This window comes from Pseudomonas sp. RV120224-01b (genome assembly GCF_003208145.1).
Taxonomy (GTDB): domain Bacteria; phylum Pseudomonadota; class Gammaproteobacteria; order Pseudomonadales; family Pseudomonadaceae; genus Aquipseudomonas; species Aquipseudomonas monteilii.
Genome location: NZ_QKMQ01000019.1, coordinates 57,304 through 114,974, shown reverse-complemented (window position 1 = coordinate 114,974; position 57,671 = coordinate 57,304). Strand labels below are relative to the sequence as shown.

The 57,671-nt window shown below is 63.2% G+C and carries 42 protein-coding genes and 1 pseudogene (2 of these 43 only partly in view); 22 read left to right on the top strand and 21 right to left on the bottom strand.

What is annotated here, in order from left to right:
- The 7 genes and pseudogenes from N436_RS24040 to N436_RS24010 form a co-directional block, all read left to right on the top strand.
- Positions 1-232, top strand: partial view of an RHS repeat-associated core domain-containing protein gene (locus N436_RS24040; RefSeq protein ID WP_256590022.1) — the 3' portion only. 698 nt of this gene lie to the left of the window's left edge; 232 of the gene's 930 nt are visible here — the last part of the coding sequence; the start codon falls outside the window, past its left edge; its stop codon occupies positions 230-232.
- A gap of 295 nt (positions 233-527) precedes the next feature.
- Positions 528-626 (top strand): annotated as a pseudogene (locus N436_RS28820) (curli production assembly/transport protein CsgG); the annotation flags it as partial.
- 502 nt (positions 627-1,128) lie between these two features.
- Positions 1,129-1,365 (top strand): hypothetical protein, encoded by a 237-nt coding sequence (locus N436_RS24030; RefSeq protein ID WP_105947587.1) that lies wholly within the window; start codon positions 1,129-1,131, stop codon positions 1,363-1,365.
- Between the two features lie 294 nt (positions 1,366-1,659).
- Complete coding sequence (locus N436_RS24025; RefSeq protein ID WP_105947588.1) at positions 1,660-3,570, top strand: sigma-54-dependent Fis family transcriptional regulator; 1,911 nt, start codon at positions 1,660-1,662, stop codon at positions 3,568-3,570.
- 3 nt (positions 3,571-3,573) lie between these two features.
- Positions 3,574-5,307, top strand: a complete 1,734-nt coding sequence (locus N436_RS24020; RefSeq protein ID WP_110742117.1) for an ABC transporter ATP-binding protein — start codon at positions 3,574-3,576, stop codon at positions 5,305-5,307.
- Positions 5,297-5,974: a peptidase S8 and S53 subtilisin kexin sedolisin gene (locus N436_RS24015; protein ID WP_110742116.1), complete on the top strand. Its 678-nt coding sequence runs from the start codon at positions 5,297-5,299 to the stop codon at positions 5,972-5,974. The genes N436_RS24020 and N436_RS24015 overlap by 11 nt, the downstream gene beginning before the upstream one ends.
- A complete protein-coding gene (locus N436_RS24010; RefSeq protein WP_105947672.1) occupies positions 5,967-7,259 on the top strand; it encodes an NAD(P)/FAD-dependent oxidoreductase in 1,293 nt (430 codons plus the stop codon). The genes N436_RS24015 and N436_RS24010 overlap by 8 nt, the downstream gene beginning before the upstream one ends.
- Positions 7,260-7,296: 37 nt before the next feature.
- Here the strand turns inward: N436_RS24010 and N436_RS24005 are convergent, their stop codons facing one another.
- Positions 7,297-8,610 (bottom strand): hypothetical protein, encoded by a 1,314-nt coding sequence (locus N436_RS24005; RefSeq protein ID WP_105947591.1) that lies wholly within the window; start codon positions 8,608-8,610, stop codon positions 7,297-7,299.
- Positions 8,611-8,765: 155 nt separating this feature from the next.
- On the bottom strand, positions 8,766-10,259 hold the full coding sequence (locus N436_RS24000) for an aldehyde dehydrogenase (RefSeq protein WP_105947592.1): 1,494 nt from the start codon (positions 10,257-10,259) through the stop codon (positions 8,766-8,768).
- Between the two features lie 494 nt (positions 10,260-10,753).
- On the opposite strand from N436_RS24000, the gene peaA reads away from it, so the two are divergent.
- From peaA to N436_RS23965, 5 genes are all read left to right on the top strand, one after another.
- A complete protein-coding gene (peaA, locus tag N436_RS23990; protein ID WP_105947593.1) occupies positions 10,754-12,319 on the top strand; it encodes a quinohemoprotein amine dehydrogenase subunit alpha in 1,566 nt (521 codons plus the stop codon).
- 48 nt (positions 12,320-12,367) lie between these two features.
- Positions 12,368-13,798 carry a quinohemoprotein amine dehydrogenase maturation protein gene (gene peaB, locus N436_RS23985; RefSeq protein ID WP_016713979.1) on the top strand — a complete coding sequence of 477 codons (1,431 nt, stop codon included), beginning with the start codon at positions 12,368-12,370 and terminating at the stop codon, positions 13,796-13,798.
- Position 13,799: 1 nt separating this feature from the next.
- Positions 13,800-14,123, top strand: a complete 324-nt coding sequence (qhpC, locus tag N436_RS23980; RefSeq protein WP_012272119.1) for a quinohemoprotein amine dehydrogenase subunit gamma — start codon at positions 13,800-13,802, stop codon at positions 14,121-14,123.
- A gap of 32 nt (positions 14,124-14,155) precedes the next feature.
- A complete protein-coding gene (peaD, locus tag N436_RS23975) occupies positions 14,156-15,277 on the top strand; it encodes a quinohemoprotein amine dehydrogenase subunit beta (protein WP_110742115.1) in 1,122 nt (373 codons plus the stop codon).
- A 138-nt stretch (positions 15,278-15,415) separates the two neighbouring features.
- A complete protein-coding gene (locus N436_RS23965) occupies positions 15,416-17,089 on the top strand; it encodes a fatty acid CoA ligase family protein (protein ID WP_110742114.1) in 1,674 nt (557 codons plus the stop codon).
- 128 nt (positions 17,090-17,217) lie between these two features.
- Here N436_RS23965 and mobA read toward each other — a convergent pair whose 3' ends face one another.
- The 3 genes from mobA to N436_RS23950 all read right to left on the bottom strand — a co-directional run bounded on the left by mobA (position 17,218) and on the right by N436_RS23950 (position 22,170).
- On the bottom strand, positions 17,218-17,793 hold the full coding sequence (gene mobA / locus N436_RS23960) for a molybdenum cofactor guanylyltransferase MobA (protein ID WP_110742113.1): 576 nt from the start codon (positions 17,791-17,793) through the stop codon (positions 17,218-17,220).
- Positions 17,794-17,854: 61 nt separating this feature from the next.
- A complete protein-coding gene (locus N436_RS23955) occupies positions 17,855-20,983 on the bottom strand; it encodes an efflux RND transporter permease subunit (RefSeq protein ID WP_110742112.1) in 3,129 nt (1,042 codons plus the stop codon).
- A gap of 11 nt (positions 20,984-20,994) precedes the next feature.
- Positions 20,995-22,170: an efflux RND transporter periplasmic adaptor subunit gene (locus N436_RS23950; protein WP_110742111.1), complete on the bottom strand. Its 1,176-nt coding sequence runs from the start codon at positions 22,168-22,170 to the stop codon at positions 20,995-20,997.
- Between the two features lie 159 nt (positions 22,171-22,329).
- Between N436_RS23950 and N436_RS23945 the strand changes: the two genes are divergently transcribed.
- Both N436_RS23945 and N436_RS23940 read left to right on the top strand, forming a co-directional pair.
- Positions 22,330-23,031, top strand: coding sequence for a response regulator transcription factor (locus tag N436_RS23945; RefSeq protein WP_060710034.1), 702 nt, complete (start codon positions 22,330-22,332; stop codon positions 23,029-23,031).
- A gap of 6 nt (positions 23,032-23,037) precedes the next feature.
- Positions 23,038-24,336 (top strand): ATP-binding protein, encoded by a 1,299-nt coding sequence (locus N436_RS23940; protein ID WP_104834661.1) that lies wholly within the window; start codon positions 23,038-23,040, stop codon positions 24,334-24,336.
- Here the strand turns inward: N436_RS23940 and N436_RS23935 are convergent.
- The 4 genes from N436_RS23935 to nrfB form a co-directional block, all read right to left on the bottom strand.
- Complete coding sequence (locus N436_RS23935) at positions 24,311-25,402, bottom strand: diguanylate cyclase (RefSeq protein WP_110742110.1); 1,092 nt, start codon at positions 25,400-25,402, stop codon at positions 24,311-24,313. The genes N436_RS23940 and N436_RS23935 overlap by 26 nt on opposite strands.
- 139 nt (positions 25,403-25,541) lie before the next feature.
- Entirely contained in the window at positions 25,542-26,381 is an 840-nt protein-coding gene (locus N436_RS23930) for a DUF4434 family protein (protein WP_110742109.1), read from the bottom strand.
- A complete protein-coding gene (locus N436_RS23925; protein ID WP_110742108.1) occupies positions 26,381-29,386 on the bottom strand; it encodes a phage receptor in 3,006 nt (1,001 codons plus the stop codon). Before N436_RS23925 ends, N436_RS23930 begins: the two co-directional genes overlap by 1 nt.
- Entirely contained in the window at positions 29,383-31,557 is a 2,175-nt protein-coding gene (gene nrfB / locus N436_RS23920) for a cyclic di-3',5'-guanylate-activated glycosyltransferase NrfB (RefSeq protein WP_110742107.1), read from the bottom strand. The genes N436_RS23925 and nrfB overlap by 4 nt, the downstream gene beginning before the upstream one ends.
- A 193-nt stretch (positions 31,558-31,750) precedes the next feature.
- Between nrfB and N436_RS23915 the strand changes: the two genes are divergently transcribed.
- On the top strand, positions 31,751-32,182 hold the full coding sequence (locus tag N436_RS23915; RefSeq protein ID WP_016713990.1) for a PACE efflux transporter: 432 nt from the start codon (positions 31,751-31,753) through the stop codon (positions 32,180-32,182).
- Positions 32,183-32,362: 180 nt separating this feature from the next.
- Positions 32,363-33,922: a threonine ammonia-lyase, biosynthetic gene (gene ilvA, locus N436_RS23910; protein ID WP_105947604.1), complete on the top strand. Its 1,560-nt coding sequence runs from the start codon at positions 32,363-32,365 to the stop codon at positions 33,920-33,922.
- A 131-nt stretch (positions 33,923-34,053) separates the two neighbouring features.
- Here the strand turns inward: ilvA and N436_RS23905 are convergent, their stop codons facing one another.
- The 3 genes from N436_RS23905 to N436_RS23895 form a co-directional block, all read right to left on the bottom strand.
- Positions 34,054-35,235, bottom strand: coding sequence for a hypothetical protein (locus tag N436_RS23905; protein WP_110742106.1), 1,182 nt, complete (start codon positions 35,233-35,235; stop codon positions 34,054-34,056).
- 63 nt (positions 35,236-35,298) lie between these two features.
- Positions 35,299-35,766, bottom strand: a complete 468-nt coding sequence (locus tag N436_RS23900; protein WP_110742105.1) for a VOC family protein — start codon at positions 35,764-35,766, stop codon at positions 35,299-35,301.
- 110 nt (positions 35,767-35,876) lie between these two features.
- Positions 35,877-37,496 carry an NADP-dependent glyceraldehyde-3-phosphate dehydrogenase gene (locus N436_RS23895; protein ID WP_105947607.1) on the bottom strand — a complete coding sequence of 540 codons (1,620 nt, stop codon included), beginning with the start codon at positions 37,494-37,496 and terminating at the stop codon, positions 35,877-35,879.
- Between the two features lie 457 nt (positions 37,497-37,953).
- Here N436_RS23895 and N436_RS23885 point away from each other — a divergent pair, with 457 nt between their 5' ends.
- From N436_RS23885 to N436_RS23875, 3 genes are all read left to right on the top strand, one after another.
- Entirely contained in the window at positions 37,954-39,108 is a 1,155-nt protein-coding gene (locus N436_RS23885; RefSeq protein ID WP_105947609.1) for a hypothetical protein, read from the top strand.
- 73 nt (positions 39,109-39,181) lie between these two features.
- Positions 39,182-40,300 (top strand): glycosyltransferase 61 family protein, encoded by a 1,119-nt coding sequence (locus N436_RS23880; protein WP_110742103.1) that lies wholly within the window; start codon positions 39,182-39,184, stop codon positions 40,298-40,300.
- A gap of 42 nt (positions 40,301-40,342) precedes the next feature.
- Positions 40,343-41,131 (top strand): AraC family transcriptional regulator, encoded by a 789-nt coding sequence (locus N436_RS23875; protein ID WP_110742102.1) that lies wholly within the window; start codon positions 40,343-40,345, stop codon positions 41,129-41,131.
- On the opposite strand, the gene N436_RS23870 is transcribed toward N436_RS23875, so the two are convergent.
- Complete coding sequence (locus N436_RS23870) at positions 41,124-41,705, bottom strand: LysE family translocator (RefSeq protein ID WP_110742101.1); 582 nt, start codon at positions 41,703-41,705, stop codon at positions 41,124-41,126. The two genes, N436_RS23875 and N436_RS23870, sit on opposite strands and share 8 nt — an antisense overlap.
- A gap of 270 nt (positions 41,706-41,975) precedes the next feature.
- Between N436_RS23870 and N436_RS23865 the strand changes: the two genes are divergently transcribed.
- The gene (locus tag N436_RS23865) at positions 41,976-43,547 is read left to right on the top strand and encodes a TerC family protein (protein ID WP_105947613.1); all 1,572 of its coding nucleotides are present in this window, start codon (positions 41,976-41,978) and stop codon (positions 43,545-43,547) included.
- On the opposite strand, the gene rarD is transcribed toward N436_RS23865, so the two are convergent.
- Positions 43,510-44,397, bottom strand: coding sequence for an EamA family transporter RarD (gene rarD, locus N436_RS23860; protein WP_110742100.1), 888 nt, complete (start codon positions 44,395-44,397; stop codon positions 43,510-43,512). The genes N436_RS23865 and rarD overlap by 38 nt on opposite strands.
- Positions 44,398-44,430: 33 nt before the next feature.
- Entirely contained in the window at positions 44,431-46,017 is a 1,587-nt protein-coding gene (locus N436_RS23855) for an EAL domain-containing protein (RefSeq protein ID WP_110742099.1), read from the bottom strand.
- Positions 46,018-46,316: 299 nt separating this feature from the next.
- On the opposite strand from N436_RS23855, the gene hppD reads away from it, so the two are divergent.
- Entirely contained in the window at positions 46,317-47,393 is a 1,077-nt protein-coding gene (gene hppD / locus N436_RS23850; RefSeq protein ID WP_016714000.1) for a 4-hydroxyphenylpyruvate dioxygenase, read from the top strand.
- A 22-nt stretch (positions 47,394-47,415) separates the two neighbouring features.
- On the opposite strand, the gene N436_RS23845 is transcribed toward hppD, so the two are convergent.
- Together N436_RS23845 and N436_RS23840 are read right to left on the bottom strand one after the other, a co-directional pair.
- Positions 47,416-48,222 carry a CSS-motif domain-containing protein gene (locus N436_RS23845; protein ID WP_105947615.1) on the bottom strand — a complete coding sequence of 269 codons (807 nt, stop codon included), beginning with the start codon at positions 48,220-48,222 and terminating at the stop codon, positions 47,416-47,418.
- A 133-nt stretch (positions 48,223-48,355) separates the two neighbouring features.
- Positions 48,356-49,042, bottom strand: a complete 687-nt coding sequence (locus N436_RS23840; protein ID WP_105947616.1) for a type 1 glutamine amidotransferase domain-containing protein — start codon at positions 49,040-49,042, stop codon at positions 48,356-48,358.
- A 194-nt stretch (positions 49,043-49,236) separates the two neighbouring features.
- Between N436_RS23840 and N436_RS23835 the strand changes: the two genes are divergently transcribed.
- Positions 49,237-51,300 (top strand): ATP-binding protein, encoded by a 2,064-nt coding sequence (locus N436_RS23835; RefSeq protein ID WP_110742098.1) that lies wholly within the window; start codon positions 49,237-49,239, stop codon positions 51,298-51,300.
- 6 nt (positions 51,301-51,306) lie between these two features.
- Here N436_RS23835 and N436_RS23830 read toward each other — a convergent pair whose 3' ends face one another.
- The 4 genes from N436_RS23830 to N436_RS23815 all read right to left on the bottom strand — a co-directional run.
- Positions 51,307-52,923: a response regulator gene (locus N436_RS23830; RefSeq protein WP_110742097.1), complete on the bottom strand. Its 1,617-nt coding sequence runs from the start codon at positions 52,921-52,923 to the stop codon at positions 51,307-51,309.
- An 80-nt stretch (positions 52,924-53,003) separates the two neighbouring features.
- Positions 53,004-54,059, bottom strand: a complete 1,056-nt coding sequence (locus tag N436_RS23825) for a tetratricopeptide repeat protein (protein ID WP_110742096.1) — start codon at positions 54,057-54,059, stop codon at positions 53,004-53,006.
- A gap of 190 nt (positions 54,060-54,249) precedes the next feature.
- On the bottom strand, positions 54,250-55,665 hold the full coding sequence (locus N436_RS23820; RefSeq protein WP_110742095.1) for an efflux transporter outer membrane subunit: 1,416 nt from the start codon (positions 55,663-55,665) through the stop codon (positions 54,250-54,252).
- Positions 55,662-57,671, bottom strand: partial view of an efflux RND transporter permease subunit gene (locus tag N436_RS23815; protein ID WP_105947621.1) — the 3' portion only. 1,170 nt of this gene lie beyond the right edge of the window; only the last 2,010 of its 3,180 coding nucleotides appear in the window; its start codon lies off the right edge, out of view — the gene reads right to left on this strand; the stop codon is at positions 55,662-55,664. The genes N436_RS23820 and N436_RS23815 overlap by 4 nt, the downstream gene beginning before the upstream one ends.

The window sequence follows — 57,671 nt, the reverse complement described above, 5'->3', positions numbered from 1 at the left end:
GCGGGACAAAGGGGGAAAAAATTTAAGTAAAATACCAGATAGCATGGTGGTTAGTGCGTTGAGCCACTATGTTGAAAGGGGTGCCAGTAGCTTAAGCGCGTGGAGTGGGTTAAAAGAATTACACGCGCTAGAATTCATATCGCATGAAAGTGCACACTCTGCCCTCATGCAGCAAATTAATAGAGTGGTGCGCACCAATATTCCAGAAATGCCTGTCCTCACCCGTGAGTGAACTTAGGCTCTGTACGAAATCCCGAGAAACCCAATCGGCGCGCTTCGGAAGTTGGAATCCTGTAGGGGGGCGGCCACCTACGGAAAGGAATTCTGTGATGGCAAAGCGTTACGAACTCTCGGATAACGTTGGGTTGTGATCCCTGATAGAAATAGCAGGTATCGATAGCCATGTGCCAAAGTCCTGAGTCGACGCGACATGCGTAGTTTAAGGTGCTGACGCAGCATTGGAGAACTGGCAGATTTATCAGTGAGAATGCCGAAGATGAATGCGTTGGGGTACCGAGGCGTCTGGCGCTTGTGGGATCGAGCGGCGGTTGTGGCAGGTGGTGGGGGATCCAGCGGATGGCAAGGCGACCGTGGACAAGTACCTGAGCCAGAATCAGCAGCCGTGATTGACCTTGAGGGCCTCTTCGCGGGCACGCCCGCTCCCACAGGTACTACGTCGCCTTTGAGATCACGCTATCCCTGTAGGAGCGGGTTTACCCGCGAAGAGGCCGGTGCAGCCAACAGAAGTGTTACGGCGCATGCCTTCAGCTTGAAACCCTTCCCTGACCCCAGTAGTCTTTGCCCGCTGCTGTCAATCCAGCAGCCGGGTTTGGTCACCCGCAATCATCAAGGCGCACAAGCGCCCGCTCTGCGATACAGTTGGCGCTTTTTTGTGCCCGGCTGTTTCGTTTTATGGCGGCTGTGCGTGGGGCGCCTCCGTGCGCGCCGGTTTCCTTGATTCCCGGTTGACCAACCCGCGTACAGTCGCCACCCATTCGTTTGGTCACGTTGTGTGGCGGCTCCAGTGAATCAAGGAGCGACACAATGACAAAAGGCTTACCTGATCCTCCCGCACGCGCCACCACGGCGGCCTCCAGTTTCTCGACTTGTGAATGCAGCCATCCACCGTTGTTTGCCGTGCGTTCGGGGGTGGACTACGAAGATGCGCTGGTGCACCTGTCCACGCTGCTCAAGGGGGCGTTTGCAACCAACCTCAAGGCGTTGGAGCTGGCCAAGGGGACTTGCCGCGATCTGCTGTTGAGCAATGACCATGGGCTGGATTCGGCCAAAGCGGTGGTGGAAGCGTTGCTGGATGGGGTGGAGAGGCAGCAACTGGCCCGGCAGAAGGGCGTGGCCGCAAGCTGAGTGATAGCCGACGGCAGTTGTGATTTGCCTTGAGGGCCTCTTCGCGGGCACGCCCGCTCCCACAGGTACTGCGTAGCCTTTGGGATCACGCTATCCCTGTGGGAGCGGGCTTGCCCGCGAAGGGGCCGGTATAGGCTACGCAGCTGCCCACGGCGGCACTGTCCCTTTACGTTAACGTCACCATATGCCACCTTCTACCCCAGCCTGATGACGGCCAGGGATTTCTCCCGCACACTGCGGAAAATTCCCAAGCCCGTTCCCCGCCACCTTCGCGGGGTACAGCCGGAGTAGAAAATGGCGCGACAACTAATAACAAACGCCCAAGACCCGCTGCACGAATCCCGCCAAGCCCGCCTGAAGCTGGCCAGCGAGGGCGAGCTGCCGTTGGGCATGCTGCGCGACGAAATCGACGCCTCCTGGCGGCGCAGCCTGGGCCATGGCCTGGATTGCCTGCAAGGCGAGCAGGTCGGCCTGGGCCTGGAGCAGGGTCATGACCTGCGCATGTTGCTGGAACGCAACCGCCTGCTGGTCGACGCCGTTACCCCCGAACTGGACTACCTGGTCGCTCGTCAGGGCAAGTCGGGCATCGTCATCCTTGGCGATGCCAAGGCCAATGTGCTGGCCATCGAAGGCCAGACCCACGTGCTCGGCCGCGAGGGCCTGCGCGACCTGCACCCGGGCAGTTGCTGGAGCGAGTCGCTGCGCGGCACCAATGCCATCGGCACGGCCGTGGTTGAAGGCCGGCCGACGTTGATCAACTGCGGTGAACACTACCTCGACCGCCTCAGCCCGTTCTCCTGCACCTCTGTGCCCCTGCGCGACCCGCGTGGCGAGGTGATCGGTGTGCTCGATATCACCCGTGAAGGGGTGATGGCGCAGCCACAGGACAGCCTCTCGACGCTGATGCTGGCCGCCGGCAACATCGAAAGCCGAATGTTCGGCCTGTGCCACCCAGAGCAACTGGTGCTGGCCTTCCACAGCCGACCGCAATACCTCAACAGCGCCTGGCACGGCTTGCTGGCGCTGAGCCTGGATGGTGAAGTGCTGGCCGCCAACGACAGTGCCTGCCAACTGCTTCAGGTGCCGCGCCATGAGCTGATTGGCCGGCGCAGCACAGACCTGCTCGGCGAACGTTCACCTGCGTTTATTGCACGCCTGTGGCAGGGCGGGGTGAGCAGCGTTCAAACGGCCAAGGGCGAGTTCTACTTCCGCGCTTTGCAGTTGCCGCGCCATGGCCGGGTAAATGGTGGTACGCCAGCCAGCAAACCGACGCTCGGCAAGCAGTCTCCCGCGCTCGATGCATTGGCCGGCGGCGATCCACGCCTGGCGCGCAACCTGCGCATGGCCCGTCAAGGGCTGGGCAATGGCCTGCCAGTGCTGCTGCTGGGTGAGACCGGTACCGGCAAGGAAGTGGTCGCCCGGGCCTTGCACCAGGCCAGCCCGCGTGCCGACAAAGCGTTCGTGGCCGTCAACTGCGCAGCCATACCTGAAGGTTTGATCGAGTCCGAACTGTTTGGCTACCGCGAGGGCGCCTTCACCGGTTCCCGCCGGGGCGGCATGGTCGGGCGGTTGATGCAGGCCCATGGTGGCACACTGTTCCTGGACGAAATCGGCGACATGCCGCTGGCCTTGCAAGCGCGCCTGCTGCGGGTATTGCAGGAGCGCCGCGTGGCACCGCTGGGTGCGGGTGACGAGCAGGACATCGATGTGGCGCTGATCTGCGCCACTCACCGTGACCTTAAACGCCTGGTGCAGGAGCAGCACTTTCGCGAAGACCTGTACTACCGGGTCAACGGCGTGTCGCTGCGCTTGCCGGCGCTGCGCGAGCGTGATGACCTGGCCGCGATCATTCAGGGGTTGCTGGACAAGTCCGATGCCCGCGGCGTTACGCTAGACCCGGCATTGGCCGCCTTGCTGGAAGGCTTCGACTGGCCGGGCAACATCCGCCAGCTGGAGATGGTGGTACGCACGGCGCTGGCCATGCGCGAGGACGGTGAGCAGGTGCTGACACTCGACCACCTGACGGATTGCCTGCTGGACGAACTGGCCAGCGGCACGGCGCCCTCTGGCAGCCTCAAGGACAACGAACTGGAATTGATTCGCGGTGCGCTGGCGCGCCATCAGGGTAACGTGTCGGCCGCCGCCGAGGCCCTGGGCATCAGCCGGGCAACGTTGTACCGCAAGCTCAAACAGTTGCGCGGCTGAACCATGGGCCCATTGTTCGCAAGGCTGGTGGAGTCCAGCGACCCTGTACTCATGCGCCAGGCATTGGCCTGGCTGTATGGTTTCGTGCGCCCGCACCGGCGCGCCATCGGCCTGTTGCTGGGCCTGTCGCTGGGCGCCTCGCTGCTGGCGTTGGCGCAGCCCTGGCTGGTCAAGACGCTGATCGACGAGGGGCTGCTGGCCAAGAATTACCAGACCCTCTGGCACATGGCGGCGATCATGATCGGCGCAGGCCTGCTGGGTACGGTGCTGGCCGGGGTCAACCGCTACCTGCACACGCGCCTGTCGGGGCGCATCCTGTTTGCCCTGCGCGATGACCTCTACCGCCACCTGCAGCAGTTGTCGCCAACGTTCTATGGGCGGCGGCGCATGGGCGACATTCTTTCGCGGCTGGACGGCGACGTGGCGGAGATCCAGCGCTTTGCCGTGGACTCACTGTTCTCGGCGGTGTCGGCGGTGATCGGCCTGGTGGGGGCGGTGGCGCTGATGCTGATGCTGTCGTGGCAACTGTCGTTGCTGTTGGCGCTGTTGGTACCGATAGAAGTGCTGTGGCTGCGCTGGATGCGGCGCAAGGTGGAGCGCGAAGTGCGCAACCTGCGCGAACGTTCGGCGGATGTGTCGTCGTTCCTGGTTGAGACTTTGCCGGCGATGAAGTTCATTCAGGCGTCCGGGCAGCAAGGCCGCGAGGCTGGGCGCCTGGACCAGCTTGGGCAAGGCTACATGCGCCAGTTGCTTAAAGTGCAGGTGACCGAGTTCTTCACCCAGGCCATCCCCGGCACGCTCACCTCCTGGTGCCGCGCTTGCGCGTTTCTGGTCGGCGGCTGGTGGGTGATCCAGGGCACTTGGCAGTTGGGCGCGCTGATCGCTTTTTCCACCTACATGGGCATGGCAGTAGGCCCGGTGCAGAGCCTGCTGGGCCTGTATGTAGCGGTACAGCGCATGGCCGTGAGCCTGGGACGGGTGATGGAGCTGAAGCAGGAGGCTGTGGCCGTGCGCCCGGCGAACAACCCGAAGCCGATACCCGATGGCCCCGGTGAGCTGCGCCTTGAAGGCCTGGGTTTTGCCCATGAAGGGCGCCAAGGTGCCGTACTGAACAACGTGCAGGTGTGTGTGCCGGGAGGCCTGAAGGTGGCCATCAGCGGTGCCTCGGGGGTGGGCAAGTCGACCCTGATTGACCTGTTGCAGCGCTTCTACGACCCGGACGCCGGGCGCATCCTGCTGGATGGCACCGACCTGCGTGACCTGGACCTGGCCGCGTTGCGCCGGCGCATTGCGGTGGTCAGCCAGGACATCGTGCTGTTTCGCGGCACCCTGGCGCAGAACCTTGCCTATGGTGTGCCTGAAGCCAGCCGTGCAGAGCTGGAGCGGGTCGTGCGCCTGGCGCGGCTGGACAGCCTGGTCGAAAGCCTGCCATTGGGCCTGGATGGCTTGCTGGGCGAACGTGGCCAGCAGTTGTCCGGCGGGCAGAAACAACGCATCGCCATCGCCCGTGCAGTGTTGCAGGCCCCGGCGATATTGGTACTGGACGAAGCGACGTCCGCAGTGGACGAAGCCACCGAGCGCGAAGTGATCGCGGCCATCGACCAGCTTTTCGCTGGCCGCACGCGCATCCTGATCAGTCACCGAGCTTCGACACTGGCCGATGCCGACCTGCACTTGCAACTGCATGATGGCCAGTTGCAGGTGCTGCCGCAGGAGGCAATCAAACATGGGCACTGACGTGCGTGTTGGCATCATCGACAGCGGCTGCTCGCCGGAGCAGGCCAACGGTTTGCTGGCTGCCCGCCGTTTCTGGCTGGAAGACGGCCAGTTGCGTGAAGGAGGGCTGCAGCCCGACCAGCTGGGGCATGGCGGCGCGGTGCTTGCCGGCGTGCAGCGTGAGGCTGGGCCGGTGCCGCTGCTGGTGGCCCAGGTGTTCAGCGCCCAGGCCAGCACCAGCGCTTTGCAGGTGGCTGCCGCGCTGCTGTGGCTGGTGGAGGCGGGGGCTACCTTGGTCAACCTTAGCCTTGGCCTGCAGCAGGACCGCCCTGTGCTACACCAGGCTTGCGCCGAAGCGTTGGCAGCGGGTGTGCTGTTGTGCGCATCCAGCCCGGCGCAAGGCGGGGCGGTGTACCCGGCCAGCTACAGCGGGGTGATCCGGGTGACCGGCGATGCCCGCTGCGCCCCGGGCGAGTGGTCGTGGCTGGGTACGCGGCAGGCAGACTTTGGCGGCTACGTGGGCACGGGCGGCAGGGCGGGCGCGAGCCTGGGCTGCGCGGCCTTGAGCGGAAGGATTGCAGCGTTGTTGCGTGACGAGCCGGGCATGGGTCGCCAGCAGGTTTACGACTGGCTGCGCAGCAATGCGGCGTATACCGGCCCCGAGCGACGAGGTGTTGGCCATGCCTGAACCGCGCATTGTGGTGCTGGGTGCTGGCCCTGCGGGTGCTGCCACGGCCATCGGCCTGCGCCGGCTGGGCTACTCGGTGACGGTGGTGTCGGAGTGGCGCCGTTTCGCGGCAGTTGAAGGGGTTTCGCAGCGGGTGCTGGAGGGCTTGCGACATGCAGGCCTTGGCGGGGCCTTGAGCCAGGCGGCCATGCCGGCTACCCGGCAGGTGCACTGGAATGGCCAGCACCTGCAAATGAACCAGGAGTTCTTGCTCGATCGACAGCGTTTTGACCGGGCGCTGCGCGACGACCTTCAGCGTGCCGGCGTGAGTGTGGTCGAGGGGCGGGTGCGCGAGGTTGTGCACGAGGGCGGTCATCATGTTCGCCTGGACGATGGGCAGGTGCTGATCGCTGATTTCCTCGTCGAGGCCAGAGGCCGTCAGGCACCGCTGGCCCCGGATCGCCTGCGTGGGCCGGAAACGGTTAGCCTGCTTAACGTGTGGCAGGGTAGCCCGGGGGCGCCTGCGTCGGCGGTGGAAAGCCTGGAGGATGGCTGGGCGTGGATGGCGCGGTTGGAGGATGGCCGCTGTTACTGGCAAGTCACCCTTGACGCAGCCGGGCTGCCGGGTAAGGCCGGGTTGGCGGATTACTGCGTGGTGCGGCGAGCCTGCAGCGCGCTGGTTGCCGAGTTGTTTGATGCCCAGGCGCTGGTTCCGGCACAGGTGCATGCACGCAGCAGCACTGCAATTCTGGCCGGCGAGTGTGTAGGGCAGGACTGGATACGGGTCGGCGATGCGGCGATGGCCGTTGATCCGCTGTCGGGCAACGGGATTTTCCAGTCACTGTCTTCGGCGTTGCAGGCGCCGGTGGTGATCAATACGTTGTTGCGCAAACCGGAGCGCGCGGGGCTGGCGCGGCAGTTTCACCAGCAGCGGGTCGAACAACTGTTCTTGCGCTTTGCCCGGATCGGGCGGGATTTCTATGGACAGGAGCAGGGGCGCGCAGGGCAGCCGTTCTGGGGGCGGCGGCAAAGCTGGCCGGATGCGCAGCCGCTGCATATGGCTGCGGATTGGAACGCGGTGCGGGTCGAGCGGCGGCCTGTACTGCGTGATGGGTGGGTGGATGAGGCTGAGGTGGTGGTGACGGCGGATCAGCCGTTGGGGGTTTGGCATTTGCAGGGGGTGGAGTTGGCGCCTGTGGTGCAGAGGCTACAGGGCGGGCAAGCACTTGAGGTCGTGCTGCCAGGTCTTCTGGATGAACAGCAAGTGATGGTGCGGCGCTGGCTGCGAGAGCAAGGTTTTGCTTGAAATCGCCGGGGCTGCGTAACAGCCCCAGGATTTTGAATCAGAAGAAGGTCCCGACAATCAACTGCATGTAGGCCCCGGTATCCCGCCCGCCCAGTTGTGTGCCGCCATTATCCGCACTACGCTCCGGCTTGTAGAACCCCACCAGCGGGCTGATCAGCAAGTGGTCGTTGACCATCCATTCCACATACAGGTCCAGCTCCCGTCCGCCGAGGTTGCCCTGGTCCGTGTCCAGCGTGTCGAAGTCGAAGTACAGTGCGCCCACGGTCAGGTTGTCCCGTGGCTTGCCCTTCAGCGCTACGTGGTGTACCTGGCTGTTCTTGTTGAACGGCCCAGCATAGTTGGCCGCCACTTCACCCTGGAACCAGGTGCCATAGCCCCGGCTCAGGCCATAGAACAGCGGGTCGAAACCTTCGGAAAAGCGGCTGTAGCGGTAGGTCGCGGTGGGCGACCAGGGTAGCTCGGAGAACGTCCAGTTGCCCTCCAGATACCAGGCATTCTCACGTCCACCGGTCTTGTCCTGGGTCACGTATTCGGCGGCCAGCTCCAGGTCTTTCACGCCCAGGTTACCGCGCCCGCGCAGGCTGGCGGTGTCCATGCCGTCGCGGTGTTCCAGGCCCATGATCTGCGCATAGCGCTGGTCAAGGTCCAGCCCGCGTATCCAGCTGACGCCCACGGTGCCGGCGTCGGCGACGTGTTCCAGGTTGGCTACTGCCAGCGACGTGTCGGCCTGGTAGTGGTTGTCGGACTTCAGCCACATCAGGTCACCGCGCCAGCCTTGTTTGCCGCCCAGGCGCAGGACTGCGGTGCGGTCGAAGGCCTTCCGGGCGGCCAGGTAGTAGGCGCCGCCACGGTCGAAGTTGGCGCCCAGGTCGACCTTGCCCAGGTTCACCGGGTCGCCCTGAATGAGGAAGCCGTCACCCAGTGTCACCACCTGGCGGCCGCCAGAAATGTCCACGCCGTCTTCGCCCAAAGCCGGGAACAGGTTGGCCGAGCGCCAGCCCAGGTAGAGGTCTTCGATGGCGGTGCGGCGTTCGTCGCCCAGGGTCAGGCCGGCGGCATCGCCGTCGCCCCAGGTGGCGGAGCTGAGCAGGTTGAACGCGCCGTAGAGTGCGCCGGCATCGGGCAGGGCCTGGCTGCCGCTGAGGCCGTATTTGATGTAGCCCTCCTGCCAGGCGGTGCTGCCGGGCTGGCGGTTGCCGGCCTGGTTGAAGCTTTCGTCGCTGTGGAAGACGCCAAACAGGGCTTCAAGGTCGGCGTTGAGGATGGTGCCGTTCTGGTTGTACAGCTCGTAGGCTTGGCTGGCGGGTGCGGTTAACAGCAGGGCCAATGTGCAGGCAAGTGTGTGCCTCATGGTTTTGCTCCATGGTTTTTATTGTTGTTTTTGTATTGCCTGTACCGGCCCTATCGCCGGCAAGCCAGCTCCCACAAGTACGGCACAGGACCTGAGGGCAGTGGATACCTGTGGGAGCTGGCTTGCCGGCGATAGGGCCGGTACAGGAAACAAGATCAGAGCTTGATCAACACCGATTTGAGCTCGGTGTAATGTTCGATGGCAGCTGCGCCCATCTCACGGCCAACGCCAGACATCTTGTAGCCACCAAATGGCAATGCCGGGTCCAGCGCGCTGTGGCAGTTGACCCAGACCGACCCCGACTTGATACGCGGGATCATCCGGTGCACCGCTGCCAGGTCGTTGGACCAGATGCTCGCGCCCAGGCCGTAGGGGTTGTCGTTGGCCATGCCGATCACTTCGTCGATATCATCGAACGGCATCGCCACCAGTACCGGCCCGAAGATTTCTTCCTGCACCAAGCGGTGGCGCTGGTCGACATCGACAATCACTGTCGGCTTGACGAAGTAGCCTGGGCCAAAGCTTTCGCCACCGCAGGCGATGGTCGCGCCCAATTCGCGACCCAGCTCGATGTAGCCGGTGACGCGGTCCTGCTGTTTGGCTGAAATCAGCGGCCCCATTTGCACGGCCGGGTCCAGGCCGCTGCCCAGTTTCATGCCATTGGCGATGCCCGCGATGTCGGCCACCACGTTGTCGAAGTGCTTGCGGTGTACATACAGGCGCGAGCCGGCGCAGCACACCTGGCCCTGGTTGAAGAAGATCGCCGTGGCGGCGCCGGCAGCCGCTTCCTGCAGGTTGGCGTCGGGCATGACGATGGTTGGCGATTTGCCGCCGAGCTCCAGGGTGACGCGGGTCATGTTGTCCATGGCCGCCTTGCCGATCAGCTTGCCGACTTCGGTAGAGCCGGTGAAGGTCAGCTTGTCCACGCCGGGGTGCCGGCTGAGCGCGGCACCGGCATTAAGGCCGGTACCGGTGATCACGTTGAACACGCCCGCCGGGTAACCGGCTTCGTCGACCAGTTCGGCCAGTTTGAGCACGCTCAACGGGGTTTCATCGGCGGGCTTGAGCACCACGGTGCAGCCGGTGGCCAAGGCCGGGCCGAGCTTCCAGCAGGCCAGCAGTAGCGGGAAGTTCCAGGCGACGATGGCGCCGACCACGCCGACGGCCTCACGGCGCACGAAGCCGTGGAACTGGTCGTTGGGCATCAACGGCATGGAGGCTTCGACGGTGCTACCCTCGATCTTGGTGGCCCAGCCGGCCATGTAACGCAAAAAGTCGATGGCCAACTGCACGTCCATCACCTGGGCCACGGCGGCGCTCTTGCCGTTGTTCAGGCATTCCAGCTCGGCCAGCTGGCGGGCGTCGCGCTCCATCAGGTCGGCCAGGCGCCACAGCAGGTTTTGCCGTTCACGCGGGCGCAGGCGGCTCCACGGCGAATCGTCGAAGGCCTGGCGCGCAGCGCGTACGGCGCGGTCGACGTCTTCGGCCTCGGCGGCGGGCACTTCACCCAGTACCTCGCCAGTGGCCGGATTACGGAACGACAGGGTGCGACCGCTGGCGGCGTCCTGCCAGTCGGCGCCGATGCGCATCTTCAGCTTGCGTTCGAGAAAGGCGCGGGTGGCGGGCAGGATGGGCAGTTCGGAAAGCATGGGGCTGTGCCTCTTGTCATTGGATGTGACGGGCACAGGCGCAATGGCCGTGCCAAGGTGGGCAAGTGGCCGCAAGGTGTTGAAGGCATTGGGTTTCGCCTGGATGCAAGGTTGTGATTGCCGGTGTGCGCTGTTGCACATTGAGACGGTGTGAGACGGTGATGAAACAGTGGCTGTGCTGGCCTCTTCGCGGGCTTGCCCGCTCCCACAGGTACAGCGTTGGGCTCAGGCATTTCGCAATTCCTGTGGGAGCGGGCGAGCCCGCGAAGGCCTGCACAGCAGGCCCTGTCTCAGGATGAAACACCTTGTCGCGAAATGGCACGCTGCAATTGGCCATCTTTGCTTCCGGTTACGCCCGGAAAACGGCCTAAAAGCCTGAAAGAAAACGCTTTTACAGCAACTGGCACAGTTCCTGTATCACAACTGTCACATGCACACCTGCTGTACCAAAGCGTGCGAAAAACGATAAGAACAACAACCGTGGAGGTCTGACCTTGAAGACGACTCGACTCCGGCGGCATGCGGGCAAACTGGCGCTGGTCGCCGCCGCGCTGCTGAGCACCCAGGCCATGGCGGCCGAGCAGGGCCCGAGCCTGTTGCAGAACAAGTGCATGGGGTGCCATATCCCCGAAGGCAACGATACCTACAGCCGTATCAGCCACCAGCGAAAAACGCCGGAAGGCTGGCTGATGAGCATCGCCCGCATGCAGGTGATGCACGGCCTGCAGATCAGCGACGACGACCGTCGCACGCTGGTCAAGTACCTGGCCGACAAGCAGGGCCTGGCGCCCAGCGAAACCGATGGTGTGCGCTACGCCATGGAACGCCGGCTGAACACCGTCGAGCACTTCGATACCCAGCTCAGCGAAACCTGTGGCCGTTGCCACTCCGGTGCCCGCGTTGCCTTGCAGCGCCGCCCGGCCAAGGAATGGGAGCACCTGGTCAACTTCCACCTCGGCCAATGGCCGTCCCTCGAATACCAGGCCCAGGCGCGTGACCGCGACTGGCTGCCGATTGCCCTGCAACAGGTGGTGCCGGAACTTGCCAAGCGTTACCCGCTGGACAACCCGGCCTGGGCCGAGTGGCAGAAGGCCAAACCGAACGCCGATGTGCTGCCGGGGCAATGGGCCTTCAGCGGGCACATGCTGGCCAAGGGCGATGTGCGCGGGGTGATGAGCGTTACGGCTGACCAGGGCGATGCCTTCAAGGTGGAGGTCAAGGGCGCTTATGCCGATGGCACGCCGTTCAACGGCAGTGGCACGGCAATCCTGTACAACGGCTATGAGTGGCGCGGTAACGTCAAGGTGGGCGATGCCAACCTGCGTCAGGTGTTCGCGGCACTGGATGGCGAAATGAAAGGCCGCATGTTCGAGGCCGAGCACGATGAACGTGGCCTGGACTTCACTGCGGTGAAGGAAGGCAAGGCACGCCTGCTGGCGGTACAGCCGGCATTCATCAAGGCAGGCGGCGAAAGCGAGATCACCTTGGTAGGCAGCGGCCTGGACGGCAAGCCCGACCTGGGCGCCGGGGTGGAAGTGACCGAAGTGTTGGAGCAAACCCCCACTCTGGTGCGGGTCAAGGCCCGCGCAGCCGCCAATGCCAAGCCTGGCCAGCGCGAGGTTGCAGTGGGCGCGCTCAAAGGTGCAAACCTGGCGGTATACGACAAGGTCGAGGAAGTGAAGGTCGTGCCGGCATTCTCCATTGCCCGCATTGGCGAGAACGGTGCTTCGGTACCGAAAGTGCAGGGCCGTTTCGAAGCCGAGGCCTGGGGTAAAGACGCCAGCGGCCAACCGCTGCGCATCGGTTACCTGCCGGCCACCTGGAAAGTCGAGCCGTTCAACGAACGTGCGGTCGAGGATGAGGACGTCAAGTTTGCCGGCAAGATGCAGGCCGATGGCGTGTTCGTGCCAGGCGGTGCCGGCCCCAACCCTGAGCGCAAGATGATGACCAACAACGCCGGTAACCTGAAGGTCATCGCCACCCTGGCCGACGGTGGCCAGACTGGCGAAGGGCACATGATCGTCACCGTTCAGCGCTGGAACAACCCGCCGCTGCCGTAACGGCAGGGCGCAACGGTTTTCCAACGGATCGATTATCGGGAGGTCGCCATGGGCGCACTACTGAACCTGGTCGAACGCAACCTGCATGAAGTGCAGGTCGATGCCGACCGCATGCTGTTCCATATACCCAGCAGTTCGCTGTTTGCCACAGATGCCGTGACCGGCAGCATCATCGACGCCTTGCGCCAGCAAGGTTGTTCGGCCGAGGAGCTGATGCAGCGCCTGGGCCAACAGTTTGCCGGCGACGATATCCAGGACACCCTGCGCGAGCTGATCGCGCTGGAACTGGTCAGCGACGGCTCGCCGCTGACCCCGGAAATCGCCCTCAGGCAGGTCGAGCGCACCGCGCTGAATACCGTGGTGCTCAACGTCAACACCGGCTGCAACCTCAGCTGCACCTATTGCTACAAGGAAGACCTGGACAAGCCGTCCGCCGGCAAGAAGATGAGCACCGCCACCGCCGAAGCCTCGGTGGAGATGCTGCTCAAGGAATCGCCCAACGAGGAGCGCTACAGCGTGGTGTTCTTCGGTGGCGAACCGCTGTCCAACCGGCCGTTGATCGAGCATATGGTGGCTTACTGCGAGCGGCGTTTCGCCGAGGCGGGCAAGGCGGTGGAGTTCATCATGACCACCAACGCCACGTTGCTGACCGAAGAAATCATCGACTGGCTCAATGCCCACCGCTTCGGCTTGTCGATCAGCATCGATGGCCCCAAGACCGTGCACGACCGCAACCGTATCACCGTGGGCGGGCAGGGCACCTATGACGTGGTGCGGCGCAAGGCCGACCTGCTGCTGTCGCGCTACACCAGCCGCCCGGTAGGGGCGCGGGTGACCTTGACCCGCGGCATTACCGATGTCGAAACCATCTGGAACCACCTGTTCAACGAAATGGGTTTTGCCGAGGTTGGCTTTGCCCCGGTCACCTCCGGCGACATGGCCGACTTCAACCTCACCGGCGACGAACTGATCGAGGTGTTCGCCAACATGAAGGCGCTGGGCCGCCGTTACCTGGAAGCCGCGCTGGAACACCGCAACATCGGGTTCTCCAACCTGCACCAGCTGATTACCGACATCCACGAAGGCCACAAGAAGGCGCTGCCGTGCGGTGCCGGGCTGAAGATGCTGGCGGTGGATCATGAAGGCGAACTGAACCTGTGCCACCGCTTCACCGGCTCCAGCCTGCCGACCTTCGGCAACGTGCACCAGGGCGTGAAGCAGGCGCAGCTCAACGACTTCCTGTCGCAGCGCCTGGACCGGAGCAACACCGGCTGCGAGAGCTGCCGTATCCGCAACCTGTGCTCTGGCGGCTGCTACCACGAAAGCTATGCGCGCTACGGCGACCCGCAGCACCCGACGTATCACTACTGCGAACTGATGCGCGACTGGGTCGACTTCGGCATCGAAGTCTACAGCCGCATCATGGCCGCCAACCCGGCCTTCATCGATCGCTACATCACCCCGCGGAAGGCGCACTGACATGAAGCACTTGAAGCCCCTGAACAACAAGGCGCGCATCCTCGAACAGGCCGCTGCCGAAGACCGCGTCGAAGAAGTCATGGCCATGAGTGCAGTGGCCGGCTGTACGGCCACCACCGACCCGGGTTGGGAAGTGGACGCCTTTGGTGGCGTGAGCTCGCTGTGCCAGCCGATGGAAGCCGACCTGTATGGCTGCTCCGACCCTTGCTGGTGGCCGGCCCAGGTGCCGGACATGATGAGCACCTATCAGGACTGGAACGCCCAGGCCACCAACTCGGCGGATGACTGGCGCAACCTCGGCACTGTGTTCCCGAAAGACAAGTGACCGGCCCAACAAGAATGACAAGGGGAAACCGCATGAAAGCTGGACGCTGCGCGCCACTCGCGCTCACCATCGCCGCCATGGCGTGTACCGGCCTGGCACAGGCCGACGATACCGGGCCGGCACTGAAGGCTGGCCACGAATACATGATCGTGACCAACTACCCGAACAACCTGCATGTAGTCGATGTGGCCACTGATACGGTGTACAAGAGCTGCGTCATGCCCGACAAGTTCGGCCCCGGCACCGCAATGATGGCGCCGGACAACCGCACCGCCTACGTGTTGAACAACCACTACGGCGACATCTACGGCATCGACCTGGACACCTGCAAGAACACCTTCCACGCCAACCTGTCCAGTGTGGCGGGTGAAGTGGGCCGGTCGATGTACTCGTTCGCCATCAGCCCCGACGGCAAGGAAGTGTACGCCACGGTCAACCCGACCCAGATGCTGAACGACCACTACGTGGTCAAGCCGCCACGGCTTGAGGTGTTCAGTACCGGCGATGGCCTGCAGGCCAAGCCGATACGTACCTTCCCGATGCCGCGCCAGGTATACCTGATGCGCACCGCCGACGATGGCACCTTGTATTTTGCCGGGCCGGATATTTACAAGATGGACGTGAAGACCGGCAAGCATTCGGTGGCCTTGCCGCTGCGCAACTGGAACCGCAAAGGCTACAGCGCCCCGGACGTGCTGTACTTCTGGCCGCACCAGAACCCGCGCCACGAGTTCTCGATGTTGTACACCATTGCCAAGTTCAAGGATGCCAAGCAGGACCCGAACGAGGCCGAGCTGTTGTATGGCTACCTGAGCGTCGACCTGAAGACCGGCAAGACCCACACCCAGGAGTTTGCCGACCTGACCGAGTTGTATTTCACCGGCTTGCGTTCGCCCAAGGACCCGAACCAGATCTACGGCGTGCTCAACCGCCTGGCCAAGTACGACATCAAGCAGCGCAAGCTGATCAAGGCGGCTAATCTGGAGCACACCTATTACTGCGTCACGTTCGACAAGAAGGGCGACAAGCTGTACCTGGGCGGCACCTTCAACGACCTGGCGGTGTTCAACCCCGAGACGCTGGAGAAGGTGAAGAACATTAAGTTGCCGGGTGGTGACATGTCGACCACGACGCCGCAGGTGTTCATTCGTTAAACCAGTGTTGGCTTCATCGCCGGCAAGCCAGCTCCCACAAGGTCACCACAGTCATTGAGACTTGCGCAGTACCTGTGGGAGCTGGCTTGCCGGCGATAGGGCCGGCCCAGACAATACAAAAACAACAAGAGAACGCCCATGCCCCAGCCAAGCTACTCCCAGGGCAACCAGGACAAAGCCCTGCTCAGCCAATGCATCGGTGATGCCTTCGACACCACCGTCGCCCGCTTCCCCGACCGCGAAGCCCTTGTGGTCCGCCACCAGGCCCTGCGCTACACCTGGCAGCAACTGGCTGAGGCCGTCGACCAGCACGCCCGAGCCCTGATGGCCTTGGGCGTGCAACCCGGCGACCGCCTGGGCATCTGGGCACCCAACTGCGCCGAGTGGTGCATCACCCAGTTCGCCAGTGCCAAGGTCGGCGCGATCCTGGTCAATATCAACCCGGCCTACCGCTCCAGCGAGCTGGATTACGCCCTCGGCCAGTCCGGCTGCCGCTGGGTGATCTGCGCCGACGCGTTCAAGACCTCCGACTACCACGCCATGCTGCTGGGCCTGGTGCCTGGCCTGAGCACAGGCCAGCCGGGGGCGCTGATCTGCGAGCGCTTCCCGGAGCTGCGCGGCGTGGTCAGCCTGGCGGCCGCACCACCACCAGGCTTTCTGGCCTGGCATGAATTGCAGGCCCGTGCCGATGCAATCAGCCGTGAGGCCCTGGCCGAGCGCCAGGCGCAACTGCACTGCGACGACCCGATCAACATCCAGTACACCTCGGGTACCACCGGTTTCCCCAAGGGCGCGACCCTCAGCCACAGCAACATCCTCAACAACGGGTACATGGTCGGCGAAAGCCTGGGCCTGACCGAACACGACCGGCTGGTGGTGCCGGTGCCGCTTTACCACTGTTTCGGCATGGTCATGGCCAACCTTGGCTGCATGACCCACGGCAGCACCCTGATCTACCCCAACGATGCCTTCGACCCACTGGCCACGCTACGCGCTGTGGCAGAGGAAAAGGCGACCGCGCTGTATGGCGTGCCGACCATGTTCATCGCCGAACTGGACCACCCGCAACGCGCGGAATTCGACCTGTCGAGCCTGCGCACCGGGATCATGGCCGGTGCCACCTGCCCGATCGAGGTGATGCGCCGGGTGATCGGCGAAATGCACATGGCCGAGGTGCAGATTGCCTACGGCATGACCGAGACCAGCCCGGTGTCATTGCAGACCGGGCCGGACGATGACCTGGAGCGCCGTGTGACCAGTGTCGGCCGCACCCAGCCACGGCTGGAGAACAAGGTGGTCGACGTTGACGGCAACACCGTGCCGCGTGGCGAGATAGGCGAGCTGTGTACCCGTGGCTACAGCGTGATGCTCGGTTACTGGAACAACCCCAAGGCCACCGCAGAAAGCATTGATGGTGAAGGCTGGATGCACACCGGCGACCTGGCGGTGATGGACGAGCAGGGCTATGTGCGCATTGTCGGGCGCAGCAAGGACATGATCATTCGTGGCGGCGAAAACATCTACCCGCGTGAGCTGGAAGAGTTCTTCTTTACCCACCCGGCGGTGGCCGATGTGCAGGTGATTGGCGTGCCGTGCAGCAAGTATGGCGAAGAGATCGTGGCCTGGGTGCGGCTGCACCCGGAGCATACCGCCAGTGAGGATGAGCTGCGTGAGTGGGCGAGGGCGCGGATTGCGCACTTCAAGGTGCCCCGGTATTTCCGCTTTGTCGACGAGTTTCCGATGACGGTGACGGGCAAGGTGCAGAAGTTCAGGATGCGAGAGATCAGTGTCGAGGAGCTTTCTGTCGGCTGATGTATTGCCTGTGCCGGCCTCTTCGCGGGTAAACCCGCTCCTACACGTACAGCGTTGTCCTCGGGAATATACGGGCCCTGTAGGAGCGGGTTTACCCGCGAAGAGGCCGGTAGAGGCGGCAAATGACTTCAGCCTTGCAGCAACTCCGGGCTGTTGAAATTGCTTAGCCGCTGATCATCGCTGGCACATTCCAGCCCCTGAACCGCCTCGCGCAGCAATGCCTTTTGCAAACTCCGCTCACCCGTCATCCAGGCCTGCTCCAGCACCGGCAGCACCCGCCGTGGCAGCACGCTGAACATCGGCTGCCAATACCCACCCTGGCGCACCATCGCCGCACTGTCATTCGCCACCGCCAACCGCAGCAAATCCTCGATCAACACCCGGTCAACCCGCGGCGCATCGCATGCCAGCAACACCACCCACTCATGCCGCGCCACCTTGAGCCCGGCAATCACCCCCGCCAACGGCCCGGGGAAGTCCGCCTCGGCATCGCCCACCAACTGGTCGGCATACGCCCGGTAGGCCTCCTGGTTGCGGTTGCAGGAAATCACCAGATCATCGCTCAATGGCCGCACCACCCGCTGCACATGCGCCACCAACGGCTCGCCCTTCCAGTCGATCAGCCCTTTGTCACGGCCGCCCATGCGCTGGCCACGGCCACCGGCAAGGATGAGGGTGGAGCAGGGGGGGAGTGAATCAGGCATGAAAAAGGGCTCCGGGCAGTCATTGCCGGGAACCCTCCCATGTCACGCGGGGCTTGTCCAGTCAGCTTTCCTTGGCAACCGGTTGTGTGTCGGCGTAATGCGCCTGGCGATGCCCCGCCAGCCGCATCACCACCACAAAGAACACCGGCACAAACACCACCGCCAAGGTGGCGCTGAGCATGCCGCCGATCACCCCGGTACCGATGGCCTGCTGGCTGGCCGAGCTGGCGCCGCTGGCGATGGCCAGCGGTACCACGCCGAGGATGAATGCCAGCGAGGTCATCACGATGGGGCGCAGGCGCAGGCGGGCGGCCTGCACCGCAGCGTCGACGGCATCCACGCCCTGGTCGACCAGGTGCTTGGCGAACTCGATGATCAGGATGGCGTTTTTCGCCGACAGACCGATCAGGGTAATCAGGCCAACCTTGAAGAACACGTCATTGGGCATGCCGCGCAGGGTCACGGCCAGCACCGCACCCAGTACGCCGAGGGGCACCACCAGCAGCACGGCGGTGGGAATCGACCAGCTTTCGTACAGCGCTGCCAGGCACAGGAACACCACCAGCAACGACAGCGCCATCAGCATCGGTGCCTGGCTGCCGGACAAGCGTTCCTGCAGCGACAGCCCCGTCCATTCCAGGCCGGCGCCAGGCGGCAACTGGGCGACCAGGCGCTCGACTTCCGCCATCGCCTCGCCCGAGCTGTAGCCTGCTGCCGGTTCGCCGGAAATCGACACCGCCGGGTAGCCGTTGTAACGGGTCAGCTGCACCGGCCCGCTGACCCACTTGGCCTGGACGAACGCGCCCAGTGGCACCATCTTGCCGCTGCTATTGCGCACGTGGATTTTCAGCAAGTCTTCGACCTGGCTACGCTGGTCGCCTTCGGCCTGCACCACCACCCGCTGCATACGGCCCTGGTTGGGGAAGTCGTTGACATAGCTGGAGCCCACCGCCACGTCCAGCACCGAGCCGATATCGGCAAACGAAACGCCCAGGGCATTGGCCTGGCGGCGGTCGATTTCCAGTTGCACCTGCGGGCTTTCGGCCAGCGATGCTTCACGCACGTTGGTCAATACCTTGCTTTTGCCGGCATTGGCCAGCAGCGTGTCGCGGGCAGCCATCAACTCGGCGTGCCCCATGCCGCCACGGTCCTGCAGGCGGAATTCGAAGCCGGTGGACTCGCCCAGGCCGTCGATAGGCGGCGGCAGCACGGCATAGGCCACAGCGTCCTTGAGCTGGGTGAAGGCCATGGTCGCGCGGTCGGCAATTGATTGGGCGCTGTCGTCGGCACCACGCTCGGACCAGTCCTTGAGCGTGGTGAATGCCAGTGCTGCGTTCTGCCCGCTACCCGAGAAGCTGAAACCCAGGATCAGCGTGGTGTTGCCTACGCCCGCTTCGTCGGCGTTATGCGCCTCGATCTGCGCGGCCACCTGTTCGGTGCGCATGCGGCTGGCACCGGGTGGCAGCTGAATGTCGGTAATGGTGTAGCCCTGGTCTTCGGTGGGCAGGAACGCCGTGGGCAACTGGCTGAAACCGTAGCCCAGCACCGCCAGCAGCACCGCGTACACCAGCAGGTAGCGGCCGCTGCGCTTGAGCGCCTGCATCACCCAGCGTTGGTAGCCATTGCTCAGGCTTTCGAAGCGGCGGTTGAACCAGCCGAAGAAGCCTTTGCGCTCATGGAGCTCACCCTTGGCGACCGGTTTGAGCAAGGTGGCGCACAGCGCCGGGGTCAGGCTGAGGGCCAGGAATGCCGAGAACAGGATCGACACCGCCATCGACACCGAGAACTGCTGGTAGATCACCCCCACCGAACCTTGCATGAAAGCCATGGGCAGGAACACCGCCACCAGCACCAGGGTGATGCCGACGATCGCGCCGCTGATCTGGCCCATGGCCTTGCGCGTGGCCTCTTTGGGCGGCAGGCCTTCTTCGGCCATGATGCGTTCGACGTTTTCCACCACCACGATGGCGTCGTCGACCAGGATGCCGATGGCCAGCACCATGCCGAACAGGGTCAGCACGTTGACGGAGAAGCCCATGGCCAGCATGACCGCGAAGGTGCCCATTAGCGCCACCGGTACCACCAGGGTCGGGATCAACGTATAGCGCAGGTTCTGCAGGAACAGGAACATCACTGCGAACACCAGCAGCATGGCTTCGAACAGGGTGTTGATGACCTGCTCGATCGACACCTTGACGAACGGCGAGGTGTCGTAGGGGATGTCGTACTTGACGCCTTCCGGGAAGTAGCGCGCCAGGTCCTGCATTTTCGCCCGCACCAGGGTGGCGGTTTCCATGGCGTTGGCCCCCGGCGACAGCTGCACACTGAACGCGGTTGCCGGCTTGCCGTTCAGGCGGGTGCCGTACTGGTATTCCTGGGCGCCGATCTCGACCCGGGCGACGTCACCGACAGTGACCGTGGAACCGTCCGGGTTGGCGCGCAGGACGATGGCGCTGAACTCTTCCGGTGTGCTGAGCTGGCCTTTGACCACCACGTTGGCGGTGATTTCCTGGGTGCCACGGGTGGGCAGGTCGCCAATGCTGCCGGGCGCGACCTGGGCGTTCTGCGCCGCGATGGCCTCGGCCACATCGTTGGGTGTGAGGTTGAAGCCGATCAGCTTGCGCGGGTCGATCCAGATGCGCATGGCGCGTTCCGAACCGTACAGCTGGGCTTTACCGACGCCCTTGAGGCGGCGGATTTCGTCCATCACGTTGCGCGCGAGAATGTCCGACAGCGCGGTTTCGTCGAGTTTGCCATCTTCAGAGGTGAGGGTGGCCAGCAGCAGGAAACCGGTAGACACCTTTTCTACCTGCAGGCCCTGCTGGGTGACCGGGCGCGGCAGGCGCGACTCGACCACCTTCAGGCGGTTCTGCACGTCAACCTGGGCCAGGTCCGGGTTGGTGCCCGGGGCGAAGGTGGCGGTGATGGTGGCGCTGCCCAGGCTGCTTTGCGACTCGAAGTACAGCAGGTTGTCGGCGCCGTTGAGCTCCTGCTCGATCAGGCTGACCACGCTTTCGTCCATGGTCGCGGCGGAGGCGCCTGGGTACACGGCGTAGATTTCCACCTGCGGCGGGGCCACGTTCGGGTACTGGGCCACCGGCAGCTGCGGGATGGCCAGCGCGCCGGCCAACAGGATGAACAGTGCGACCACCCAGGCGAACACCGGGCGGTCGATGAAGAATTGCGGCATGAATCAGGCCCTCACTGGCCGGTGTGCTGTGCGATGGGCGCTGTGCCCGTTGCGGTGTCGACCTGCACCTGGTCACCGGCCTTGACGTGTTGCAGGCCTTCGACCACCACCTGCTCGCCTGGCGTCAGGCCTTCGCTGACGACCCAGCGATCACCCTGGGCGCTGCCGAGCACCACCTGGCGGTCGCTGACCCGGGCCTGCGCGTCGACCACCAGCACCTTGGGCACGCCGGCACTGTCGCGCAGAATGGCCCGCTGCGGCACGCTCAGGCCTTTGGGCTGTACGGCCTGCTCCAGGCGCACACGCACATAGCTGCCGGGCAGCAGGTCAAGGTCCGGGTTGGGGAACTCGCTGCGCAGGGTGATCTGGTTGGTGCTGGGGTCGACGCTGATATCGGAGAACAGCAGCTTGCCTGGCAGCGGGTAGGCACTGCCATCGTCCTGGATCAGCGTGGCGCGGGCCTGGCCGTCGCCCACCTGCTGCAGCTCGCCTGCGCGCAAGGCCCGGCGCAAGGCGTTGAGCTCGCGGGTGGACTGGGTGACGTCGGCGTGGATCGGGTCCAGCTGCTGGATGGTCGCCAGCGGCGTGCTTTCGTTTTGCCCGACCAGGGCGCCTTCGGTGACCTGGGCGCGGCCGATACGGCCGGAAATCGGCGCGGTTACCGTGGCGTAGCCGAGGTTCAGGCGGGTGCGCTCCAGGGCGGCCTTGGCGGCGGCCACGTCGGCGTCGGCCTGCAGGAAGCTGGCCTTGGCGTTGTCGTATTCCTGGCGGCTGACGGCCTTGTCGTCGACCAGCTCGCGGTAGCGCTGCTCTTGCAGGCGTGCCTGGTACAGGGTGGCCTCGGCCTTGGCCAGGGTGGCGCGGGCACTGTCATGGTCGGCCTTGAATGGCGCCGGGTCGATCAGGAACAGCACATCGCCTTGCTTGACGTCACTGCCTTCGCGGTAGACGCGTTTGAGTACCACGCCCGCGACCCGTGCGCGCACTTCGGCGGTGCGCGGTGCCAGGATGCGGCCGCTGAGTTCGCTGCTTATTGCCAAGGGCTGCAATTGCAGGGTTTCCACCCGCACCTGCGGGGTAGGGGCCTTTTCGTCTTGCTCGGCGCTGTCGCCACAGCCAGCCAGGGACAAGCTCAGAAACGCCAGAAGCGCCACTGGGCGCAGGCGAGGGGGGAAGGTAGTAGGCATGCGGATCTTCCGATGATGACCGGGTATATGCTACGGCAGCTGTTGCACTGACGGCTGTTAATACCTGTAGGGTGAGTGTGAAAAAGTGTGAAGATCAATCCTCCGGGCCGGTAGGGTTATATATTCTGCGTACACCTGTACCCAGATTCCCAAGCACCTATGCCGAATATTTTCCTGGTCGAAGACGACAGCGCCCTGTCCGAACTGATCGCCAGCTACCTGCAACGCAACGACTTTCATGTCCAGGTGATCGCCCGGGGCGACCATGTGCTGGACGAGTACCGCCGGCAAAAGCCGGACCTGGTCATCCTCGACCTGATGCTGCCGGGCATCGACGGCCTGCAATTGTGCCGCTTGCTGCGCCAGGAGTCACAGAGCCTGCCCATCCTGATGCTGACGGCCCGTGATGACAGCCATGACCAGGTATTGGGCCTGGAAATGGGGGCCGATGATTACGTGACCAAACCCTGCGAACCACGCGTGCTGCTGGCCCGGGTGCGTACGCTGCTGCGTCGTAGCAGCATCAATGAGCCGCGCCTGGACAACGACCTGATCCTGATCGGGGGGTTGCGCATCGACCTGGCCGAGCGCACGGTCAGCTGGCGTGGCGAAGAAGTGGAGCTGTCCAGCGGTGAGTACAACCTGCTGGTGGTGCTGGCGCGTAATGCGGGCGAGGTGATGAACCGCGACCGTATCCTGCAACAACTGCGGGGTATCGAGTTCAATGGCACTGATCGTTCCGTGGACGTGGCCATCTCCAAACTGAGGCGCAAGTTCGACGATAACGCCGGCGAAGCGCGCAAGATCAAGACCGTGTGGGGCAAGGGTTACCTGTTCAGCCGTGTCGAGTGGGAGTGCTGATCGACCATGCTCAAGATCCTGGTGCGGCTGTACCTGGTGATCATCGTTGCCTACGCCGGTGCGTTGCTGTTCATCCCCGACACCATTGTCGGCCTGTTCCGCGACCGCTTCATGGCCTACAACCTGGACCAGGCCAAGGGCGTGCAGGCGTTGATCGTGCGCCAGTTCCGCCAGGCCCCGCGCGAGCAGTGGCCAGCCGTGGAGCAAGAACTGGCCAGTGATTTCGCGCCGCTGGAATTGCAACTGCTGCGCATGGACCAGGCCGGCCTGAGCGATGAAGAACAGGCGCGCCTGGAGCATGGTTTGTACGCGGTGCGCATTGCCGAATGGGGCTACTACGAAACCGTGCTGGCACCGCTGGACAAGGAATGGCTGGTGCGTCTGCACTCACCGCCAGACCCGCTGGACATCAACGTGTTGTCGTGGGGGGTGACCGTACTGATCGGTGCGGCCATGCTGGGGTGCCTGCTGCTGTGGGTATGGCCGCACTGGCGCGATCTGGAGCGCCTGAAGGAGACCGCTCGGCGCCTGGGCCAGGGGCAGATGGCCGAACGTACGCATATTTCGCCGCATTCCAACATTGGTGAGTTGGCCGGCGTGTTCGACACCATGGCCAGCGACCTGGAGCGCCACGTCAACCAGCAGCGCGAGCTGCTAAATGCAGTGTCACACGAATTGCGCACACCCCTGACCCGGCTGGATTTCGGCCTGGTATTGCTGTTCGACGAGGTGCCGCCGGCCAGCCGCAAACGCCTGCTGGAACTGGTGGGGCATGTGCGTGAGCTGGATGAACTGGTGCTGGAGCTGCTGTCCTACAGCCGGCTGTACAATGCCGACCAGGCCCGCGAGCGGGTCGAGGTATCGTTGCTGGAGCTGGTCGACAGCGTGCTCGGTGGTTTTGCCGAGGAACTCGATGGCCGGGGTATCCGTTGGGAAGTGCAGGCCGAGGGTAATCTGCCCCGGTTCGTGCTGGACCCGCGCTTGACGGCGCGCGCGGTGCAGAACCTGGTGCGCAATGCCATGCGTTATTGCGATGAAAGCCTGTTGCTGCGCCTGCGGCTGGAGGGCGATGGTGCCTGCCTGCTGACCGTGGAGGATGACGGCATTGGCATACCGGTTGAGGAGCGCGAGCGGATTTTCCAACCGTTCTACCGCTTGGACCGCAGCCGGGATCGCAACACCGGCGGGTTTGGCCTTGGGTTGGCGATCAGCCGGCGAGCGATCGAGGGGCAGGGCGGGACCTTGACGGTGGCGCAATCGGCGCTGGGTGGTGCGCAGTTCAGGATTCGGCTGCCAGCCGGGTAGTCCACAACACAAACCGGTCCTTGCCCGTGTGCTTGGCTTCATACAGCGCCTGGTCGGCCTTGATCAGCGCCATGGTCAATGTATCGCCCGCGCTCACCTGCGCCAGGCCGATACTGATGGTTACCGGGTGCGTGCCTGCATCTTCACGCACTCTGCGTACCAATGCCTCCACCTGCTGTTCAGCACTTTGCTGGTCCAGCCCCTCAAGAAAAATGGCAAATTCCTCACCGCCCAATCGGGCAAACCCGGAATCGGCCATGGCAGCCTTGATGTGCAGTGCCACGCGTCTGAGCACTTCATCACCCACGTCGTGGCCAAAACGGTCATTGACCTTCTTGAAGTTGTCGATGTCGACCATCGCCAGATACTGCCCGGGCGTCGCCAGTTTCAATTGCTGCTCTGTTTTGGCCATGAACGAGCGGCGGTTGGGGATTTCGGTCAGGGCGTCGACATAAGCCTGCTCAAGCAGCACCTTCGACAGGTAGAAGTTGTGCAGTTTGGCCTTGCGGATTTGCAGGTAGCTGTAGCTCACCAGGCCGCTGAGGAAAATGGCGTAGCTGATGAGCATGGCGCCTTCGAGGGCGTCCGGTTCAATGCGCGTGTGGTAGAAGGGGTTGAGCATCACCCAGGTGATGACCATGGCGCAGAAGAACGACCAGCGCCGCACCGGCTGCACCGACACGGCATACAGCACGGTGGAGACGCCGAGCACCAGCCACACCGGGCGCAGGGCTACCGGGATGCCTTCGATCACCAGGCGCATGCCCAAGGTGATGACGGCAATGAACAGCAGGTTGAGCACGTCGAAGTGATGGCTGCGGCGTGTGAAGTGCAGCACGATGGTCAGGCAGCCCAGCAGGGCGATGAACAGGTAGGACAGCCAGGTGAAACCCTGGCCGCCGAGGAAGCTGACGATCAGGTCGAAGACCAGCCAGATCAGGATGCTGATGCAGAACACCAGCAGGCAGAACGGGCGCATGGACTCGAATTCGTGCTGGCGGAATTCGGCGCGCAGGGCGGCGGGGGCGACCTGCTGGCGTACGTGTGCTTCGATGGTCTTGAACATCGGGGGCTCCTGGGAGTACTGCTTTGCCAGGCCCGGCCCTATCGCCGGCAGGCCAGCTCCCACAGGGACCCTACAGTGCCTGAAATCTGTGCGGTCCTGTGGGAGCTGGCTTGCCGGCGATAGGGCCGGGCCTGGTGACTCAATTCTGTGGCAACACGCCTCGGGCCCAGGGCCGGTAGCGCAAGGCAAACACCGCCTCGGCATGGCACCCGCTACTCAGCTTCGGCTCAGCCGGTTCAGCTAGAAACGTCTGCCCCGGTGCGCTCACCTGGCGGAACGCCTCACGCACCACACCCACCCGGCACGGCAAGGCCTGTTCATAGCCCTGGCGCACCAACGCAGGCAGACGCCCGGTCCCGGCGCCGTCCTGCCACCACACTGTCAAGCCCAGGCCCGCCAGTTGATTCAGCCAGGCAGCATTGACCCGCGGCGACAGCTTGCCCGCGCTAAAAGCACTGATATGCAACGGTTTGTCCAGCTGGCGGTTGAAGGCCTGCAACTGGCTGTACAGCGCATCGCGCCGTTCAGCCTCACGAAAATGCTGGTCGTCCAGCTCCATGGGCAGGTACCAGCCATCCACCGGCAACTGCCAAGTGTTGCGCAGTTGCTGGTATTGGCTGAGCGAGCGGCCCAACTGCGCTTTCCAGTAGCTGTTCTGACCTTCGCCGTCCAACGCTTCAAGGCGTTGGTAATAGGCCGGGTCCATGTACAACCCCAAGACCAGTTGCAGCCCCTGGGCATGCGCCGAGCGCAGGCTGTTTGCCAGCCAGCCCTGGGCACCGCCAAAATCGCTGTCACCATACGCGCTCCACTGCACGATCAGGGTCTTGCCACCCTGCGCCACGGTGGCGTGCCACAGCTGTTGCCACTGGGTAGGGGTGATACTGGCGTCGCGGTTCAGGGGTTGGTAGAACAGGCGCTGGTCAGCTGTGGCCGGCAGGCACAGGGCAAGCAGGCAGAGGGCGAGGATCTTGCGCATCAGAAGGTCATCTCCGCACCGACCAGCACGCCGTTGGCGCGCTCGTAAAGATTGCCGCCCAGCGACTGCTGGTATTCGGCACGCACTTTCAGCGAGCCGCGGTAGGCGTTGTAGCGGTCGTCATCGAACCACCACTGCCAACGCACACCCACCCCCGCACGGGCATCCTGGCGCCAGTCGTTGCTCGGGTCCTGGCTGGAGAACTCGACAAAGCCGTAGGGCATCAGGGTTTGCGGTGAGCTGCCGGGCAGCTTCCAGGCATGCCCCTGCTGGTAGCGCGACAGCCAGGCATGGTCGCCGGCGCGTGTCCACCAGGCGGCGTCGAGGTAGAGGAAGCGCTCGTTCCAGTCGTCTTCATCCACCCGCCAGTCGTTGCGCCAGTCACCCTGATCGAGGAACGAGGCAGTGGCACGCAGCAGCAGGTCGTTGCTCGACTCGGCGTTGTGGCGCAGGTCGCCCCAGTTACCGCCGACCTTGGCCGGGCTCAACAACTGCCCCAGGCTCAGGCCGCGATAATGTTCTTCGTCGATCTGCCGCTGGTGATACAGCTCGGCGTACAGGTTGAGGTTGGCCTGGCCGAGCGGCTTGTAGCGCAGGCCAACGCCGGTACCCATGCTTTGCGCGTAATCGGTACGGCTCTGACCACCGAACAGTACCCGGCCATAAACCGAAAGGGTGCTGCCGTTGCGGCTGGGCTCTTCACCCAGGGCGTGGTCCCACATGGCCAACTGCACGTTCTGCGATTGTGCGCGGCGCGAGCTGCCGCTGCGCTGGCCGTTGTCGAGGAACTTGTCGTTGGTCGAGGTGCCGGCGGGCGACCAGGTGCTGGCCAGGGTGATGGTGTCACGCCGTGACAGGGCTTCGTGGGCCCTGCGCTGGCGGTATTTGCGGGCTTCCAGGCTGCCGTATTCGTCGTCACCGTCGACCAGGTTCTGCTCCACATCGAGGATGCGGCGCAGTTCGCGGCGTGCCGAGGCGCTGTCTTCGGCTTCGTCGTAGCGCAAGGCCAGCGTTTCGCCGAGGCGGTAGTCCTCGGGGAAGTCGTGGGTCGCCTGCTCCAGGTACGGGATCGACTGGCGGCGCTGGGCCTTGTCTGTGGCGCCGGCCAGGCGCATGCCGTAATCGGCGCGGTAGCGTGGCTGATCGGGGGCCAGGCGCACCGCTTCGGCTAGCCAGGCCATGCTTTGCGCGCTGTCGCCGGCCAGCTGCGCAGTGCTTGCGGCCGCGTAGTAGTGGTCGGCGCGTGGGTTGCTGGCTAAGGCCTGGCGTTGGACGCCCAAGGCGGACGGGTAATCGCCCTGGCGCTGGGCAATGGCAGCGCCCAGCGCCCAGTCATCAGCACTGTGGTGCGCGGCGGCGTCCCAGTAGCGTCGAGCGGCTTCTGCATCGCCGGCATTCAGCGCGCCACGGGCGGCAGTGAGGCGGGCGTTGTCGGTCCAGGCGCTGTCCGGGACGTTGCGCCAGATGGGCAGGGCAGCCTCGGAGTCGCCCGCCGCTTCAAGGGCATAGGCCAAGGGCAGGCGATCGCCGCCGCCGCCCAAGCGTTCGGCGGCCTGGTAGTAGACCACCGCTTCGCCGGGCTGGTCGGGCATGGCGCAGCGGCCCAGTGCGCGGTATTGGCCGGGTTCGCTCGGGGTGGCCGGTATCGCCTGGTGCACGGCATCGCACTGGCCGGCTTCGGCCAGGCGGCCGAGCAACTGGGCACGCGTGTTGGCATCCACCCGTGGTATCAGGCCAAGCATGCGGCGGTTGTCCAACGGCCCGTCAGTACGTGCATACAGGTTGCCCAGGCGCTGCAGCAACGACGGGCTGAGGCGGCCTTGGCGGCGGTCGTAGGCGTGCTCCAGCAATTCCCGGGCGTGTGCCACCTGGCCTTGTTCCACCAACAGGAAGGTGGCTTGCTCCAGCGCGGCCAGGTCGCCGCTTTGTCGGTAGCGCTTTTCCCATTCGCTGGCGGTACGCGGTTGCGGCGGCTGTGGCGGGTCGCCGTACAGGCGTTGCTTGAGCACGGCGTAGGCGCGAGCATCGGCCGTGGTCGTGCAGCCTTTGAACTGCTCGCGGGCCAGATCCGGATCATGGCGCGACAGCCAGTCGACGGTCTCCAGGCAGGGGCGCTGCAGGTCGTTGCTCAAGCGCATTACCATTGCCGCATCATCGCCTTCGCGGGCCAGCTCCCACAGCTGCTGGCGCTGGTCGGGCTGATTCAGCTGATCGGGCGGCAGCGACTGCAACCAGCGTTGGGCCTGTTGGTTGTGGCCGACGGCAATGGCGCGGTTGGCCATGGCCAGGCGTGCCTGGCTGGCTGCCTGGGGGGAGGGTGCGCTGGCCAGCAGCGTGTTCAGCCCTTTTTCGTCCACCTGCTGGATATACGCATTGGCCAGGCGTCGCCAGTCTTCGGCGGGTAACTGGCCCTTGTCGGCGAGCGGCTGCAGTTGCTCGATGGTTTCCTTCCAGTTGCGCAGCTGTTCGGCAAAGTTGGCGCGGGCCAGGCGCAGTACCTGACCATCATCGCGCGGTGGCAGCTGGTTGAGCCACTCCAGCGCTTTGCCAGCACCCCCGAACTTGGCCAGGCTCAGGCTGTAAGCCTGCCACAGGCGCACCCGGTGCATGGCATCGCTGGTGGCCAGCCATTGCTCGACCTGGCTGGCTGGCGGTGGGTCCTGCTCGATCCACGTCAGGCGAAGTTCGAGCAGCGCGTCGGCGTATTCGGGGCTGCCGTCCAGTTGTTCGGCCAGCGCTTCGGCGTCCTTGTAGCGGCGTTGGTGGGCCAGGGCCTCTACCAGCAGTGCGCGGGCTTCGTCGTTGTTCGGCACGCGGCCCAGCACGTGACGGGTCAGGCGCTCGACCTCGGCCCAGTTGTCTTTCTTGGCCTCACGATAACTGCGGTCCATGAACGGAAAGCTGGTGAACCGCTGGAAGTCGGTCATCGGTGCCGAGGCGGCGACGGGCAGTGCGGCGGAGCACAGCAACAGGCCGGTGAAGGTGAGAGTAAAACGCGGCTTCATGCCACCTCCCGCGTCAGGTCAAGGGCAGCCTGCTGTTCGCTGGCCTGTTCGTCGAGTGCTTGCTGCAACACCTGCTCAGTGATGATGCCGCGCGCGATCAGGTGCTCGCCCAGGCTCTGGTGTTCGGGGTCGAAGTCGATCAGTGCCTGGTTGAACAAGGTGACGGGCACCATACCGCGCACCTGCAGCAGGGTACCGAGCATGACCTGGTGGTGGCTGACCCGTTCCAGCAGCGCCTCGTCGTCCTGATGGCGTGCGAGCGTGGCCAGCATGTCGCGGGTTTCCGGCTTCTGCCAGGGGCTTGGGTAGTGGTAGCGCAGGCCCAGGGTTACCCGGCCTTGTGGTGCCAGGCGCACGCGTACCGGGCGTTTGAGGTGGCGGCTGATTACCCCCAGTGACACCTGGCTGACCGGGCTTTCGCTGGCCAGGATCAGCGTGTCGCCGTCCTCGGCCACCGGCAGCACGCCGTAGTGCGTCGCCAGTTTACGCGGCAGTTTGGCGATCAGTTGCGGTTCGAGCTTGAACGGGTTCAGCGGGGCCCATGGTATGTCTAGCTGCTCGGCCAGGGTGGCCACCAACTGTTCGCTGTTTACCCAGCCACGCAGCAGCAGTTCGCGGCCCAGGCGCCGGCGTACAGGGCTGTTGATTGCCTGATGCAGCTGTTCGTCGCTGATCAACCCTTTGGCCACCAGTCGCTGGCCCAATGGCGTGCGGGCAGGGGCGGCGATGGCGGGGAACTCGTGTGTGGTCTTGTCCCAGGCCACGCGCCGCGAGTCGCCCATCTCCATGACCTGGCGCAGGGCACGCAGGTTGGCGAAGAAGTTGACGAAGTTGCTCCACATCATGCGCGGTGCCGACAGCAGGCCTTCGCCAATGCCGTAGAAGCGGGTAACGAACCAGCCGCGCTGGAACAGGCGGTTGAACAGCATCAGGCCGTTGAGCCACAGCAGGGTCGAGAGCAGCCAGCTGTCGCTAAGGATCGACATGAAGCGCCACGAATCCGGCGCAATCACCGTGACCAGCCACATGGCCAGCAACACCAGCAGCAACAGGTTGACCAGAAAACTCAGCAGGTAGGCGAACAGCCCGCGGCGGTCGCGCCAGAGGAAGTAGTTGAGCGCGCCCTTGCGGCTCCAGCCCAGGTTGCTGGTGCCCTGGAACACGATGCCGACGATCCACCGCGACTTTTGCCGAATGGCATGCTGCCAGTCGCGCGGGAAGTGCTCGCGTACGCAGATTACCTGGGAAAACTCACGGCTCATGCCCGGGCGCCACTCTTGCTTCAGGGTCAGCGCCGGGTCGCTGATGGAGTAGCGGGCGAAAATGCACTTCATGCCTTTTTGCTTCAGGCGAAAACCAATGTCGTAGTCTTCGGTCAGGCTCTGCACGTCGAAGGCGATACCGTCGCCGTCCTCCAGCAGCGCACTGATGGCGCGACGGCTGAAACAGGTGCCGACCCCGGCACTGGGCACCTGGCCGGTGAGTGCTTCGCGAACGATAACGTCCTTGCCGTGGTTTTCGGCGAACTCGTCGACATAGTGGCCGGCGGTAAAGCCCTTCCATTCGGGTGCGTAGGGGTACACCGGGATCTGGATCATGTCCTTGTTCGGCAGCAGGTAATTGAACAGGCGCAGTTCCATGGGCGAAATCACGTCTTCGGCGTCGTGCAGGATAAAACCGGCGAACTCGATACCGGCGTCCTGCTGAAAGCGCAGCAGCGCGTCGATGATGTTGTTCAGGCAGTCGGCCTTGCTGGTGGGGCCGGGGCGGGCGCACACCACCTTGTGCACGTTGGGGTAGTGCAGGCACACCGCGTCGACATCGGCCTGGGTTTGCGGGTCGTTCGGGTAGGTGCCGACAAAGATCTGGTAGTTCTCGTAGTCGATGGTGGAGGCCGCCAGGCGCGCCATTTCACCGACCACGCCCACTTCGTTCCAGGCCGGGACCATGATGGCCAAAGGTTTTTCCGGGACTTCGTACAGGCGTTTCTCGTCGGCCTTCTCGAACTTGTCGTAGATGCGAAAACGCCGGATGAGCTTTCGCCCCCAGTAGCACAGGTCGATGAACAGGTCGTCCAGGCCCAGCAGGAACATCAACGAGGCGAGGGTGATCGCCAGGATCTTCAGGCCGAACAGCACATAGGTGAGAAAATCGATGAATGCCAGGCTCATGCGGCAGTCACCGGCAGGGTGGAGTAGGCCATCGTCTGTATCCTCGCTCGGTTCCCTCGACGAAGTTGTACGACATGTCGCCGTTTGTACGGGATAGATACAAGCAGCCGAATGCGAGGTTGTCCAAATTTCGGGCTTTTTCTTGTGGGCCACATCTTGTAGTTTTACAGGTCGTTTACCCAGGGAGCTGAACATGCAAGGCAAGGCGCGCAAGATCGTCCAGGCCATTCTTTACGAAGCCATCGCTGTGGCCTGCGTGGCGCCTGCGCTGGAGCTGGCGTTCGGTGCCGGCATGGCGCAGTCGACCGTGCTGTCGGTGCTGATGTCGGGCATCGCGATGAGCTGGAACATGGGCTACAACTGGGTGTTCGAACGTTGGGAGGCGCGCCAGCACCAGCGGGAGCGCACTTTCATGCGGCGCTTGCTGCATGCGCTGGGTTTCGAGGGGGGGCTGGTGGTGATTTTGCTGCCGCTGGTGGCGTACTGGCTGGACGTCAGCCTGTGGGCGGCGCTGCTGACCAACCTGGCGTTGTTCGTGTTCTTCTTCGTTTACGCTTTTGTCTTCCAGTGGGGGTTCGACAAGGTGTTCGATGTGCCGCTTTCGGCGCAGCAAGCCAAGTGTTGACTTTGTGCCGCGCTACCGGCTAAGTTCCTACCCCATGAATACATTCCCGCACGTGAACGCCATTATTATTACCGCCATTATCAGCTTGGCGGGCTAGCGCGTACGTGCACCGAACCCGCCCTGGAGGCGGGTTTCTTCTCTCTGACTCCTGGGCAAACTGAAAAAGCCAAGGAGTCATCGATGACCAGCTTCAGCGTCCCGCGTACTGCCGTCACCCCCCAGCAACTGCTGTCGGAGCAGGTGCGGCGCATTCTTGCCGCCCCGGTGTACGACCTGGCCATCGAAACGCCCCTGCAAGCTGCGCCTGCCTTGTCTGCCAGCCTGGGTAACCAGGTATTGCTCAAGCGCGAAGACCTGCAGCCGACCTTCTCGTTCAAGATCCGTGGTGCCTACACCCGGCTGTCGCGCCTGACCCGTGTGCAGCGTGAGCGCGGGGTCATTACCGCTTCGGCCGGCAACCATGCCCAAGGCGTCGCCCTGGCAGCCTCGCATCTGGGCATGAAGGCTACCATCGTCATGCCCACCACCACGCCATCGCTGAAGGTGGAAGGGGTGCGTTCGCGTGGCGGCCATGTGGTGCTGCACGGTGAAAGCTTCCCGCACGCCCTGGCACACGCGTTGAAACTGGCCGACAGCGAAGGCGCTACCTTTGTGCCGCCGTTCGATGACCCGGACGTGATCGCCGGGCAGGGCACGGTGGCCATGGAAATCCTGCGCCAGCGCCCGGGTGCGCTGGATGCCATCTTCGTACCGGTCGGTGGTGGCGGTTTGATCGCCGGCATTGCTGCCTATGTGAAGTACCTGCGCCCGGAGGTGAAGGTGATCGGCGTGGAGCCGGAAGACTCCAACTGCCTGCAGGCTGCCATGGCTGCTGGTGAGCGGGTGATCCTGCCGCAGGTCGGCACGTTTGCCGATGGTGTAGCGGTGGCGCAGATCGGCGCCCATTGTTTCGAGCTGTGCCGGCATTTTGTCGACGAGGTGGTGACCGTGAGCAGCGATGAGCTGTGTGCGGCGATCAAGGACATCTACGACGATACCCGTTCGATCACCGAGCCGTCCGGGGCGCTGGCCGTGGCGGGGATCAAGAAATACGTTGCACGCGATGGCGTGCAAGGGCAAACCCTGGTTGCCATCGATTCCGGGGCGAACGTCAACTTCGACCGCCTGCGCCATGTGGCCGAGCGGGCCGAGCTGGGGGAACAGCGCGAGGCGATCATCGCTGTGACCATTCCGGAACAGCCGGGCAGCTTCCGCGCGTTTTGCCAGGCGCTGGGCAAGCGGCAGATCACCGAGTTCAACTATCGCTACTACCCCGGCAAAGAGGCGCGTTTGTTTGTCGGGGTGCAGACCCACCCTGTTCACGACCCGCGTGAGCAGTTGCTGGCCAACCTGCGCGAGCAGGGGTACAGCGTGCTGGACCTGACCGAAAACGAGCTGGCCAAGCTGCATGTGCGCCATACCGTGGGTGGCCATGCTGCACCGGGTGCGGATGAGCGGGTCATGCGCTTCGAGTTCCCCGAGCGGCCTGGGGCGTTGTTGGGCTTTCTGGAGCGGCTGGGCAAGCGCTGGAACATCAGCCTGTTCCATTACCGCAACCATGGCGCGGCAGAGGCCCGGGTTTTCGCGGCGCTGGAGGTGCCGGGGGACGAGGTAGCGGGGTTGCCGTTGGCGCTGGATGAGATGGGGTATCGGTATTGGGATGAGACGGATAACCCGGCTTACAAGCTGTTCCTAGGGTGACCTTGAGGCTGCCTGTACTGGCTTCATCGCCAGCAAGCCAGGTCTCACAAGTACTGCGCAGCTATTCAGCATTGCGCGGTCCCTGTGGGAGCTGGCTTGCCGGCGATGGGCCGCGAAGCGGCCCTGGGATTTCAGCGCTCGCGCATGAAGAAACCGGCAACGAACTTGCGGAAGGTTTCCAGGCTCTTGAAGTCGGCATAACGCTTGAAATTCTCGGCATCCGGCTCAGGCCCGATCGGCTGTTCCAGCAACGACACGGACAACACCCGGTCCTGGTCGGAGGTCAGCACCAGTTCATCCATGACCTGCCCGCCGATCACCGGCCGGCGCATTTGCACTTTCACACCTTTGCTGGCCATCCAGTCAATCAACGACACCAGCGCCTTGAGCGGCTCGCGCTCTTCGTCGCGGTACACCGGGAACAGGTGGGCGCGGGACAGTACCGGTACGCTGGCCACATGGATCAGCTCATAGAAATGGCTGCCGGCGCTGGTCGGTGAGTAGATCATCAGCGCCAGTAGCGGCCCGGTGGTACGGCTACCGCCCCAATATAGGTGATGCCCCTGGAAGTCGAAGCCGTCTTCATTACGGTTGTTGAACAGCTTGCGCCCTTTGATCTGGTCGACACAGTCCAGCAGCAAGCCGTGGCGGCGGTGGTTGCCGAACACCGAAGCTTCGCGCAGGCGGGACTTGAGCATCATCATGTGCTTCATGTCCAGGCGGGTTTCCAGGTAATTGCTGGCGGGCACCCGCTCCAGCAGCGGGTAGCGGCTGGCCACGCTGCGCAGTTCGGCAAACTGGGTGGTCAGGTCCTTTTTCAGGTGGGTGGCATACAGGTTGAGGCCGCTGGTTTCGATCCAGGTCAGCAGCAGCGACAGCAGGCGCTGTTGTTCCCGGCGGTCGTTGCCTTCGCCGCTGGCAGTGCTGGTGGCGCTGCGGAAGTCGCCGATCAGGCGCAGCGGCGTGTCGGGTGGCAGCCAGGCCGCAGGTGGGGCAGGGTCGTTTTCACGCTCGGCTGCCTCCCGCTCGTCCTTGGTGAACGGGCAGCCGGGCGCGTGTTCTGCCGTGCCCGGGTTGTTCTTGAGAAACAGGGTGCCGGTACTGCCGTTAAGGGTGACATTGAGCACCGGCAAGGCGTCGTTGCGGCAGTCACAGGCCAGCCACTGGTTTGCATTGCGCACTTTCATCAGCAGCTGGTTGGCCTGCAACAGGCGCGGGCCGCCAAGGCTGCCGGTGGCAAACCCGACCAGCAACTCTTCTTCGGCGGGGGTCAGGCTGCGCACCTGGGCGGCGGATTTGTCGATGATTCGCATGAAGCAGCTCCAAGCTACGAGCCCCAAGCTTCAAGCAAAGTCGCGCCGCTTTCAACTTGCCGCTCAGTTGCCGCCAAACATCTTCGCGGCACGGGCACGAATTTCGTCCGGAGTGAGGTCCTCCTTGTGGGTGGAGACGAACCAGATGTTGCCGAACGGGTCTTTCAGGGTGCCGCTGCGGTCGCCGTAGAACTGGTCGGTCAACGGATGCAACTGGGTGCCGCCGGCCGCCAATGCTTGGGCGTAGACCTTGTCGCAGTCTTCGACATACAGGTGCAGGCCCACGCTTGCGCCGCTGAGTTTCTGGCTGGCGGTAAGGCCGCCCTCCATGTCGCAGGGGTCGCCCAGCATCAGCGACGAATCACCGATTTTCAGCTCGGCATGGCCCACACGGCCACCTGGCGCATCGAGGCGGAACATTTCGACGGCACCAAAGGCCTGCTTGTAGAACTCGATGGCCTTGGCGGCATCGTTGATGGCCAGGTACGGGGTAAGGCTGTGCTGGCCTTCGGGGATGGGTTTGGCTGCCATGTTCGACTCTCCTTCGCAGTGGGCGCCGGAGGGCGCCCTGTTGCTTAGAGTCGTTTGCACAGAGGGAAAATCGACAATGGCGCTAGATCGATTTCCTATAAGCGCGGCCGTCAGAAGATGTAGTCGGTGGTCAGGAAGCTCGACTGGCGGTTGCGGATGATTTCGCTGATCAGCTCCTTGTTGGCCTCCTGGAAGCGGGTGGCGACCAGGGTGCGGATGGAGAACACACGCAAGGCATCATGCACCGACAGGGTGCCTTCGGCGCTGTTCTTGCGGCCGTTGAACGGGTAGGTGTCCGGGCCACGTTGGCACTGCGCATTGATGTTGATGCGCCCGACCTGGTTGGCGAAGGTGTCGACCAGGCTGCCGATGGTAGCCGGGTCGTTGCCGAACAGGCTCAGTTGCTGGCCGTAATCGGAGTCCAGTACGTAGTCGATCACGGTTTGCAGGTCGCGATAGGGCACTACGGGCACCAGGGGGCCGAATTGCTCTTCGTGGTACACGCGCATTTCGTGGTTAACCGGGTACAGCAAGGCCGGGTAGAAGAATGAGCCGCGGCTCTGCCCGCCACCTTCGTTGAGCACGCGTGCGCCCTTGGCAGTGGCATCGGCGACCAGGCCGTCGAGGTAGTCGACCTTGCCAGGCTCGGGCAGCGGTGTCAGTGCTACACCGGGCTCCCACGGCATGCCGGGTTTGAGCGCGGCCAGTTTGCGCTGGAACTTGTCGAGGAAGGCGTCGACCACATCCTCGTGGACAAACAGGATCTTCAGTGCCGTGCAGCGCTGGCCGTTGAACGACAGCGCACCGGTGACCGCTTCTTCTACGGCGTTGTCGAGGTCGACCTGGGGCAGCACGATACCCGGGTTCTTGGCATCCAGCCCCAGCGCGGCGCGCAGGCGGTGAGGGCGTGGGTGCAGCTTTTTCAGGTCGCTGGCGGCCTTGTGTGTACCGATGAAGGCGAACACATCGACGTTGCCGCTGGCCATCAGCGCGCTCACGGTTTCCCGGCCTCGACCATAGATGACGTTGATCACCCCGGGCGGGAAGCTGTCACGGAAGGCTTCGAGCAGTGGGCGGATCAACAGCACACCGAACTTGGCGGGCTTGAATACCACGGTATTGCCCATGATCAGCGCGGGGATCAGCGTGGTGAAGGTTTCGTTGAGCGGGTAGTTGTAGGGCCCCATGCACAGGGCGACACCCAGCGGCGCCCGGCGGATCTGGCCCAGCGTGCCTTGTTCAAGCTCGAAGCGGCTGGAGCGGCGGTCGAGGTCCTTGAGGGCGTTGATGGTGTCGACGATGTAGTCGCAGGTGCGGTCGAATTCCTTTTCAGAGTCCTTGAGGTTTTTGCCGATCTCCCACATCAGCAACTTGACCACGGCCTGGCGCTGCTCGCGCATGCGTGCCAGGAAGGTTTCGACGTGCTGGATACGCTCGGCCACACGCATGTTCGGCCAGGCACCGCGGCCTTTGTCGTAGGCCTGAACGGCGGCGTCGAGCGCGGTAAGGGCGGTGTCGGCATCAAGCAGTGGGGCGCTGCCCAGCACCACTTGGCGTTCTTCGCCGCCTTCCTTGAGCCAGACCGGGCTGCGTACCGTGGCCAGGGGGCCGTCCCAGCGCCTGAGCTCGCCGTTCACCAGGTAATCACGTTGTTCCAGGGGGGCTTCCAGGCGCCAGATTTGCGGAATGCTATCGGCGTTGGGGAAGAGTGAATCGAGCAGACGGTCCATGGGTACTGCACCTCACTTGGCGGGGCGGGTTTCAAGCCGGGTGAATCGCTTCAGCTACGAGCATGCACCGGCTGCCGAAAAAACACCAGTCTGGCTCAACATGGCCCCTCGTGCTTGTCGACAGGCCGCCTTCGGATTCAAGGGCTGTTATGCAAAGACGGCATCAAGGGTTATCAATTGATAGCGAAGTGATAATTGCATCGGCGCGCACCGGGCACGGTTATAGCAAAGTGCTTGTCGGGTATGGACTTCATGCAGGAATTTTGACGCCATGAAACTTGATCTAAAGTTAGCGGGGAGCCGCTTGCCAAAGCGTTTGCAGGCATCTTAAATTGTTACTGAATGTGATAAAGAAGTTTAAGTTCATACTATAAAAATCAAGACGTTAGGTATTTTTGCTGATTTTTTCTCTTTTTCCGATAGACCATAGAGCACTTCAAAGGACGTCGAAGAAGAAATGAAAGAGACCTTGACGGCTGTGGCGCGAAAATTCCTGTCGCCCTCCATGCGCTACGAAATGAGGCTGCTGGCCAGCAAGGTGCGTGAAGTGTTGGCGCGTGCCTGTTTCTGGCGTTGGGAAGTTGCCAGGTTCCGGATGCAGCAGGAAAGCCCGTACGAAATCCTCTACATAGGGCGCAAGCAGCAACGGGAAATGGCCAAACTGCTGATTGGCGGAAAGGGCCAGGGCAGTGCGTCGATCGTGGAGGGTGCAAGCGCGACTGCGGCGGCCAACCATGTTGTGGTGATCAGCGAAATGCCCACCTCAGGCGCGTTGTCGGTGCCGCATTACCTGAGTGCCGTGGTGCCGCTGGGGCGCCCGCTGGAAGACATCACGGCCCGGTACGACAGCGAACTGCGCCGCAGCATCCGCAAGAACCGCCCGCTTTACCAGATGCGCCAAACCCTCTCGGACGACGAGATCGCCATGGCTGACCGGGACCTGCTTCGCCCCTATGCCACGGCCAGGCAAGGCATTCATGCGGCACAGTTCCCCACCGACGAAGTGTTCCGGATTGCCAAGAGCGTTGGCCGGCTCGACCTGATTACCTTGGGCGATGAGGTAATCGGCTGCCATTTGGGATGTGAAGTGGTGCGCGGCGGCAAGCGCTACTGGAGCACCTTGCGCTTTGGTTATTGCGAAGCGGTGTTTTCCGATGCCAAAAAATTGCGTGAAGTGAACTCCATTACCACGTTCATGGCCCTTGAGTGGGCGCTGGAACAGGGCTTCGATTATTACGACATTGGCCTGTGCCTGGCGCGGCCAGATGACGGGCTGTTGAAGTGGAAGCGCCGGCGTGGCGGCGATATCGACTCGTTGGGCAACCATGCCTACCTGTTCGTTCGCTTGCCCAAGGCCGGCACGGCGAAGTTTTTGTGGGACACGCCGATGTTCGCGGTCGAAGGCGACAAGCTCACGTTGCACCTGGGGTTGCCCGAGGGGCCGAGTGAAGAAGAATTTGCCAGCCGCTACCACGAAATGGTGTTTGGCGGGCTGCACAAGATTTACCTGTATGGCGGCAACGGTGCGGGCGAACCGTTTGTGGAAGCATTGCGCAGCCGGTATGCCAACCTGCAATCCCCTCCCGCGATGGAAAGGGTGATGTCCAACTGAGTGTTAGCCAGGGATGCGTAGAGAGGGCGCGCTGCGCCCGGTTTCTGATTTCGTTACCAAGGGAGGACGCTTCATGGGAAGCGACATCTCGCAGTTCAGTCCATCGCCCGCAGCCAAGCAGCACACCTGGACACTGGCGGCCTACCGCTACATGGCGCGCAAACGCCTGGGCAAGAACACGGCCATTGACCTCAAGAGTGTGGCTACCAGGAGCTGGGACATTGCGCCGGGCGAGACCACGGTGTCGCCACCGGCCATCTACCTGCCCGGCCAGCTGGAGCGGGTGACGGGCTGGGAGGGCAAGCGTTTTTACCCCTACGTACACCCTGCGCGCACCATGGAGGGCGGCATCAGTACGCTGCAAGGGCCAACCCGGGGCTACCTGATCAAGAATGTGTGGTTGGTCGATGGTGCGTTGTACAAGGGCAAGGCCAGCCATTGGCTGTCACTGAAACCCAGCACCTTTCCGGCCATCATCGTGGACAACGAAATTGACCGTGCAGCCATTTATTGCACGCAAAACGGCAATTCCTGGTTCGGCACCTGGCTGATGGAAGATTGCCCGACCTATGCGCTGGCCTGTAACGAAGGCATCCCCGTGACCACCGCCCCCTCGGCCAAATATCCGTTGTTTACCCAGGCCCCTGCCTATGAAGACTGGCTGGACATGAAGCCGCTGCGCCTGCGCAGTGCGTTTTTCCGTGAGCTGGTGCTGTTCGACGACCAGAGCAACAACCGTAGCCGTCACGCCCGCTACCGGGCCATGGGGGACAAGCTGCTGTCGCATGTGCCGCACGCCCCACACCCAGGCGTGTTCCTGCTGAGGGGCGGCGACGGCGACCTGCGCCTGCTGCGCAATGAGCTGGAGCTTGCCGAGCATCTGCGGGTTACCCGTGGTTTTCGCGTGGTCAACCCGCTGAAGTCTGATGTCCCGAGTATTGTTGCAGCCTGTGCCGGGGCAAAAGTGGTCATTGGCGTGGAGGGTAGCCAGCTGGTGCATGGCGTGAATGTGTTGCAGCCTGGCGGTAGCCTGCTGACCTTGCAGCCGCCCAACCGGTTTGTCAGCTACTACAAATACCTGACGGACCGCGACCACCAGCAGTTCGGCTTTGTGGTGGGGATACCGGAGGGCGATGGTTTCAGGATCGATATCGGTGAAGTGGAACGCACGCTCGATCTGTTTGCGCGATAACCGTGTAGTATCGGGGCATCTGAGCAACGTGTGGGCGAGGGGATGATCGAGGTATCACGGTTCTGGCGTGACCCTGCGTTGCCCTTTGTCGAAGCCCGGCGGGTAGGGGACGGGCGGCAGGTGTGTTATGCCGCACATTCCCACGAGAGCTTTTCCATCGGTGTGATCACCGGTGGGCGCAGCACTTACCTGAACGGGGGCCTGCGCATTGAGGTGGGGGCCGGCACCACGGTGCTGATGAACCCGGGCGTGGTGCATACGTGCAACCCCATCGATGGCGAGCCTTGGTCCTACCTGATGCTGTTCGTCGACGTGCCCTGGTTACAGGCGCTGGGTTTCACCTTGCCGACGCAAACCTGGAGTAGCTCGCCTGCGTTGTACCAACGTTTGATGCAGGCCTTTGCCGACCTGTTCGACGCCAGCGTGCCTGACAGGGAGGCGCGCCTGGCGACCCTGTTTTGCGCATTGCCGGGTTTTCTCTCGGGTGAGACTGGCACGGGTGAAGCAGGCAACCCGCGGCTGGACGCGGCGGCAGCCTTCATACGTGCCCATCGTAGCGATCCGCTGAGCCTGGAGGACATCTGCACCGCCTGCGGCCTGTCACGCTCCTACCTGATTCGTGCATTTGGCCAGCGCTTCGGGCTGACGCCGCATGGCTACCTGCTCGATCAGCGCGTACAGTTGGCCCGGGCGCAGTTGCGCCAGGGGCGGGCAATTGCCGAGGTGGCTCAGGAGGCCGGGTTTGCCGACCAGGCGCACCTGCAGCGGGCCTTCAAGCAGCATCTGGCGGCAACGCCGGGGCATTACCGCAATGCCACTGGCGTCAGATAACCAGGTAGACAGCGCTGCCCACCAGCAACACCGCCAACCCTCGATTGAGCAAGCGCACGTGCCGTGGGTTGCCCAGATACTGGCGAATCATGCTCCCGGCCCATGCCCAACACGCAACCGAAACAAAACAGATCGGGCCATAAATCCAGGCAAAGAGCCACAGCAGGTGCTGTTCACCCCCCGTGTAAGCGCCGACCCCGGCCACTGCCGCCAGCCAAGCCTTGGGGTTTAACCATTGCATCGCCGCGCCGTGCCAGGCTGAAGGCGCTGTTGTCGAGTGTGTGCCGGTCAGCCGGCCGTTGTCGCGGGCCAGTTTCCACGCCATGTACAGCAGAAACGCTACCCCGCCCCAGTGCAACAGCAGGCCCAGTAGCGGCCAGCGCAGCAACAGTTGATGCAGGCCCAGCCCGACCAGCACCAGCAACAGGCAGAAGCCCAGCGTGGCGCCGGCCACATGTGCCAGGCTGGCGCGTAAGCCATGGTTGGCGCCGCTGCTCAGGGCAATGATGTTGACCGGGCCGGGGGAAATCGACGCCGCCAGTGCGAAGGCGGCCATGGACAGGGACAGGCTCATGAGAAAGATCCGGTGGCTGGAAGGAGCCGTGATTTTCAGCCCTTGGCTGTCGAGGGTATTGAAGAAAAGTACCCCCTAAATGCCGCCCCGCACCTGATACAGGTTTTGTAATAGTTTTGCGCTATCACAGAAACCAGTGCTGCTTGTAGGATCATTTTCCCAATTTGTTAACAAGGTCTATATGAGCACCTTCGCGGAGCCCCCCGGTTTTCGGCCTTTCTGGCCATCCTTCCCCCGTCCTCGTGACGCTTCCCCTGTGAGTACCCGCTAATGGAATGGCTAGCCGATCCCACGGCCTGGCTAGGCCTGTTGACGCTTATCGTCCTTGAGCTGGTGCTGGGTATCGACAACCTGGTGTTCATCGCCATCCTGGCAGACAAACTGCCGCCGCATCAGCGTGACCGCGCGCGGGTGATTGGCCTGAGCCTGGCATTGATCATGCGTCTGGGCCTGTTGGCCAGTATCTCGTGGATGGTCACCCTCACCGCGCCGCTGTTCGAGGTGTTCGACAAGAGCTTCTCCGGTCGGGACCTGATCATGCTGTTCGGTGGTGTGTTCCTGCTGTTCAAGGCCACCATGGAACTGCATGAACGCCTTGAGGGCCATGTAACCCAGGCCAGTGGCGCGGTACGGCATGCTGCGTTCTGGCCGATCGTGGCGCAGATCGTGGTGCTTGACGCGGTGTTCTCCCTGGACGCGGTCATTACCGCTGTGGGCATGGTCGAGCATCTGTCGGTGATGATGATCGCCGTGATCTTCTCGATCGGTATCATGATCGTTGCCAGCAAACCGCTGACCCGCTTTGTCAACGCCCACCCCACAGTCATCATGCTGTGCCTGGGCTTCCTGATGATGATCGGTTTCAGCCTGACCGCCGAAGGCCTGGGCTTCCATATCCCGAAAGGCTACCTGTACGCGGCCATCGGCTTCTCGATCCTTATCGAGCTGTTCAACCAGCTGGCCCGTGCCCGCCGCAAGCGCAGCTTGCAGCAGCACCGGCCGTTGCGTGAACGCACTGCCCATGCCGTGCTGCGCCTGCTGGGTGGCCGCCGTGTCGAGGCTGACGAAGTGGGTGAGGAAATCGCCGACCTGGTCGAGGGTGGTGAGGAGCAGGTGCTGTTCGACCGCCGTGAGCGGGTGATGATCAGTGGCGTGCTGAACCTGGCCGAGCGGCCTATCCGTACGGTGATGACCGCCCGTGCCGAGGTCGACATGATCGACCTGGCGCAACCCGCCGATGCCATTACCCAGGCCCTGGCCAACTCGCCGTACTCGCGCCTGCCGCTGATCCGCAATGGCCGTGTCGACGAGCCTCTAGGCTTCGTGCACAAGAAGGAATTGCTCAAGGAGCTGCTGTCGGGCAGCCAGCCGGACCTGGAAGGCATGGCGCGTGTGCCGCTGAATTTGCTGGAGAGCTTCAGCATTCTCAACGCCCTGGAGCAGATGCGTGGCCAGTCGACCCACATCGCCTTCGTGGTCAACGAGTTCGGTGACTTCACCGGCCTGCTGACCATGACCGACATCCTTGAGTCGATTGCCGGTGAACTGCCGGATGCCAGCGAGGTTGAAGGCCCCGGCATCGTCCAGGAGGGCGAGGGCTTCGTGGTCAGTGGTGCACTGAACCTGAGCCAGGTCCAGGCGCGTACCGGCTTCAGTGCCCGTGCTACCGAGGACTACCAGACCCTCGCGGGCCTGGTGATGAGCCTGCTCGACCGCCTGCCGATGGTGGGTGACCGCCTGGCCTGGAATGGCTGGACGCTGACCGTGGAGGCGGTGGAAGAGCGGCGGGTGCGCCAGGTTCGGCTTACACCGAACGGCGACGTTGACGCAGCAGGTGCTTGAAACCCTCAAGCACCAGCACCAGCACCGCGGCCCAGATCGGCAGGTAGGTCAGCCACTGATCCGGGCCGATGGTTTCGCCCAACAGCAACGCCACGCCTACCAGCAGTACGGGCTCGACGTAGCTGAGCAGGCCGAACAGGCTGAATGGCAGCATCCGGCTGGCCAGCACGTAGGCGATCAGGGCCGAGGCGCTGATCGCCCCAAGGATCGGGATCAACGCATACAGCCCAGGGTGGGCTAGCAGGTCAGCGCTGGAAAGCGGGCCTTGGATAACGAAGTACAACGCCCATGGTAGCAGCAGGCACATGTCGCACCACAGGCCGCCCAGGTGGTCGGTGCGGCAGCGTCGGCGCAGCACGAAATAGATCGGGTAGCCGATCGTCACCAACAGGGTTTCCCAGGCAAAACTGCCGTTTTGGTACAGCTCGTGGCCCACGCCCAGTGCGGCACAGGCCACGGCCACCTTTTGCAGGCGTGACAGACGCTCGCCGTACACCAGCCGCCCGGTCAGGACCATGGCCAGTGGCAGCAGGAAATAGCCCATCGACACTTCCAGGCTGCGCCCATGCAAGGGTGCCCAGAGGAACAGCCACAACTGTACGCCCATCAGCCACGAGGTACCGACCATGCCCAGCAACAGCACAGGCGTGCGCTTTACCCGGGCCAGCAGCTCGCCCACGCGTTTCCAGTCTTTCGAGACCAGCATGAACAAGGTGAGGCAGGGCAGCGTCAGCAGGGTGCGCCAGCCAAAGATCTCTTCGCCATCCAGGGGCGTGAGCAGCGAGGTATAGAAGTACATCACAGCGAACAGACAGGACGCCATGACCGATGAAACGATGCCTTTTGACACGAGTGCCTCGAATAGGGGAGTTGAGCGGGTGGATCAGCCGCGCATGATCTCAGGGGCCGCGCCTTGCGGCAACTGCGCAGCGCCCGGGCGTGTGGCCAGTGCCTCCAGGAACTGGGCGGCCGGCATGGGCCTGGCAAACAGGTAGCCCTGCTGGAAGTCCACCCCATGGTGGGCCAGGTAGTCGCGCTGGGTGTTCGTTTCCACACCTTCGGCCACGATACCCAGGCCCAGCTTGGCCGACAGGTCGATGATGCTTTCCAGAATGTGCACAGACAGCGCATCGCCGCCGATCATGGCGACAAAGCTCTGGTCGATCTTCAGGTAGTCGACCTGGAACTGGCGCAGGTAGTTGAGGCTCGACTGGCCGGTGCCGAAGTCGTCGAGGGCAATCATCACGCCCATGGCGTGGAGCTTTTCGAACAGTTCCAGGGTCACCGGGGTAGGCTCGATGAGTTTGCGCTCGGTCAGTTCCAGGGTCAGCACCACCCGGCCCGGCGGAAAGTGCTGCAGGAAGGTGCGGCAGTCGTCCAGCAGGCTGAGGTCGCGGCAATGATCGGCGGTGATGTTGACACCGATATGGAAACCGTCCTCCAGCAACCCCGCATAGGGCGCCAGGCTTTGCGCGGTATGCATCATCAGCGCCCGGGTCATGGCGACGATCTGCCCGCTGTGCTCGGCATAAGGGATGAACAGGTCGGGCCTTACCAGGCCCTCGCGCGGATGGTTCCAGCGCATCAGCACTTCGGCACCGGCCCAGCGGTAGTCGCCCTTGCGCACCACAGGCTGGAAATACGGCAGAAACTCGTCGGCCTGCAGCGCCCGGTCCAGCTCGGCGCGGGGTGAGGTGGCCCGGCGAATCTGCCAGCGGCATACCAGCGCCGCCACGGCACCCAGCACCAGCAGCAAGCTGATAAGGGCAGGGTAGTGGCTGCGTAACAGTTGGCCCTGTTTGCCGGTGCTGTAGCCACCCTGCACGCTGAAGGGGTAACGGGTCGAACCCAGCAGCACGTTGGCGCTGGCGGCGGCAGGTGGTACGCCTTTGTGCACGACACCGTCCTTGCCCATCCAGGCATCGCCCACACGGATTTGCAAGTCTTCGTCAGGGCCGATCAGGCGCAGTGCCGTTAGCAGGTGGTCGCCATCCACCGTGGTGATTGCCCCTTTGTCGCCCTCGCTGGCACGGTACACCAGCAGCGCGTGCCCCGGGGTGACCGAGTTGCCGTCCATCAGCCACAGTTTGCCGTCGATATAGTCACTGGCGTTGACCGGTTCGTCGAACTCGCCGAACAGCGAGGTGCAATACAGGTTGTTGTGCCTGAACAGGTTGGTCGAGCGCACGAAGGCGTTGCGGGTAACCTGGGCACGCAGCGTGAGCTGGGCCTGATCGCAGGGGCTGCCAGCCAGGGGCAGCAATGCATTGGCAGCACTGGACAGGTTGTCGAGGATGCGTTCGACGTGCTCCACCGCCTGGCGGGTGGTGGCCTGGCTGCTGGCCTGCATCTCGCGCTCGACCTGCCAGTTCATGACGGCCAGGCCGCACACCACTGGCAGCACACCGACGCCCCAGGGCAACAGGGTACGCCAGCTGAATGCGGCGCGGCGTTTTACGGTAAGGGGCATGCTGACCTGGCTACGATGAGAGATAACGAGAGAATAGCCGTTTGTCGGTGCTCACGACCAACTAAAACGCGACAAACCATTTTACGCAATGTAGAATCCGTTTACGAATACAACAATAAGGTCCTTCAACTCCGAAGGATCAAGCCCGCCGAGAATGGGTCCATATGACATACCATGGGTTCAAGCTGATCATAGGTGACTTCCTCGCCCGCAGCGTGCGGGGCATCCCGTGCTCACCGCCGTTTCTGTTCCACATCCCACGCAATCAATAATTTTTCGCTGCAGATGAGGACACGAACATGGCTGATATCTTCGACAATCCAATGGGCCTGATGGGCTTCGAGTTCATTGAGCTGGCTTCGCCTACGCCAGGCGTACTCGAGCCGGTCTTCCAGATACTGGGTTTCACCAAGGTGGCTACCCACCGCTCCAAGGATGTGCACCTGTATCGCCAGGGTGGCATCAACCTGATCCTGAACAACGAACCCAAGAGCATCGCCTCGTACTTCGCGGCTGAACACGGCCCTTCGGTGTGCGGCATGGCGTTCCGCGTGCGCAATGCCCATGAAGCCTATGCCCGCGCCCTGGAGCTGGGTGCCCAGCCGGTAGAAATCGAAACCGGCCCGATGGAGTTGCGCCTGCCGGCAATCAAAGGCATTGGTGGTGCGCCGTTGTACCTGATCGACCGCTTCGACGAAGGCAGTTCGATCTACGACATCGACTTCAACTTTATCGAAGGCGTGGATCGCAATCCGGTAGGTGCCGGCCTTAAAATCATCGACCATCTCACCCATAACGTTTACCGCGGGCGCATGGCTTACTGGGCCGGCTTCTACGAGAAACTGTTCAACTTCCGTGAGATCCGCTACTTCGATATCAAGGGTGAGTACACCGGCTTGACGTCCAAGGCCATGACTGCGCCCGATGGCATGATCCGCATCCCGCTCAACGAAGAGTCGTCCAAGGGTGCCGGGCAGATCGAAGAGTTCCTGATGCAGTTCAACGGTGAAGGCATCCAGCACGTCGCCTTCCTCACCGACGACCTGCTCAAGACCTGGGACGCCCTGAAGGGCTTCGGCATGCGCTTCATGACGGCGCCACCGCAAACCTATTACGAAATGCTCGAAGAGCGCCTGCCTGGCCACGGCGAGCCGGTGGATCAGCTGCAAGCGCGTGGCATCCTGCTCGATGGCGCTTCGCAGCCCGAAGACAAGCGCCTGCTGCTGCAGATCTTCTCGGAAACCCTGCTTGGTCCGGTGTTCTTCGAGTTCATCCAGCGCAAGGGTGACGATGGCTTTGGTGAAGGCAACTTCAAGGCGTTGTTCGAATCCATCGAACGTGACCAGGTACGCCGTGGTGTGCTGAGCACCGATTGATGCGTCCGGGGCGCCGCCGCCGTCATGCACGCGCGGCGGCGCTTTTACGCCCGTGGGCGCGTGCCCTGAGCAAGGCCAGATAAACGATCGACCCCGTCACGATCCCTACCAGCACCAGCGACGGCAGGATCTGCAGCATGGACTGGCGGATTTCCTGAGCGGTGAATCCCTGCGCATAACCGCCTTTAACCCGGTACCCGTACCTGGCCGAGAAGGCATGCGCCAGGAACTCGGACTGCGATGGGCGTTGTGCGTCACGGCTATCGCCATTGCTCCAGATATAGCGGTCATCGAACTCCAGTAGCAGTGTCAGCCCATCCTGGAAACCATCCAGTTCGTTGCGCAACTGAATGGCATACGCGGTCACGATTACGCCTACCCCTTTGCCTTGCAGGTAGAAATTGACCAGCAGTTTGGGGCGGCTATCGGGTTGCCCATGAGACAGTTCGACCTGTTGGCCGGACAACGCGAAAGATGACAAGTACTCCAGTGAGTCCGAGGCGCTGCTGCAGTAGGCTTCGCTGTCATCTACCAGGGTCAGCGACCTGAGCACGGAGCGGCTCACAACCTGGTCCTGTAAAATGCCTTTGACCTTTTCGCAGGGCTTGCCTGCAAGCGGCAGGGCGCGCTGGGCAGCTTCATGCATCCGGTTCAGCGCCTGGTCAATGCTGAACACTGCCTCCTGAACGGAGATGGCGGCGTTTTCCGAAAGCTTCATCTCCAGCTGAACAATCATCACCAGCAAACCGGAAATCACAGGTACAAGGCCCACCGTGATGAGCAGCAGCAGCTCCCGCAGGCGGTATCCTGCGTTCAGGATTTTCAACATAGGGCAATCGCTCTCCGGGCCGAAGCTGTTCGGGGTGAACAACTGAACCCTGAGCCTATGCATTCAATGGCCGATCGGCTGTAGTCCTTGTGCAGTGTGCGGCAGAGGAAAACTACAAGGTTGATGTCAGGCTTTAGCTCGCATTGAGTTTCGCCAGTACGTGCTCGGCGAGCAGGGCGGTCGAGGCCGGGTTCTGCCCTGTGATCAATCGACCATCCTCGACCACGTATGGCATCCACGGATCATCATGCTTGCTGTAATCGCCGCCGCGGCCAATCATCTCGTTTTCCGTCAGGAAAGGCACCACGGTGTCCAGCTCAACGATTTTTTCCTCGATATTGGAGAAACCGGTTACTTTACGGCCTTTGAGCAACAGGCAGTTGTCGCTGAGCTTGATGTTCAGCAGGCCAACCACGCCGTGGCAGACCGCCGCTACAATGCCGCCTTTTTCGTAGACCTTGCGTGCCAGCTCCTGCAGTGGCGGGTTATCGACAAAGTCGTACATCACGCCATGCCCACCGGTGTAGTAGATGACGCCGTATTCGTCGGCCTTTACCTGACCGGGGCTCAAGGTGGTGCCCAGGCGCGTCATGAAGCGCTTGTCGTCATACCATTGCCAGTCCAGCTCCGGGGCCATCTGCAGGCTGTGCGGGTCGATGGGCACGTAGCCGCCCTGTGGGCTGACATAATCGACCGTGTAGCCGGCCTTTTCGACCTTCTCGACAAAGTGCACGGCCTCTCCCAGCCACAACCCGGTCGCCCGCTTGAGGGTTGGGTATTTGGCTGTATTGGTCAGCACTACCAGCATTTTCTTGCTCATGACCGTGCTCCTGTCGGCAACCTGGATAGGCCGGTGCTCCCTGGCCCAAGGGAAAACCTAATCAGCATAGCTGCCCCCTGCAAGTGCGCCATGGTACGTGGTGCGTGCTGTGCTAACGTGAACAGATTCCACGGGTGACCCTGTCTGTTCAGGTAGCACCGTGGCCAACCCGGAGCATTGCTGGAGTCACGATATTGGTCGCAAACAGTACGCCACGCGGGCCTTCGCAGCCGGTCATGCTGCAGCCGCCTGTTTCGCAGCCGGTCGAGTTGATGGCGCAGCGGATTGCACGGTTCGACTGGGGGCGTACTTCGCTCGGGCCATTGCCGCGCTGGCCGGCTTCGTTGCGTATTGCCGTCGACATGATGCATTTGTCACCGTTCCCTTGTGCCGTGGTCTGGGGGGCTGACCTTTGTGTGGTGCACAACGAAGGTTACAGGATGCTGCGGGCAGTTCCGGACGCCTTGGGTATAGCGTTCGATAGGCTGTGGCACGATGTCTGGCCGGCAGTGGGATCCCAGGTGTTCCAGGCGCTGGAGGGGCGCTCGAGTTTTGTCGAGGATCCCCCCCTGAGTGTTCCCGGCATCGCAGGCGAGGAGCCGATATGGTGCGCGTTCGGTTTTGCACCCTTGCATGATGAGCTGGGCAATGTGGCGGGTTTTCTGCATACGGTGATCGAAACGACGGCCAGTGTCGAGGCGCACCACCATTGGCGCGCGCAGGCGCTGGGGTTTGAGCAGCAGGTCGAGCGCCATGTGGCTGAGCGCGAACAGTTGTGGCAACTGTCGCGCGACGCGATGATGACGGTGACTGCGGAACTGCAACTGCATGCCGTCAACCCGGCCTGGTACCGCATTCTGGGCTGGACCCAAGAGCAGGTGCAGGATATGCCGGTGCTGGAGCTGGTGCACCCGGCTGATCGCGCCGACGTGCAGCTGGCAGTGTCCGGGCTGCTGCAAGACAGCAACACGGAACAGATCGAGACCCGCCTGCGGCACCGTGATGGTCATTACCACTGGTTTCGCTGGAGCGCGCGGTTTGATGGCAGGCTGCTGACCGCGGTTGGCCGGGACATCACCGCAGACCGTGAAGAGGCTGTACGGCAGTCCAAGGCGCTGATGCGCAACAGCGAGCGTATGCAGGTGGTCGGCCAGTTGGCGGGGGGTATGGGCCACGAAATGAATAACCTGCTGTCCGGGGTCGGCGGCAGCCTTGAGTTGTTGCAACGGCGCCTGCGGGAGGGACGCCTGGAGCGGGTGGATGCCTACGTGGAAGTAGCGCGCGAGTCGGTGCAACGCGCCATGGAACTGACTCACCGCCTGCTGGCGCTCTCTCGCCTTCAACCCTTGGCCACCCGGCCGCTGGACTTCAATCGGCAACTACGCCTTTGCGAGCCATTGCTGCTGAAGACGTTGGGCGCGGAGGTTGGCTTGCACTGGCAGCTGGATGTAGTGCCGTGGGCGGTGAACCTGGACGTTCGTGAGCTTGAAAATGCCTTGATCAACCTATGCACCAACGCCCGGGAAGCGTGCCAGACGCAGGGCAGTGTCACGTTGCGTACGGTCAACAAGCGGTTGACCAGTGCTTTTCCGGATGCGCGGGGCCTGCCACCTGGCGACTACGTAGCCTTGTATGTCGAGGATGACGGCCATGGCATGTCGGCAGCGGACATCGCCAGGGCCTTTGAACCGTTCTTCACCACCAAACCCGTCGGGCGTGGGGCCGGGCTGGGGTTGTCGATGGTGTATGGTTTTGTCAGCCAATCGGGCGGGTATGTCTGGATCGAGTCTGTCCCGGAGCAGGGCACCAAGGTTTCCATGCTTTTCCCAAGGTGCCATGAGCGCGTTCCGGAAGAGCCAAAGCCCGCGCCGCCTTCGCAGCGCGTGGCCCGGGGCGAACGCCTGCTGCTGGTGGATGACGAGGTGAATTTGCGCGCGGTCATGCATGAGTACCTGGCCGAGCGTGGTTTCGACGTGACGGTAGCAGGCGATGCGAATACTGCCCTGGAACGCTTCCGCCATGCTGGCCCCTTCGACCTGGTGATCACCGATATCGGCTTGCCTGGCGGTTTCAGTGGCCGGCAAGTGGCCAGGGCCATGCGCATGCAGATTGCGCAACAGAAAATCCTGTTCATTACCGGTTATGCGGACCAGCCCATCGAAGCGCAATTGCTCGATCAACCGGGCACCGCGTTGATGAACAAGCCGTTCCTGTTGGCAGAGCTTGCTGACAAGGCACTGTGCATGCTTGATGCGTAGTGCGCATCACGGCTTGCCAAGAATTTGCGACACTTGAGCCTGCAGTTGCTTCAGTTCGAACGGCTTGCAGATCAAATGCATGCCCGCCCCCAGGAAACCCTCGCGGGCCATGGCCGTTTCCGCGTACCCGGTGATGAACAGCACCGGCAAGTGTGGGTGCAGGCTGCGGGCAATCTCGGCCAGTTGCCGGCCGTTCATGCCGGGTAAGCCGACATCGCTGATCAGTAAATTTACCGTTTGTGCCGAGCGCAGCACCTTCAGTCCCTCGTTGGCGTTGGCGGCGCTGTGGCAGGTGAGCCCCTCATCGCGCAGCGTTTGGCACAGCAACTGGCGCACATGTGGGTCGTCCTCGACGACCAGTACATGTCGGCCGCCGTCAGGGTGCACAGGTTGTGCCGGCTGACGCGATTGTCTGGCCGGGCCGGTATGACGCGGCAGGTAAAGGTCTACCTGAGTACCTTGGCCGATCTGGCTATGCAGGGTCACATGCCCATGAGACTGCTTGCTGAACCCGTACACCATCGATAGGCCAAGGCCGATGCCTTGGCCGATTGCCTTGGTACTGAAGAACGGTTCAAAGGCATGTTCCAGTGTGCTTTGCGCCATGCCTTGGCCGTCGTCGATGATGCGCAGCCGCACGTAATCGCCATTGGCCAGGGCGCCGCTGGCGAACTGGCCAGAGGTGACGTGCAGGTTGCTTGCTTCGATGCGCAACAGGCCGCCGCTGGGCATGGCCTCGCAGGCATTGAGCGTCAGGTTGTCCAGGGCTTCGTGCAGCTGCTGGTCATCAGCCTCCACGGCCCAAAGGCCTTTGGTCATGTGTACTTGCAGGGATACTGAGGGAGTCAGGCGGGCTTTAAGGCGCTCTGCCTGTAGCAGGGCATGCAGGTCTATGCGTTGGCTGTGCAGCGACTGCCGGGAAGAAAAGGCCAGCAGTCGATGGGTCAGACGCGCGGCGCGTGATACAGCCTCGTGACCCATGCGCAGCACCCCGTCCAGCCCGTCGCTGCGCCCCTGTCGCAGGCGTCGGTCGATCAGTTCAAAGCTGCCGCCAATGCTGGTGAGCAGGTTGTTGAAATCGTGGGCAACGCCCCCGGCCAGTTGGCCGATGGCTTCCATCTTGCGTGCCTGGTAGCGGGCGAACTCGCCGTGTTCCGGTTCGTCGTCTGGCGGCGAACTTCGGGTGTCCAGGCGTTGCTGCAGGCCGTGCAACTGGTCGCGTGTGAGGTACTGCCTGCGCCGATTGCGCAGGGCGGACTGGGTCATGTGCAACAGCTGGGCGTTTTCAAAGGGTGCCACCAGCAATACCAGGTTGCCCACCGGATGGTTGCTAACGCCGGTGGACGACCAGGCGCCCTGGGTGACCAGTACGATAGGCAAATCCGACCAGCTCGGTTGTTGGTCGATGAAGGCCTGCAGCGATGCGCTCGGGCCTTGGCTGAACGCTTGTTCGGCGATGATTGCCAACCCTGCACCTTCGGCCAGGCGCGCCTGCAGGTTGGCCAGGTCGACCGCGCACAGGCTATCGATGCCGGCGGAGGCGAGTAGCCGCGAGGTATCCGCCGCCAGCGTCGGGGGTGCCAGGATCAAGGCCCGTTCGTCCAGCGCCAATGAATTGGCCAACACGACTCTCCTGTAGGGTGACCTGATATCCACTGGACCCTGGGCACAGGCCCGGGGTTCAACAAAAGTCAGTCGTTTACCTACAAGCCCTGTTGCAGCACGGGGTCGTCAGGGTTTTGCCGCTCCAGCTCGGCCAGCAGCACCTGCACGTTCTGCAACTGGCCGGACTCCTTCCAGTACTGAATCAGCAGCACCCGCGCCCGGCGGTTGGCTGGCTGGCGATTGAGCACGGTTTCCAGTTGCTTCTGTGCGGCGTCGAGTTGCCCCAGCTCATGCAGGGTAACGGCCAGGGTATAGCGGTAGTCGGCGTTGTCCGGCTCCAGCTCGACGGCGCGGGACAGGGCCAGCAAGGCATATTCGCGCTGTTCGTGGCGGTTCAGCCAAAGCCCTAGCTCGTACTGCAGAAAGGACGAGTCGGGGCTTAGCGCCAAGGCTTGGCCCAGCACCTGGCGGGAGGCATCGTGATGCCCCTGGCGCTCGAGCAGGCGTACCTGAGTGGCCAAGGCGTCAAGGTTGCCGGGGGCGACCGCCAGCGCTCGTTGCAGGGCTGTGGCGGCCTGGGTGTAGTCGTTTTCGTGCAGATAAAGGCGCGCCAGGTGCACTTGGGCATCGGCATCCTCGGGCTGTTGCTCCAGCGCTTGCTGGTATTGCTCGAGGGCTGCTTGCAGCGGGCCGAAGTACAGGCCAATGGCGTCGGGGTCGAGGCCCAGCAGGGCATCCACGGCAGCAAAACGCACGCTTTGCTCGTCATCGTCCAGCAGCGGGCCGAGCACCAGGCTGCGCTGCGCCGCCGGTAACAGGCGGCGGATACCGGCAATGGCCGCTCGGCGCACCAGTGGGTCGGCATGCTCCAGGTCCTGGCGGGCGAGCTTCAATGCCTGGGGCGAGGGGTAGTTGGGCAACTCGGCGTACAGTGCCGCACGCCGGATGGCGGGCAAGTCGTTACGTTGCAATTGCTGGTACAGCACCCGTGCCGCACCGGGCTGGCCATCGTGGGCCTGGCGCAGTGCCTTGGCGTAGCTGTGTGCCGGCAGGGTCGGTGCGGCTGGCGGGGTGTCGCGCCACAGGTAGCCGAACAGGGCCGATACCAGGATCAACAACAGCAGGGCGATCAGGTAGCGGTTGCGTCTGGGCATCGGACGGTCCGTGGCGGCGGGAAGGGCAGAGCTTGGGCCAGCTGGGGGGTAAATGCAACCGAGCCACCTTAGTTTGGGGCTGCGCAGCAGCCCCGCTTTCTTTTGCCATAAAAAAGCCCCGCGGACCAAGACCTGCGGGGCAAACGGTTGGGGGAGGAGCCAACCAAAGGAGTCGTTCAAGCGGGGTGTATCAGTGTGCGCTGGCCACGGTTTCCGGTTGCCAGCCGCCGCCCAGGGCCTTGTAGATCGAGACAATGCCGCGGTACAGCTCGACTTCGCCCTGGGCCTGCGCATCTTCTGCGCTCAGCCGCTCACGCTCGGCATCGAGCAGCACCAGGTAGTCGACCGTCCCTTCGCGATAGCGGATCGAGGCCAACTCTGCCGCCTTGCGGCTGGCATCGCTCTGACGCATCAGCGACAGCAGCCGCTGCTGGGTCTTGTCGTAGTCGCTGAAGGCATTGGCCGACTCTTCCAGGGCCAGCAATACCTGCTGCTCGTAATTGGCCAGTGCCCCTTCGGCATCGGCCTTGGCGCCGCGCAGGCGGGCCCGCACGCTGCCCAGGTCGAAGGCCGCCCAGGTAATGCTTGGGCCCAGTGCCCAGGCATTGGCGGCCGAGGAGCCTATCTGCGAGCCACGCGCGGCGGTAAAGCCCAGGAAGCCGCTGAGGCTGACGCGGGGGAACAGGTCTGCCGTGGCCACGCCTACGTTGGCGGTGGCGGCCGCCAGTTGGCGTTCAGCGCTGCGGATATCCGGGCGGCGGCGCAGCAGTTCGCCCGGATCGCCTACCGGCAACGCCTTGGCGATGGCCGGCAGGGCCTTGGGCGACAGGTCTACGCTGAGTGCCTCTGGGCGCTGGCCGAGCAGGGTGGCAATGCGATGACGCGCCCGCGCCTGTTCAGCTTGCAGTTGCGGCACAGTGGCCTCGACCCCGGCCAGACGTGCATCGGCACGCACCACGTCCAGGTCGTTGCCCACACCGGCATCGCGCAGGGTTTCGGTAATGGTCCGCGATTCCTGCTGGGTCTTGAGGTTGGCCAGGGCGATCTTCTCGCGCAACTGGGCGCCGCGTAGCTGCCCGTAGGCATCAACCAGCTCGGCGATCAGGCTGACCTGCAACTGCTGCAAGTCGGCGGCGGCTGCCGCTTCCTGGGCTTCGCTGGCCTCGATCTGGCGCTGGATGCGGCCGAACAGGTCAAGCTCCCAGGCCATGTCCAGGCCCAGGTCATAGCGCTCGCTGTTCACCCGCTGCGTGGTCTGGCCGGGGATCTGGCCCTTGCCAATGTCGCTGCTGGCGCGGCTGGTGACCACCGGGAACTGATCGTTCTCGGCGTCTTCACGGATCGAGCGGGCCGATTTCAAACGGGCGAAGGCCACGCGCAAATCACGGTTGCCGTCGAGCGAGGCCTGCACCAGCTGGTTCAGCACCGGGTCATCGAACTGCTTCCACCACAGGCTTTCGAAGCGGCTACGGTCGTAGGCCTTGGCCTGTACGTCGCTGTTCAGCTGCGCAGGTTCGGTGGCCGGGGCCTGGTAGTCCGGGCCTACCGCACAGGCCGCGAGGGCCAGTGCCAGCAGGCTTGGGGTCAGGGGTTTGAGCAGGTTCATGCATGGTTCTCCAGCACTTGAACGTGTTCGGCCTTGCGGGCCTGGCGACGCTCGACGAAACGGCGAATCAGGAAGAAGAACACCGGGGTCAGGAACAGGCCGAACACGGTCACGCCGATCATCCCCGAGAACACTGCCACACCCATGGCATGGCGCATTTCGGAACCTGCACCGGAGCTGAACACCAGTGGCACCACACCCATGATGAAGGCGATCGAGGTCATCAGGATCGGCCGCAGACGCAGGCGGCAGGCTTCCAGCACCGCAGCCAGCGGGTCGAGGCCTTTGGCCTGTTCATCCTTGGCGAACTCGACGATCAGGATCGCGTTCTTGCACGCCAGGCCCACCAGTACGATCAAACCGATCTGGGTGAAGATGTTGTTGTCGCCACCCGACACGATCACACCGGTAATAGCCGACAGCAGGGTCATCGGCACGATCAGGATCACCGCCAGTGGCAGGCTCCAGCTTTCGTACTGGGCAGCCAGTACCAGGAACGCCAGCAGTACGCACAGCGGGAACACCAGCAGTGCAGTATTGCCCGAGAGGATCTGCTGGTAGGTCAGGTCGGTCCACTCGAAGGTCATGCCGTTGGGCAGTTCCTCTTTCAGCAGTTTCTCGATCGCAGCTTCGGCCTGGCCAGAGCTGTAGCCTGGGGCTGCTGCGCCGTTGATTTCCGCGGTGATGAAGCCGTTGTAGTGCATGACCCGGTCCGGCCCGGAGGTGTCGCTGACCTTGAGGAAGGTCGCCAGCGGGATCATCTCGCCCAGGTTGTTACGCACCTTCAACTGGCCGATCTGCTCGGCATCGAGGCGGAACTGCTGCTCGGCCTGAACGTTGACCTGGTAGGTGCGGCCAAAGCGGTTGAAGTCGTTGGTGTACAGCGAGCCCAGGTAAACCTGCAGGGTGTCGAAGATGTCGGTGATCGCCACGCCGTGGGTTTTGGCCTTTTCCCGGTCGATGGCCGCATCGACTTGCGGCACGTTGACCTGGTAGCTGGTGAACAGGCCCGCCAGCTCCGGCACGTTGTGGCTTTTGGCGATGATGTTCTGGGTTTCCTTGTACAGCGCTTCGTACCCCAGGTTGCCACGGTCTTCGATTTGCAGGCGGAAACCTCCAATCGTGCCCAGGCCCTGTACCGGCGGCGGTGGGAAGATGGCGATGTAGGCATCTTGAATGTCGGCGAACTGGGCATTCAGTGCAGCCGCGATGGCTGCCGCGGACTGGCTCGGGTCTTTGCGCTCATCGAACGGTTTGAGCGGGGTGAACACGATGCCGCTGTTCGGGCTGTTGGTGAAACCGTTGATCGACAGGCCCGGGAAGGCTACCGAGTCGGCAACACCGGGTTGCTTCAGGGCAATTTCGCTCATGCGCTTGATCACCGCCTCGGTGCGGTCAAGGCTGGCCGCGTCTGGCAGCTGGGCGAAGGCCACCAGGTACTGCTTGTCCTGGGCCGGCACGAAACCGGTCGGGGTGGACGAGAAGCCCAGGTAGGTCAGGCCCATCAGGCCGGCGTACACGAACAGCGCGATGCCGCTGGAGCGGATGACCCGGCGCACACCGCCGACATAGCGGTTGGAGGCGCGGTCGAAGAAGCGGTTGAACGGCGCGAACAGCCAGCTGCCCAGCAGTTTTTCCAGGATGCGCGAGAAACGGTCCTTGGGTGCGTGGTGGTCCTTGAGCAGCACGGCAGCCAGGGCCGGCGACAGGGTCAGCGAGTTGAAGGCCGAAATCACGGTGGAAATGGCAATGGTCAGGGCGAACTGCTTGTAGAACTGCCCGGTAAGGCCAGAGATGAAAGCCGCTGGCACGAACACCGCGCAGAGCACCAGTGCCGTGGCGATGATCGGCCCGGTCACTTCGCTCATGGCCTTTTGCGTGGCTTCCAGCGGTTTCAGGCCCAGCCCGATATTACGCTCGACGTTTTCCACCACGACGATGGCGTCGTCCACCACGATACCGATGGCCAGCACCAGGCCGAAGAGTGACAAGGCGTTGAGCGAGAA

Bases quoted from the DNA above. Each gene is read 5' to 3' on its own strand.
- N436_RS24025 (WP_105947588.1), top strand. From the start codon at position 1,660: ATGGCGCGACAACTAATAACAAACGCCCAAGACCCGCTGCACGAATCC.
- N436_RS24020 (WP_110742117.1), top strand. From the start codon at position 3,574: ATGGGCCCATTGTTCGCAAGGCTGGTGGAGTCCAGCGACCCTGTACTC.
- N436_RS24015 (WP_110742116.1), top strand. From the start codon at position 5,297: ATGGGCACTGACGTGCGTGTTGGCATCATCGACAGCGGCTGCTCGCCG.
- N436_RS24010 (WP_105947672.1), top strand. From the start codon at position 5,967: ATGCCTGAACCGCGCATTGTGGTGCTGGGTGCTGGCCCTGCGGGTGCT.
- N436_RS24005 (WP_105947591.1), bottom strand. From the start codon at position 8,610: ATGAGGCACACACTTGCCTGCACATTGGCCCTGCTGTTAACCGCACCC.
- N436_RS24000 (WP_105947592.1), bottom strand. From the start codon at position 10,259: ATGCTTTCCGAACTGCCCATCCTGCCCGCCACCCGCGCCTTTCTCGAA.
- peaB (WP_016713979.1), top strand. From the start codon at position 12,368: ATGGGCGCACTACTGAACCTGGTCGAACGCAACCTGCATGAAGTGCAG.
- qhpC (WP_012272119.1), top strand. From the start codon at position 13,800: ATGAAGCACTTGAAGCCCCTGAACAACAAGGCGCGCATCCTCGAACAG.
- peaD (WP_110742115.1), top strand. From the start codon at position 14,156: ATGAAAGCTGGACGCTGCGCGCCACTCGCGCTCACCATCGCCGCCATG.
- N436_RS23965 (WP_110742114.1), top strand. From the start codon at position 15,416: ATGCCCCAGCCAAGCTACTCCCAGGGCAACCAGGACAAAGCCCTGCTC.
- mobA (WP_110742113.1), bottom strand. From the start codon at position 17,793: ATGCCTGATTCACTCCCCCCCTGCTCCACCCTCATCCTTGCCGGTGGC.
- N436_RS23955 (WP_110742112.1), bottom strand. From the start codon at position 20,983: ATGCCGCAATTCTTCATCGACCGCCCGGTGTTCGCCTGGGTGGTCGCA.
- N436_RS23950 (WP_110742111.1), bottom strand. From the start codon at position 22,170: ATGCCTACTACCTTCCCCCCTCGCCTGCGCCCAGTGGCGCTTCTGGCG.
- N436_RS23945 (WP_060710034.1), top strand. From the start codon at position 22,330: ATGCCGAATATTTTCCTGGTCGAAGACGACAGCGCCCTGTCCGAACTG.
- N436_RS23940 (WP_104834661.1), top strand. From the start codon at position 23,038: ATGCTCAAGATCCTGGTGCGGCTGTACCTGGTGATCATCGTTGCCTAC.
- N436_RS23935 (WP_110742110.1), bottom strand. From the start codon at position 25,402: ATGTTCAAGACCATCGAAGCACACGTACGCCAGCAGGTCGCCCCCGCC.
- N436_RS23930 (WP_110742109.1), bottom strand. From the start codon at position 26,381: ATGCGCAAGATCCTCGCCCTCTGCCTGCTTGCCCTGTGCCTGCCGGCC.
- N436_RS23925 (WP_110742108.1), bottom strand. From the start codon at position 29,386: ATGAAGCCGCGTTTTACTCTCACCTTCACCGGCCTGTTGCTGTGCTCC.
- nrfB (WP_110742107.1), bottom strand. From the start codon at position 31,557: ATGAGCCTGGCATTCATCGATTTTCTCACCTATGTGCTGTTCGGCCTG.
- N436_RS23915 (WP_016713990.1), top strand. From the start codon at position 31,751: ATGCAAGGCAAGGCGCGCAAGATCGTCCAGGCCATTCTTTACGAAGCC.
- ilvA (WP_105947604.1), top strand. From the start codon at position 32,363: ATGACCAGCTTCAGCGTCCCGCGTACTGCCGTCACCCCCCAGCAACTG.
- N436_RS23905 (WP_110742106.1), bottom strand. From the start codon at position 35,235: ATGCGAATCATCGACAAATCCGCCGCCCAGGTGCGCAGCCTGACCCCC.
- N436_RS23900 (WP_110742105.1), bottom strand. From the start codon at position 35,766: ATGGCAGCCAAACCCATCCCCGAAGGCCAGCACAGCCTTACCCCGTAC.
- N436_RS23895 (WP_105947607.1), bottom strand. From the start codon at position 37,496: ATGGACCGTCTGCTCGATTCACTCTTCCCCAACGCCGATAGCATTCCG.
- N436_RS23885 (WP_105947609.1), top strand. From the start codon at position 37,954: ATGAAAGAGACCTTGACGGCTGTGGCGCGAAAATTCCTGTCGCCCTCC.
- N436_RS23880 (WP_110742103.1), top strand. From the start codon at position 39,182: ATGGGAAGCGACATCTCGCAGTTCAGTCCATCGCCCGCAGCCAAGCAG.
- N436_RS23875 (WP_110742102.1), top strand. From the start codon at position 40,343: ATGATCGAGGTATCACGGTTCTGGCGTGACCCTGCGTTGCCCTTTGTC.
- N436_RS23870 (WP_110742101.1), bottom strand. From the start codon at position 41,705: ATGAGCCTGTCCCTGTCCATGGCCGCCTTCGCACTGGCGGCGTCGATT.
- N436_RS23865 (WP_105947613.1), top strand. From the start codon at position 41,976: ATGGAATGGCTAGCCGATCCCACGGCCTGGCTAGGCCTGTTGACGCTT.
- N436_RS23855 (WP_110742099.1), bottom strand. From the start codon at position 46,017: ATGCCCCTTACCGTAAAACGCCGCGCCGCATTCAGCTGGCGTACCCTG.
- hppD (WP_016714000.1), top strand. From the start codon at position 46,317: ATGGCTGATATCTTCGACAATCCAATGGGCCTGATGGGCTTCGAGTTC.
- N436_RS23845 (WP_105947615.1), bottom strand. From the start codon at position 48,222: ATGTTGAAAATCCTGAACGCAGGATACCGCCTGCGGGAGCTGCTGCTG.
- N436_RS23840 (WP_105947616.1), bottom strand. From the start codon at position 49,042: ATGAGCAAGAAAATGCTGGTAGTGCTGACCAATACAGCCAAATACCCA.
- N436_RS23825 (WP_110742096.1), bottom strand. From the start codon at position 54,059: ATGCCCAGACGCAACCGCTACCTGATCGCCCTGCTGTTGTTGATCCTG.
- N436_RS23820 (WP_110742095.1), bottom strand. From the start codon at position 55,665: ATGAACCTGCTCAAACCCCTGACCCCAAGCCTGCTGGCACTGGCCCTC.